General features: G+C 72.8%; 35 protein-coding genes, 3 pseudogenes and 1 riboswitch. Of the genes and pseudogenes, 28 read left to right on the top strand and 10 right to left on the bottom strand.

The features are described from left to right. The 3 genes from Ani05nite_RS19850 to Ani05nite_RS19840 all read left to right on the top strand — a co-directional run. A partial coding sequence (locus Ani05nite_RS19850; protein WP_307836710.1) for a hypothetical protein occupies positions 1–911 on the top strand: 911 nt, incomplete at its 5' end. Further along, entirely contained in the window at positions 908–2,014 is a 1,107-nt protein-coding gene (gene menC / locus Ani05nite_RS19845; RefSeq protein ID WP_203770234.1) for an o-succinylbenzoate synthase, read from the top strand. The genes Ani05nite_RS19850 and menC, both read left to right, overlap by 4 nt. A gap of 257 nt (positions 2,015–2,271) precedes the next feature. Beyond that, a riboswitch (cyclic di-AMP (ydaO/yuaA leader) is annotated at positions 2,272–2,426 on the top strand. Position 2,427: 1 nt separating this feature from the next. Beyond that, the gene (locus tag Ani05nite_RS19840; RefSeq protein ID WP_203770232.1) at positions 2,428–3,066 is read left to right on the top strand and encodes a transglycosylase family protein; all 639 of its coding nucleotides are present in this window, start codon (positions 2,428–2,430) and stop codon (positions 3,064–3,066) included. Here Ani05nite_RS19840 and Ani05nite_RS42390 read toward each other — a convergent pair. Both Ani05nite_RS42390 and Ani05nite_RS19830 read right to left on the bottom strand, forming a co-directional pair. Further along, positions 3,048–3,269, bottom strand: a pseudogene (locus Ani05nite_RS42390) (SAM-dependent methyltransferase); the annotation flags it as partial. The gene Ani05nite_RS19840 and the pseudogene Ani05nite_RS42390 sit on opposite strands and share 19 nt — an antisense overlap. 13 nt (positions 3,270–3,282) lie before the next feature. Beyond that, positions 3,283–4,320: a LacI family DNA-binding transcriptional regulator gene (locus Ani05nite_RS19830; protein WP_203770228.1), complete on the bottom strand. Its 1,038-nt coding sequence runs from the start codon at positions 4,318–4,320 to the stop codon at positions 3,283–3,285. A gap of 157 nt (positions 4,321–4,477) precedes the next feature. Here Ani05nite_RS19830 and Ani05nite_RS19825 point away from each other — a divergent pair, with 157 nt between their 5' ends. The 4 genes from Ani05nite_RS19825 to Ani05nite_RS19810 all read left to right on the top strand — a co-directional run bounded on the left by Ani05nite_RS19825 (position 4,478) and on the right by Ani05nite_RS19810 (position 9,663). Beyond that, entirely contained in the window at positions 4,478–5,365 is an 888-nt protein-coding gene (locus Ani05nite_RS19825) for a carbohydrate ABC transporter permease (RefSeq protein WP_344932541.1), read from the top strand. Positions 5,366–5,461: 96 nt separating this feature from the next. After that, on the top strand, positions 5,462–6,286 hold the full coding sequence (locus Ani05nite_RS19820; RefSeq protein WP_239130346.1) for a carbohydrate ABC transporter permease: 825 nt from the start codon (positions 5,462–5,464) through the stop codon (positions 6,284–6,286). Positions 6,287–6,301: 15 nt separating this feature from the next. Next, entirely contained in the window at positions 6,302–7,651 is a 1,350-nt protein-coding gene (locus tag Ani05nite_RS19815) for an ABC transporter substrate-binding protein (RefSeq protein WP_203770226.1), read from the top strand. A 20-nt stretch (positions 7,652–7,671) separates the two neighbouring features. After that, positions 7,672–9,663: a beta-galactosidase gene (locus Ani05nite_RS19810; protein ID WP_203770225.1), complete on the top strand. Its 1,992-nt coding sequence runs from the start codon at positions 7,672–7,674 to the stop codon at positions 9,661–9,663. A gap of 38 nt (positions 9,664–9,701) precedes the next feature. On the opposite strand, the gene Ani05nite_RS19805 is transcribed toward Ani05nite_RS19810, so the two are convergent. Beyond that, a complete protein-coding gene (locus Ani05nite_RS19805; RefSeq protein ID WP_203770224.1) occupies positions 9,702–10,154 on the bottom strand; it encodes a hypothetical protein in 453 nt (150 codons plus the stop codon). 204 nt (positions 10,155–10,358) lie between these two features. On the opposite strand from Ani05nite_RS19805, the gene Ani05nite_RS19800 reads away from it, so the two are divergent. The 3 genes from Ani05nite_RS19800 to Ani05nite_RS19790 all read left to right on the top strand — a co-directional run bounded on the left by Ani05nite_RS19800 (position 10,359) and on the right by Ani05nite_RS19790 (position 14,644). Continuing rightward, positions 10,359–12,950, top strand: coding sequence for a beta propeller repeat protein (locus tag Ani05nite_RS19800; RefSeq protein ID WP_203770223.1), 2,592 nt, complete (start codon positions 10,359–10,361; stop codon positions 12,948–12,950). A gap of 370 nt (positions 12,951–13,320) precedes the next feature. Further along, complete coding sequence (locus Ani05nite_RS19795) at positions 13,321–13,845, top strand: SigE family RNA polymerase sigma factor (RefSeq protein WP_203770222.1); 525 nt, start codon at positions 13,321–13,323, stop codon at positions 13,843–13,845. After that, entirely contained in the window at positions 13,832–14,644 is an 813-nt protein-coding gene (locus Ani05nite_RS19790) for a hypothetical protein (RefSeq protein ID WP_203770221.1), read from the top strand. The genes Ani05nite_RS19795 and Ani05nite_RS19790 overlap by 14 nt, the downstream gene beginning before the upstream one ends. On the opposite strand, the gene Ani05nite_RS19785 is transcribed toward Ani05nite_RS19790, so the two are convergent. Then, on the bottom strand, positions 14,616–16,208 hold the full coding sequence (locus Ani05nite_RS19785) for a GGDEF domain-containing protein (RefSeq protein ID WP_203770220.1): 1,593 nt from the start codon (positions 16,206–16,208) through the stop codon (positions 14,616–14,618). The two genes, Ani05nite_RS19790 and Ani05nite_RS19785, sit on opposite strands and share 29 nt — an antisense overlap. A 128-nt stretch (positions 16,209–16,336) precedes the next feature. Beyond that, a complete protein-coding gene (locus tag Ani05nite_RS19780) occupies positions 16,337–17,710 on the bottom strand; it encodes a cellulase family glycosylhydrolase (protein ID WP_203770218.1) in 1,374 nt (457 codons plus the stop codon). Positions 17,711–17,917: 207 nt separating this feature from the next. Between Ani05nite_RS19780 and Ani05nite_RS19775 the strand changes: the two genes are divergently transcribed. Genes Ani05nite_RS19775 through Ani05nite_RS19765 form a run of 3 tightly spaced genes read left to right on the top strand, consistent with a single transcriptional unit; the run spans position 17,918 to position 24,685 of the window. Beyond that, entirely contained in the window at positions 17,918–20,611 is a 2,694-nt protein-coding gene (locus tag Ani05nite_RS19775) for a cellulose binding domain-containing protein (RefSeq protein WP_203770216.1), read from the top strand. 29 nt (positions 20,612–20,640) lie between these two features. Further along, on the top strand, positions 20,641–23,568 hold the full coding sequence (locus tag Ani05nite_RS19770) for a glycoside hydrolase family 48 protein (RefSeq protein WP_203770214.1): 2,928 nt from the start codon (positions 20,641–20,643) through the stop codon (positions 23,566–23,568). Between the two features lie 10 nt (positions 23,569–23,578). Beyond that, the gene (locus Ani05nite_RS19765; protein WP_203770212.1) at positions 23,579–24,685 is read left to right on the top strand and encodes a lytic polysaccharide monooxygenase auxiliary activity family 9 protein; all 1,107 of its coding nucleotides are present in this window, start codon (positions 23,579–23,581) and stop codon (positions 24,683–24,685) included. 45 nt (positions 24,686–24,730) lie between these two features. Here the strand turns inward: Ani05nite_RS19765 and Ani05nite_RS19760 are convergent, their stop codons facing one another. Next, positions 24,731–25,732, bottom strand: a complete 1,002-nt coding sequence (locus Ani05nite_RS19760) for a LacI family DNA-binding transcriptional regulator (RefSeq protein ID WP_203770236.1) — start codon at positions 25,730–25,732, stop codon at positions 24,731–24,733. Positions 25,733–26,075: 343 nt separating this feature from the next. On the opposite strand from Ani05nite_RS19760, the gene Ani05nite_RS19755 reads away from it, so the two are divergent. The 10 genes and pseudogenes from Ani05nite_RS19755 (at position 26,076) to Ani05nite_RS19710 (ending at position 35,288) form a co-directional block, all read left to right on the top strand. Further along, positions 26,076–27,083, top strand: a complete 1,008-nt coding sequence (locus Ani05nite_RS19755) for an ABC transporter substrate-binding protein (protein WP_203770210.1) — start codon at positions 26,076–26,078, stop codon at positions 27,081–27,083. A 68-nt stretch (positions 27,084–27,151) separates the two neighbouring features. Beyond that, the gene (locus tag Ani05nite_RS19750) at positions 27,152–28,675 is read left to right on the top strand and encodes a sugar ABC transporter ATP-binding protein (protein ID WP_203770208.1); all 1,524 of its coding nucleotides are present in this window, start codon (positions 27,152–27,154) and stop codon (positions 28,673–28,675) included. Next, positions 28,672–29,703 carry an ABC transporter permease gene (locus tag Ani05nite_RS19745; RefSeq protein WP_203770206.1) on the top strand — a complete coding sequence of 344 codons (1,032 nt, stop codon included), beginning with the start codon at positions 28,672–28,674 and terminating at the stop codon, positions 29,701–29,703. The genes Ani05nite_RS19750 and Ani05nite_RS19745 overlap by 4 nt, the downstream gene beginning before the upstream one ends. After that, positions 29,700–30,713 carry a galactofuranose ABC transporter, permease protein YjfF gene (gene yjfF / locus Ani05nite_RS19740; RefSeq protein WP_203770204.1) on the top strand — a complete coding sequence of 338 codons (1,014 nt, stop codon included), beginning with the start codon at positions 29,700–29,702 and terminating at the stop codon, positions 30,711–30,713. The genes Ani05nite_RS19745 and yjfF overlap by 4 nt, the downstream gene beginning before the upstream one ends. A gap of 149 nt (positions 30,714–30,862) precedes the next feature. Continuing rightward, entirely contained in the window at positions 30,863–31,213 is a 351-nt protein-coding gene (locus Ani05nite_RS19735) for a hypothetical protein (protein ID WP_203770202.1), read from the top strand. Between the two features lie 121 nt (positions 31,214–31,334). Next, positions 31,335–32,363: an NAD(P)-dependent alcohol dehydrogenase gene (locus tag Ani05nite_RS19730; RefSeq protein ID WP_203770200.1), complete on the top strand. Its 1,029-nt coding sequence runs from the start codon at positions 31,335–31,337 to the stop codon at positions 32,361–32,363. Between the two features lie 49 nt (positions 32,364–32,412). Next, positions 32,413–32,820, top strand: coding sequence for an SRPBCC family protein (locus Ani05nite_RS19725; protein ID WP_203770198.1), 408 nt, complete (start codon positions 32,413–32,415; stop codon positions 32,818–32,820). 167 nt (positions 32,821–32,987) lie between these two features. Continuing rightward, positions 32,988–33,581, top strand: a pseudogene (locus tag Ani05nite_RS19720) (PP2C family protein-serine/threonine phosphatase); the annotation flags it as partial. A 98-nt stretch (positions 33,582–33,679) separates the two neighbouring features. Continuing rightward, positions 33,680–33,979, top strand: a complete 300-nt coding sequence (locus Ani05nite_RS19715) for a hypothetical protein (RefSeq protein WP_203770196.1) — start codon at positions 33,680–33,682, stop codon at positions 33,977–33,979. 118 nt (positions 33,980–34,097) lie between these two features. Next, positions 34,098–35,288, top strand: coding sequence for a dienelactone hydrolase family protein (locus Ani05nite_RS19710; protein ID WP_203770194.1), 1,191 nt, complete (start codon positions 34,098–34,100; stop codon positions 35,286–35,288). Between the two features lie 19 nt (positions 35,289–35,307). Here Ani05nite_RS19710 and Ani05nite_RS19705 read toward each other — a convergent pair whose 3' ends face one another. Both Ani05nite_RS19705 and Ani05nite_RS42385 read right to left on the bottom strand, forming a co-directional pair. After that, positions 35,308–35,775, bottom strand: coding sequence for a hypothetical protein (locus Ani05nite_RS19705; protein ID WP_203770193.1), 468 nt, complete (start codon positions 35,773–35,775; stop codon positions 35,308–35,310). Between the two features lie 73 nt (positions 35,776–35,848). Further along, a pseudogene (locus Ani05nite_RS42385) lies at positions 35,849–36,028 on the bottom strand (NACHT N-terminal helical domain 7-containing protein); the annotation flags it as partial. 196 nt (positions 36,029–36,224) lie between these two features. Here Ani05nite_RS42385 and Ani05nite_RS19700 point away from each other — a divergent pair. The 5 genes from Ani05nite_RS19700 to Ani05nite_RS19680 all read left to right on the top strand — a co-directional run bounded on the left by Ani05nite_RS19700 (position 36,225) and on the right by Ani05nite_RS19680 (position 39,525). Then, on the top strand, positions 36,225–37,622 hold the full coding sequence (locus Ani05nite_RS19700; protein WP_203770191.1) for a hypothetical protein: 1,398 nt from the start codon (positions 36,225–36,227) through the stop codon (positions 37,620–37,622). A gap of 182 nt (positions 37,623–37,804) precedes the next feature. Then, positions 37,805–38,167, top strand: a complete 363-nt coding sequence (locus Ani05nite_RS19695) for a hypothetical protein (protein WP_203770189.1) — start codon at positions 37,805–37,807, stop codon at positions 38,165–38,167. Between the two features lie 93 nt (positions 38,168–38,260). Next, on the top strand, positions 38,261–38,710 hold the full coding sequence (locus Ani05nite_RS19690) for an SRPBCC domain-containing protein (RefSeq protein WP_203770187.1): 450 nt from the start codon (positions 38,261–38,263) through the stop codon (positions 38,708–38,710). Then, positions 38,707–39,063 (top strand): ArsR/SmtB family transcription factor, encoded by a 357-nt coding sequence (locus Ani05nite_RS19685; protein WP_203770185.1) that lies wholly within the window; start codon positions 38,707–38,709, stop codon positions 39,061–39,063. The genes Ani05nite_RS19690 and Ani05nite_RS19685 overlap by 4 nt, the downstream gene beginning before the upstream one ends. An 18-nt stretch (positions 39,064–39,081) precedes the next feature. Beyond that, positions 39,082–39,525, top strand: coding sequence for an SRPBCC family protein (locus Ani05nite_RS19680; RefSeq protein WP_203770183.1), 444 nt, complete (start codon positions 39,082–39,084; stop codon positions 39,523–39,525). A gap of 60 nt (positions 39,526–39,585) precedes the next feature. Here the strand turns inward: Ani05nite_RS19680 and Ani05nite_RS19675 are convergent, their stop codons facing one another. Then, the gene (locus Ani05nite_RS19675) at positions 39,586–39,864 is read right to left on the bottom strand and encodes a hypothetical protein (RefSeq protein WP_203770182.1); all 279 of its coding nucleotides are present in this window, start codon (positions 39,862–39,864) and stop codon (positions 39,586–39,588) included. A gap of 91 nt (positions 39,865–39,955) precedes the next feature. Then, positions 39,956–40,456 (bottom strand): DUF309 domain-containing protein, encoded by a 501-nt coding sequence (locus tag Ani05nite_RS19670; RefSeq protein WP_203770180.1) that lies wholly within the window; start codon positions 40,454–40,456, stop codon positions 39,956–39,958. Between the last annotated feature and the right edge of the window lie 83 nt (positions 40,457–40,539).

Genomic DNA, 40,539 nt, shown 5'->3' with positions numbered 1-40,539 from the left:
CCGCCCGGCGCCCTCGCCGGGCCGGGTGGTCCGCTCGCCGGGCGGGGGCGGTCGTGAGCCGGGTCATCGCGGCGGCGCTGGAGGCGGCCGGCTCGGCGGCGCGGGCGGCGCGCGTGCTGGTCCGCCCGGTGAGCAGCCTGGCCGAGCTGGCCGCCCTGGACCGCATGCTGGCCGGGATCTGGCAGGCCGACGGCGGCGACGTCCTGCTGACCACCGAGCTGCTGCGCGCGCTGGCCAAGTCCGGCAACTACGTGGCCGGCGCCTTCGACGGCGGCGCCCTGGTCGGCGCCGCGGTCGCGTTCTTCGCCGCCCCGGGGGAGCGCGAGCTGCACAGCCACATCGCCGGGGTCGCGGCCGGCGCGACCGGGCGGCACGTCGGCTTCGCGCTCAAACAGCACCAGCGGGCCTGGGCTTTGCAACGCGGCATCAGCACGATCAGCTGGACCTTCGACCCGCTGGTGGCCCGCAACGCCCACTTCAACCTCGGCAAGCTGGCCGCGACGCCGACCGAGTACCTGCCGAACTTCTACGGCGTGATGCGCGACCGGATCAACGGCGACGGCGACAGTGACCGGCTGTTCGTCCGCTGGGACCTCGCCGCCCCCACGGTCGTCGCGGCCTGCGCCGGCCGGCCCCGCCGCTGCGTGCGGCCGCCCACCGCGGCCGTGGCGCTGCGCGCGTCCGAGGGCGGCGGTCCGGTGCCCGGCTCGTTCCGCGGGCAGACGGTGGTGGTGGCCGTGCCGGAGGACATCGAGGCGCTGCGCCGCCGGGCCCCGGGCACGGCCAAGGACTGGCGGATCGCGGTCCGGGAGACCCTGACCGCGCTGCTCGCCGAGCGGCTGCGCTTCGCGGGCTTCGACCGGTCCGGCTGGTACGTGCTGACCCGCGACGGCGAGCCGGCCGGCCGGTGAGGCTCACGGGGGTCGAGCTGCGCCGGATCAGCATGCCGCTGGTCACGCCGTTCCGCACCTCGTTCGGCACCGAGACCACCCGCGACGTCCTGCTGGTCCGCGTGGTCACCGGCGCGGCCGAGGGCTGGGGCGAGTGCGTGGCGATGGGCGACCCCCGCTACTCCAGCGAGTACACCGAGGCCGCCGCCGACGTGCTGCGCCGGTACCTGGTCCCGGCGCTCGCCGGCACGCCGCGGCTGGACGCGTACGCGGTCGGGCCGGCGCTGGCGCCGTTCCAGGGCCACCGGATGGCCAAGGCCGCGCTGGAGACCGCCGTGCTCGACGCCGAGCTGCGCGCGGCCGGCCGGCCGCTCGCCCGCGAGCTCGGCGCCGTGCGGGACCGGGTCCCCTGTGGGGTGTCGGTGGGCATCATGGGTTCGATCGGCGAGCTGCTCGACGCCGTCGGCGGCTACCTGGACGCCGGCTACCTGCGGATCAAGCTGAAGATCGAGCCCGGCTGGGACGTGGCGCCGGTGCGGGCGGTGCGCGAGCGCTTCGGCGACGAGGTGCTGCTGCAGGTGGACGCGAACGCGGCGTACACGGTCGCGGACGCGCGGCACCTGGCCCGGCTCGACCCGTACGGCCTGCTGTTGATCGAGCAGCCGCTGCCCGAGGACGACGTGCTGGGCCACGCCCGGCTGGCCCGGCTGATCACCACCCCGGTCTGCCTGGACGAGTCGATCACCTCCGCGCGCGCCGCCGCCGCGGCGATCACGCTGGGCGCCGCCGCGATCGTCAACGTCAAGCCGGGCCGGGTCGGCGGCTACCTGGAGGCTCGCCGGATCCACGACGTGTGCGCCGCGCACGGCGTCCCGGTCTGGTGCGGCGGCATGCTCGAGACCGGCCTGGGCCGGGCCGCGAACGTGGCGCTGGCGGCGCTGCCGAACTTCACCCTGCCCGGCGACACCTCGGCGTCCGGCCGCTACTTCCGGACCGACGTGACGGAGCCGTTCGTGCTCCAGGACGGACACCTGCCGGTGCCCTCGGGGCCGGGGATCGGGGTCGAGCCGCGGCCGGACGTGCTGCGTGCGGTCACGACGGCCACGGAGTGGCTCCCGCTCTAGCACGATCGACGGACTGGTCCGGCCGGCGTCCGCCCGGCCCGGACAAAGGCGGCACGGGCGGAGCGAACGGGCGGTCGTCTCGCCCGGCTGTGTCCGGGTTGGACCGCATTCTGCAGCAAGATCAAATGCGGGCAAAACCTGAGAAGAACGTCACGTTCGCGGCCCGGGACTTGGCGTCGCGGCGGCGCGGGTGGTTACCGTCGGCCGGTCCGCTGACGCGGGCCCCGCGGTCGGTAACGCCGAGTCCTGCCGCCGACCGGGCTGGGACACCGAATTCAGGCATGGAGCGGGGGAACCACACGTTCTCCGGCGCGCCGCGGCGCGCCTCGGGGTGAAGCCGGGTCACCACGAACGGCCGGGCAACCTCAGTCCGAACCCGACAGCTCACCTCGCAGGCGTGGAGGTCAAACGACATGGCTCAGAACCACAAGCAGTCCCTGCGTGCCCTCGGCCTGGCCGTGGCGGGCGCGGCGGGCGCCGTAGCCCTGCTCAGCCCGGCCGCCCCGGCCGCGGCGCAGTCCGGGGTGAACTGGGACGCGATCGCCCAGTGCGAGTCGGGCGGCAACTGGAGCATCAACACCGGCAACGGCTACTACGGCGGCCTGCAGTTCAGCCGCAGCACGTGGAAGGCGTACGGCGGCGGCAAGTACGCGAGCACGGCCAACAAGGCCAGCCGCGCCCAGCAGATCCGCATCGCCGAGAAGGTCCGGGACGGCCAGGGCATCGGCGCGTGGCCGGTGTGCGGCAAGAAGGCCGGCTCGACCAAGGCCTACCGGGCGAAGAACACCGGCGGCTCCTCGTCGGGCGGCGCGAAGGCAGCGTCGCGCGGCACGACCCACAAGAAGGCGACCGCGACCCACAAGAAGGCGACCCGGAGCGCCTCGGTCAAGGCCACCGGCCGGCACTACACCGTGAAGTCCGGCGACACGCTCGCCAAGATCGCGGCGGCCCACCACGTCAACGGCGGCTGGCGGGCGCTGTACCGGCTCAACCGGGCACAGCTCGGCGGGAACCCGAACCTGATCTTCCCCGGTCAGCGGCTCTCGCTCTGATGGACCGGCCCGGCTGCCCTTCCCCCGTGGGGCAGCCGGGCCCCCTCCGGCGGGCGCTCAGGGCTTGCGGCCCACCCCGACGAATTCCGACACGACGTCGGTGATGCCGGGTTGCCGCGGGTCCGGTCGCCGGCGTAGTCCGCCGCGAAGTTGTCCTCGCCGCCGAGCAGGTAGGTCCAGACCCGCGCCGAGTGGGGCACGTCCGTGTTGAACGGTTCACCCGGGGGACCGGCGCGGGGCGGCGGTGCTGGCCCGCTGCACCAGCCGCGTCGGCACCAGCACCGTGCCCGGACCCGCCGGCTCGTCGCGGATCTGCCGCAGCAGGCCCTGCACGCAGCGCCGTCCCACCTCCGCGAAGTCCTGGTGCACCGTCGTCAGGGGAGGGATGAACGACGAGGAGTCCGGGATGTCGTCGAAGCCGACGACGCTCACGTCCCGCGGCACCGGGCGGCCGCGTTCGTGCAGGGCGCGCAGCACGCCCAGCGCCATCTGGTCGTTGGCGGCGAACACCGCGGTGCAGTCCGGTTCCGCGGCCAGGCTCAGCCCGGCGCGGTAGCCGGAGTCGGCCGACCAGTCCCCACGCCGGACCGGCGGCACCGTGCGGCCGGCCTCCAGCAGGGTGCGGCGCCAGGCCTGGGTGCGGCGCTCGCTCGCGAACGACTCCGCCGGCCCGGTCACGTGCCACACCGTCTCGTGGCCCAGGTCGAGCAGGTGCTGGACCGCCTGCCGGGCGCCGTCGGCCTGGTCGGTGTCCACCACCGGGTAGCGGTCGCCGGCGTCGGAGTCCACGACGACCACCTGCACGCCCGGCGGCAGGCTCAGGTTCGCCGCGTCGAGCAGGTGCACCTCCATGATCACGATGATCCCGTCCACCGCGAGCTCGCCGAGCCGGCTGAACGCGCCGAGCACGCCGTCCTGGGTGGGCGCCGCCACCGGGATCAGCGTGATCGCGTACCCCTCGCTGGCGGCGTAGGCCGCGATCGCCTCGACCGTGCGGCTGTTGCCGGTGGTCGCCAGGGTGAACAGGATGACGCCGAGGGTGCGGAACTCGCCCCGCTTGAGCGCCCGCGCGGCGCTGTTGGGCCGGTAGCCGAGCTGCTGCATGGCCGCCAGCACCTGCCGGCGGGTCGACTCGACGACGCTGGGATGCCCGGTCGAGACCCGCGAGACCGTCTGCGACGAGACGCCGGCCAGCCGGGCGACGTCCGCCATGGAGACCCCGCGGCCGGGGCGGCGGGTGCGGCCAGCGGTCATCGTCGGCAACTCCTTCTTGACGGGCCGGGGACGCGGTGAAACTATCACCCCGATGTTTACGTTAACATCACGCCGCTGACCCGCCGGAAACATCGCAGTTCATGCCGGCGCGCAGCATGATGTTTGCGTAAACATCTCGGGTGGGAGGAGGCCGCGGGTGGCGGAGACAGCGGTGGTGCCGACGCGGCGCCGATCATGGGCGGGCTGGCGGTTCATCGGCCCCTTCATGGCGGTCTTCGCGCTGGTCTTCCTGGCCCCGATCGGGTATTCGATCTACCTCAGCCTGTTCAAGAACCGGCTGATCGGCGGCAACTCGTTCGTCGGCCTGGACAACTACCGGCAGGCGCTGCACGACCCCAACTTCTGGTCGGCGCTGGGCCGGGTCTCGCTGTTCCTGGTCGTCCAGGTGCCGATCATGCTGTTCCTGGCGCTGCTGGTCGCCCTGGCCATCGACAGCGGCCGGCTCTACGGCAAGAGCTTCTTCCGGGTGACGGTCTTCCTGCCGTACGCGGTCCCGGCGGTCGTGGCGACGCTGATGTGGGGCTTCATGTACGGCTCCCAGTTCGGCCTGATCGGCAGCATCAACGACAGCCTGGGCACCGCGATCCCCGACCCGTTGCAGCCCAGCTGGATCCTCGCCGCCATCGGCAACATCGTGACCTGGGAGTTCGTCGGCTACAACATGCTGATCTTCTATTCGGCACTGCGCACGGTGCCGGGCTCGCTCTACGAGTCGGCCGAGATCGACGGCGCCGGCGAGCTGCGGATCATCCGGTCGATCAAGCTGCCCGCCATCCGCGGCGCGCTGGTCATCGCCACCATCTTCTCGATCATCGGCAGCTTCCAGCTCTTCAACGAGCCGGCCATCCTGCAGAACCTGGCCCCGAACGCGATCACCACGTACTTCACCCCGAACTACTACGCGTACTCGCTGTCGTTCGCCGGCCAGCAGTACAACTACTCCGCCACCGTCGCCATCATCATGGGCGTCATCACCATGGTCATCGCCTACGTCGTGCAGCTGCGCGGCACGAAGGAGCGCTGAGCCGTGGTGACCACCGTGCGGGCTCCCCGCCGTACCCCCGTCCGCACCCCGTCGCGCCGCCGGCGCGACCGGCCCCGCGGCCGCAAGAGCGTCGCCCTGACCGCGCTCACCTCGCTGGTCGTGCTCTACAGCCTGGTGCCGCTGGCCTGGCTGGTGATCAACGCGACCAAGACCCAGGAGGGTCTGTTCACGTCGTTCGGCCTGTGGTTCGACGACGGCCGGTTCGCCCTGTGGGAGAACCTGCGCACCACCGTCACCTACGACGACGGCATCTTCCTGCGCTGGCTCGGCAACACCCTGCTGTACGTGGTCGCCGGGGCCGGCGGGGCCACCCTGCTGGCCGTGCTGGGCGGCTACGGGCTGGCCAAGTTCGACTTCCCCGGCAAGCGCGCGGTGTTCGCCGTCGTCATCGGCGCGGTCGCCGTCCCCGGCACGGCGCTGGCCGTGCCGACGTTCCTCATGTTCAGCAAGCTGGGCCTGACCAACACGCCGTGGGCGGTCATCATCCCGTCGCTCATCTGCCCGTTCGGGCTCTACCTCATGTGGACCTACGCCGCCGAGGCCATCCCGGACGAGCTGCTCGAGGCGGCCCGGGTGGACGGGGCCGGCGAGTTCCGCACCTTCTTCCGGATCTGCGTCCCGCTGCTCGCCCCGGGCATCGTCACCACCCTGCTCTTCAGCATGGTCGTCACCTGGAACAACTACTTCCTGCCGCTGATCATGCTCAAGGATCCCGACTGGTACCCGCTGATCCTCGGTCTCAACGCCTGGAACGACCAGGCCACCACCGCGGGCGGCCAGGCGGTCTTCAACCTCGTCATCACCGGTGCGCTCCTCACCATCCTCCCGTTGCTCGCGGTGTTCCTGCTGCTGCAGCGGTACTGGCAGTCCGGCCTCGCCGCCGGCAGCGTCAAGCAATAGAAGGGACCATCCCCCATGGCCACGATGACCCGGCGGCGCCTGCTCGCCGCAGCAGCCGCCACCGCCACCGCGCTCGCCCTCGGCGCCTGCGGCAGTGACGACGACTCCACCGACGGCGGCGGCGCCGCGAGCGCCACCGTCTCCACGGCCGACGTCGACGCGGCCCTGCAGAAGGGCGGCGCCCTGACCGTGTGGGCCTGGGAGCCCACCCTCAAGCAGGTGGTCGCGAAGTTCCAGGAGAAGTACCCCGCGGTCAAGGTCAACCTGGTCAACGCCGGCACCGGCAACGACCAGTACACCGCGCTGCAGAACGCCTTCGCGGCCGGCACCGGCATCCCGGACGTGGCCCAGATCGAGTACTTCGCGCTGCCGCAGTTCGCGCTGGGCAAGTCCCTGGCGGACCTCAACGCGTTCTCCGCGGAGTCGCTGAAGGACAAGTACACCCCGGGCCCGTGGAACGCCGTGCACAGCGGCAAGGGCATCTACGGCCTGCCGATGGACTCCGGTCCGATGGCGCTGTTCTACAACAAGGAGCTGCTCGACAAGCACGCCATCGCGGTGCCGACGACCTGGACGGAGTACCTGGAGGCCGCCCGCAAGCTGCACAAGGCCGACCCGAAGGCGTACCTCGGCAGCGACACCGGCGACGCCGGGTTCACCACCAGCATGATCTGGCAGGCCGGCGGGAAGCCGTACCAGGTGAACGGCACCGAGGTGACCATCAACTTCGCCGACCAGGGCAGCGCCGAGTTCGTCAAGGTGTGGCAGCAGCTGATCAGCGAGAAGCTGCTGGCGCCGACCAACCCGTGGACCGACCAGTGGTTCCAGGGCATGGCCAACGGCACCATCGCCACCCTGGCCACCGGGGCCTGGATGCCGGCCAACCTCACTTCCAGCGCGCCCGGCGGCTCGGGCAAGTGGCGGGTCGCGCCGCTGCCGCAGTGGCAGGCCGGCGCCCGGGCCAGCGCCGAGAACGGCGGCAGCTCCCTGGCCGTCACCGAGAAGAGCCAGGCCAAGAACCTGGCCTACGGCTTCCTGCGGTACGCCAACGAGGGCGACGGCGTGCAGATCCGCATCGACAACGGCGCCTTCCCGGCCACCACCGCGCAGCTCAACTCGCCGGAGTTCCTCGGCAAGGAGTTCGCGTACTTCGGCGGCCAGAAGGCCAACGAGATCTTCGCCGAGTCGGCCAGGAACGTGGTGCCGGGCTGGTCGTACCTGCCGTTCCAGGTCTACGCCAACAGCGTGTTCAACGACACCGTGGGTAAGGCCTACGTGTCGGCGACGCCGCTGGCCGACGGCCTGAAGGCGTGGCAGGACCAGTCCGCGAAGTACGGCACCGAGCAGGGCTTCACCGTCAAGTGAGCCCGCACCGAGGAGATCGCGTGGAAACCCCCTACCGCTGGCTGCGCCGGCCCGGCCGGGCGCCCGCCCTGGCCTACGGCGCCGACTACAACCCGGAGCAGTGGCCGCGCTCCACCTGGGACGCCGACATCCGGGCCATGAACGCCGCCGGGGTCACCATCGTCTCGCTCGCGATCTTCTCGTGGGCCCGGCTCGAACCCGCCGAGGGCGAGTACGACTTCGGCTGGCTCGACGAGGTCATGGACCTGCTGCACGCCGGGGGCATCGCGGTCGACCTGGCCACGGCGACGGCGTCCCCGCCGCCGTGGCTGACCGCCCGGCACCCGGAGATCCTGCCGGTCGACGTGCACGGCGCCACGGTCTGGCCGGGCGGCCGCCAGCACTGGCGGCCCACCTCGCCGGTGTTCCGCGCCCACGCGCTGCGGCTGGTCCGCGCCATGGCCGGCCGCTACGGCGGCCACCCGGCGCTGGCCGCCTGGCACGTCTCCAACGAGCTGGGCTGCCACAACGTCTACGACTACTCCGACGACGCGGCGGCGGCGTTCCGCACCTGGCTCACCGAGCGCTACGGCGACCTGGACGCGCTCAACGCGGCCTGGGGCACGGCGTTCTGGTCGCAGCACTACAGCAACTGGGCGCAGATCCTGCCGCCGCGGCAGGCGGCCACCCACCCGAACCCCACGCAGCAGCTGGATTTCAAGCGGTTCTCCTCCGACGCGCTCAAGGACCACCTGCGCGCCGAGCGCGACGTGTTGCGGGAGCTGACCCCGGACGTGCCGGTCACCACCAACTTCATGGTGATGGGCGAGCAGAAGCCGATGGACTACGCCGACTGGGCGGCCGAGGTCGACTTCGTGGCCAACGACCACTACGTCCAGCGCGGCCCGCGGGCCCAGGACGAGCTGTCCTTCTCGGCCAACCTGACCGGGCACATCGCCGGCCGGCGGCCCTGGTTCCTGATGGAGCACTCGACCAGCGCGGTGAACTGGCAGCCGATCAACGTGCCGAAGAAGCCGGGCGAGCTGGCCCGCGACTCCCTGACGCACGTGGCCCACGGCGCGGACGCGGTCTGCTTCTTCCAGTGGCGGCAGTCGCGGGCGGGGGCGGAGAAGTACCACTCGGCGATGCTGCCGCACGCCGGCGTCGACAGCGAGGTCTTCCGGTCGGTGGCCGAGCTGGGCGCCACGCTGCGGCGGCTGGCCCCGGTCGCGGGTACGGCGCGGACCCGGGCCCGGGCGGCGATCCTGTTCGACTGGACCTCGTGGTGGGCCAGCGAGCAGGACTCGCACCCGACGGACCGGCTGCGTTACCGCCGGGAGGCGCTGGATTGGTACTCCGCGTTCCTGGACCTCGGGGTGCGCGCGGACGTGCTGCCCGCCGGCCAGGACTTCTCGGGTTACGACCTGGTGGTGGCGCCGGTGCTGCACGTGGTCCCGGCCGCGCTGGCCGAGCGGCTGCGGGCGTACGTGGCGGCCGGGGGACACCTGGTGACGACGTACTTCTCCGGCATCGTCGACGAGCACGACCACGTCTGGCTCGACGGCTACCCCGGGCCCCTGCGCGACCTGCTGGGCATCCGGATCGAGGAGTTCGCCCCGCTCGGCGACGACGAACGGGCCGAGCTGGACAACGGGCTGACCGGCACCCTGTGGACCGACGCCGTCACCGTCACCGGCGCGGACGTGGAGGTGCTGGCGTCGTACAAGGGCGGCGCGCCGGCGATCACCCGGCGGACGGTGGGCACGGGCTCGGCGGCGTACGTCTCGACCCGGCTCGGCCCGGACGGCCTGGCGCCGGTGCTGCGCGACCTGCTGGACCGCGCTGGCGTGCCGGGCGAGCTGCCGGCGGAGCTGCGCGGCCGGGTGGAGCTGGCGGTCCGCGGCGACTTCCGGTTCCTGATCAACCGGACGGCGGAGCCGGTGGAGCTCGCCGGGGTGGCGGGCGAGGTGCTGCACGGCACGCCGGGCCGGTTGGAGCCCCGGGGTGTGACGGTCCTGCGCCACCCGGCCTGAGCCGGCGGGCCGCGGGCGTCGCCGGCGCCCGCGGCCGCTCAACCGCGCAGGCGTACCGCGGCGTCCGCGGGGCAGCCGGCCGGGACCCGGGCCGGACGGCCCCGCACCGTGACCCGGTCACCGGCCGGGAGGCTCGGGACGGACGCGCCCAGCAGCGCCCACCGGCGGCCGTCCACTTCGAGCACCGTGCAGCCGTCGAGGACGCGCACCGTGCCGGTCAGCACGAGGGGCGCGCCGACCAGGTCGCGGCCCTGATCCGGCTCGCCCGGTGAGGACGACGCCGAGGGCCGGGGTTTTCTTGCAGGCGGCGCGGATTGCGGCGAAGCGGGCAAGGTGCTCTGTTCGGGAGAGGCGGCGACCCGGCCGGCCGGCGCGGTGACCGGCGCCCCCGAGGCTCCGGTCGGCCCCGCCGGCGGGGCGGAACCGCAGCCTGCGGCCCCGATGGCGAGCGCCGTCGCGGCGCCGAGCAGGAGCGGGACGGAAGAAGGCATCCCGCTGGGACGCACCGGGCCGCCGCCCGGTTCCCGTCGGTCGCCGATCGATGACCATACGGACGGTTGTGGTCTCCCGGCGCACTCATGAGGCTCGATCTCGCGCCACGAGCGTCCTTCGTGGCCGGTCTCTTGGGGAGGGAACAGGCAGTGTCGCCTCATCTCAAACATCCCGGAAGAATTCGCCTACTCGTCGCCGGAACGATGTCGGCGGCGCTCGTCGTCGCTCCCGTGGTGCCCGCCACGGCCGCCCCCGGCGACGACAGCCGGCCGGTGCCGTACCGCCACCACGTCGAGCAGGCCACCTGGCGGGCCCAGCACGCCGCCCAGCTCAAGACCCTCGACGCCCGCGAGGAGGAGGAGGGCGGCGAGGCCGAGGAGATCGCCGAGCGGGCCGAGCAGTGGGCCGAGGCCCGCAGCGCGCCGGGCATCGTCGCGCCGGGGGCGTACTCCGCCGCCTGGGCGCAGCAGCAGTCGTTGCCCAGGACGGCCGGGCGGTGGCGCGAGATCACCGACCTGCCGTACAACTCCGACGACCCGCGCTACCGCGACATCGACAGCAACTCCTCCGGCGGCGCCGGCAAGGTGACCGGCCGGATCACCGGCATGGCCGCGGACAACGCCGGGTACGTCTACGCCGGCGGAGCCGACGGCGGCGTCTGGCGCTCGCGCAGCGGGGGCGGCCGCTGGCAGCCCATCTCCGAGCGGCTGCCGTCACCGTCCACCGGTGACCTGCGCCTGGACCGCAAGGGCCGGCTCTGGTACGCCACCGGCGAGGCCAACACCAGCGCCACCTCGTTCGTCGGCACCGGCGTGTACGTGCTCCGCGACCCGCGGCACGGCTCGTTCCGGTCGCGCGACCGGGTGGGCGGCACCGAGCTGGAGAGCACGACCATCCGCAAGCTGCGGTTCTTCGGCAACACCGTGTGGGCCGCGACCAACCGTGGCGCGTTCACCCACTCGCTCACCGACCTGTCCGGCCCGTGGCGCGCCGAGTTCGTGCCCAACCCCGCGTTCCTGCCGGGCGGTGCGCAGGCGGCCGACCCGAACGCGCCGTACAAGAACATCATCAACGACTTCGCCGTGGATCCCCGCGACCCCGCCCGCGTGGTCATCGCGGCCGGCTGGCGCAGCGGCGACGAGTACAACGGCTTCTACACCCGCAGCGGCGGCGCCTGGCAGCGCACGGAGCTGGCCGGCCTGCCCTCCGGCGCGGGCGACGTCGGCACGGTGACCTTCTCGCCGTCCGCCGACGGCTCGCGGTACTACGCCATCGAGCAGTCGCCGACGCTGCTGGCGACCAACCCGGACAGCGCCCTGCAGGGCTTCTACGTCTCGCTCTCCGGCTCGCCGTTCGGCCCGTGGACCCTCGGCGCCGACTACCACGAGCTGGCCGAGTCCGGTTCGGCGCTGACCGATCCGGGCTACATGCCGGGCGTGCAGTCCTGGTACAACCAGTTCCTGCAGGTCGACCCGGCCGACCCGAACCACGTGTACGCCGGCCTGGAGGAGGTCTTCGAGTCCACCGACGGCGGCCTGACCTGGACCACCCCGGGACCGTACTGGAACTTCGGCTTCGACTGCTGGAGCATCGACCCGGCCAAGCAGACCGGCGACTGCCACCAGACCACGCACCCCGACCAGCAGTCGGTGGCGATCGGGTCGTACCACGGCCGGCGGTTCGTGGTCGTCGGCAACGACGGCGGCGCCTACCGCCGGCCGGTGCGGGGCGCGGCGGACGCCGCAGGGCACGCCACCGACTGGGTCTCGCTCAACGACGGCACGATCGACATCCTGCAGTACTACTCGGTCGGGGTCGGCCGGGACCGGCGCGGCGTCGCCGTCTCCGGCGGCCTGCAGGACAACGGCCAGTCCATCCTGCGCCCGGGCGACCGGGTGATGGGCTCCAACTTCGGCGGCGACGGCGGCGACACCATCGTCGACCCGGCCAACGGCTGCAACATCGCCGAGGAGTACGTGTACCTGGACGTCTGGGTGACCAACAACTGTGCGGTCAACGACGGCTCGTGGACGCGCGACCCGGCGCTGGCCACCAGCTACGAGGTCGCCCCGCCGGACGCCGAGACGGGCGCCGCCCGGTTCATCGCGCCGCTGACCATGGACCCGCGCGACAGCCGGACCTGGATCGCCGGCGGGCAGCACGTGTGGCTGCAGACCAACGGCTTCGCGATCCGTTCCGGCGAGGAGTGGCGCAACCTGTTCGACCTCGGCGCCACCCACGTCGCCACCGCGGTCGCGACCTCCGGTGGCTACGTCTACGCCGGCTGGTGCGGACCCTGCAACAACCAGGGCTTCACCCGGGGCATCGCGGTCGGGCGGACCGACGGGACGGGCTGGCACCAGCTGACCCTGCCGGTCGACGGCACCGTGCCGAACCGGTACGTGTCCGGCTTCGACGTGGACCGGGCCGACCCGCGGCACGTCGTGGTCGTGATCAACGGGTTCTCCCGGAAGTGGACCGAGGGCCCGGGCGCCGGCATCGGCCACGTCTTCGAGTCCCGCGACGCCGGTGAGCACTGGACCGACATCTCCGGCGACCTGCCGGACGTGCCGGCGAACACGGTGCGGATGGTCCACGGCGGCGGGCTCGCCGTGGGCACCGACACCGGGATCTTCTACCGCGCCCCCCGGGCCACCCGCTGGTCGGTCCTCGGACGCAACCTGCCCACCACGACCACGCTCCAGCTCAAGGTCGGCCCGGACGGCCGCACGCTCTACGCGGCCACCCACGGCCGGGGCATCTGGTCGTACGACCTCGCCCAGCTCCGGCACTGAGAGGTCAGAGCCCGGATCCGCACGGCCGGCGCCGGTCGCCCCCGCAGGGGTGGCCGGCGTCGGCGTGCGCCGGGTGAAAAAAACTTCGCGGGGGCGGGCAACCTTCCGGCGCCGGGGAGCCACTAGGGGGCAGGTGACTCGCGAGGGGGCCGCTCCATCAGGACCTCACCCGGCCCCCTCGCGAGTCCTTGACACCGTCCCCCCGCGGAAGAGAATGCATGGGCTCGTCAGCGCATCGCCGTTCCGGTCACCGTCCCGGCACCGGCGGTCACCACGTGACGACCGACTGAACTCCGGCTGCTCCGGTTCCGTAGACCTCACAGCCGGGGCAGCCGGCCTCCACCCGTACCGATGAACCGGAAAGGATCGTGTGACGGACCCGGACGACGAGCGCGCCTTCCGGCGCTTCTTCGAGCAGCATCACGCGGACCTGTCACGGCTGGCCTATCTCGTGACGGGTGAGTCCGGCGTGGCCGACGACCTGGCCGCGGACGCGTTCGTCGAGGTCTGGCGGCACTGGGAGCGGGTCCAGGCGGCGGACAGCCCGATCGCGTACGCCCGGGGCATCCTGGCCAACCTGGCCCGCCAGTGGATCAAGCGGCAGAGCCGGGAGCGGGCCGGCCTGCTCGGGCTCGGCCTGTTGCGCCGCGACCGGGCCGAGCCGGACACCCCGGCGGTGCTCGACGTCCGGGCGGCCCTGCGGCACCTGCCGCTGCGCCGCCGCGAGTGCGTGGTGCTGCGGTACGCGTTCGACGTGCCGGAGCGCGAGGTGGCCGAGATCCTCGGCATCTCGGTGGGCGCGGTCAAGAGCCTGACGTCGCGGGGCGCGGCCCAGCTCAGCCTGTACCTGATGGATCTGCCAGTGACGACGGGAGGACTGAATGCGTCAGCATGACGAGCGCCACCTGCGCGCCGCGCTGCGCGAGGAGGCCGACCGGCACCGGCCGGACCGGGAGGCGATGCTGGACCGGATCGCCGAGGGGCGGGCCGCGTACGCGCACCGGCCGGCCAATCGCGCCTTCGCCCTGCTGCGACCCGCGGCGGCGGCGCTCGCGGTGGCCGTGGTCCTGGTCCTGGCCGTGGCCGGGGTCCGGCTCGGCAACCGCGGACCGGACGAGGACGCCCAGCCGGTGGCCGCCCCGTCACCCGCCCCGGCGACCTCGGCCCCGGCCCCGGCCGGCACGCCCAAGCCGTCCCCGCCGGCCACCTCGCCGACGGCGCCCCGGGCCCCGCGGACGTCCACCGGCGCGTCGTCGTCCCCGGCGACCGTCACGCCGTCCCGTCCGGGGACCGACACCGACCGTGACGGTTACGTCAGCTCGACCGGCCGGCTCGACCCGAACACCGCGGACGGCTGGACCGAGGACAGCGTGGTGCTGGAGAGCGCCCGCAAGCTCACCGCCCTGGACGTCACCGTGGAGGTCGCGCTCACCGCCGGGGTGACCGAGACCGGCCGGTGGAGCACCGTGTCGCCCGACCTGCTGATGATCACCAGCAGCCGGACCACCAAGATGCTGGTGTTCCACTTCACGCTGCGGTCGGGCGCCACCCTCGCGCCCGGCACGTACACCTTCGCGGCGCAGTTCAGCCACGCGGCCGGCAAGCGCTCCGTGGCGGACGACAGCTACGCGGCCAAGGTCACCGGCGGCGGCAAGGACGCCAAGGTCAGCGGCGGCTTTCTGCCGCAGCGTTGACCGGGCCGGCGCACACCCGGTCGCGGCCGGCCCGCTTGGCGGAGTAGAGATGGCGGTCGGCGCTCGCCAGTGCCGTCGCCGGGGTCGCGCCGCGCCCGGTCACCGTGGTGACGCCGATGCTGCACGTCACCGGCAGGCCGCCGGTGACCGGCGCCCAGTCCTGGCCGGCCACCGTGGCACGGATGTGCTCGCAGGCGCGTTCCGCCGCCGCGCCGTCGGTCCGCGGCAGCAGCACGACGAACTCCTCCCCGCCGATGCGCGCGACGACGGCGTCCGGCGGCACGGCCGTGGTGAGCACCGCGGCGAACAGCCGCAGCACGCCGTCGCCGGCCTCGTGCGACAGCGTGTCGTTGACCCGCTTGAAGTGGTCCAGGTCGATCAGCGCGATCGACAGCGGCGTGCCGTCGGCCGCCGCCGTGGCGAGCGCCGCGGGCAGCTCCTGGTCGGCGTGCCGCCGGTTGTGCAGGCCGGTCAGCGCGTCGCGGTGGGCCAGCTCGCGGAACGCATCCGTGGCGCGGCGGGCCTCCTCCGCCTGGTAGACCGCCTGCATCGCCCGGGAGCGGGCGTCCTGCTGGGCGTTGGTGAGCTCCCGGGACTCGTCGTGGAAGCGGCGGTACTCCTCGAACGCCTCCCGGTAGTGCCCGGTGGCGGCGTACAGCAGCGCCTGCTGCTCGCGGGCCCGCGCCTGCAGGCCGGCCAGCCCGTGCTCCGCGCACAGCCGGAACAGCCGGTCGAGCAGGCGTTGCGCGCCGGCCTCCTGGCCCAGCGCGCGCCGGGCCTCGGCCGCGGTGAGCAGGGCCTCCTCCAGCGCGTAGCCGACGTCGATCAGGTCGCGGGACGTCTCCTCGGTGAGCAGCGGGGCGAGGATGTCGGCCACCTCGGCGGGCCGGCCGCCGAGCATCGCCACCCGGGCCATGGTGTCCAGGCAGGTGGCGTTCAGCGCGAGACCGGCGGAGCGGGTGATCTCCCGCATCCGCTCGGTGATCTCCTCGGCGGCGGACAGGTCGCCCCGCTCGTACGCGGTGTAGGCCATGTTGTTCATCAGGTGCAGCGCCAGCTCGCCGTCGTGGTCGGCGGTGGCCAGGGCGAGCGCCTCGTCGAAGGCGCGCCGGGCCTCCTCGGGCGAGCCGGTCTCGTCCAGCATCACGGCCAGGCACATCAAATGCCGGCTGCGGATGGCCGCCGGGGCGTCGTCCGCCGTGTGCGACATGCACTGCACGGCGTGCGCCAGCGCGGTCGCGGCGTCGCCGACCTGGCGGAAGAACATCGACAGGGTGCGGTGGCAGCGCGCGAGCACGTAGTCGTCGCCCAGCTCGACCGCTTCGGCGTAGACCTGGTGGGTCAGCCGGCCGGCGGCTACGGTCTCGCCCTCGCGGAGCATGACGACGGCCCGGGCGAGCCGGGCCCGCAGCACCAGGGCGGGCCGGCCGAGACCGGCGGCCGCCCGTTCCACGCGGTCGGCCTCCGCCGCGTCGGTCCGCATCGCCGTGGTGCGGCCGGTCTCCAGCGTCACCAGGTCCGCGGCCAGGCGGCCGGCGTCCACCGGCGCGTATGTCGTGGTCACGATGCTCCCGATGCTGGGTGGTCCCCCAGACTGGCGGCCCGGGGGAGCGGATCGGGTGCCCGGCGGTTGCGGCCGGGGTGCGGCCCGGCCCGCGAACGGGCCGGGCCGCGGGGGGCCCCGGGTGGGGGTCAGGCGGCCGCGCAGGTGGCGGTCGGTGCGGTGTTGGCGCCGGTGTAGCTGGCGGTGAAGCCCCAGCTGGTGCTGCCGCCGGCCGGCAGCGAGCCGTTGTACGACGCGTTGCGGGCGGTCACCGCGTCACCGGAGGTGGTGACCGTGGCGTTCCAGGTGTTGGTGAAGCGCTGGCCGCTGGGCCAGGTCCAGGTCACGGTCCACGAGGTGATCGCCGCGGCGCCGGCCTTGACGGTCACCGTGCCCTGGAAGCCGCCGCCCCACTGGCCGGCGACCGCGTAGCTCGCCGTGCAGCTCTTGCCGGCGGGCGGGGGCGTGGACGGCGGGGTCGAGGCGCTCGGCGAGACCGTCGGGGAGCTGGTCGGCGTGGTGGGCTGGACGCCGCCGAAGACGGACGCCTCGCGCGAGGTCGCCTTGATGCCGTTGGCGCCGTTGAAGATCCGCTGTCCCCAGGGGGTCAGCTGGGTGGCGTTGAAGCCGGTGACCATGTCCAGGTACTCGACGCCGCCGCCGTTGCCGCTCCACGACCAGCCGAGGTAGCCGATGCCGCGGGCCTGGGCGGTGGCCAGGATGGTGTCCTCGTCGGGGTCGCCGTCGGAGTGCATGTTGCCGAACTCGCCGACCACGATCGGCAGCCCGGCGCTGACGAACCGGCCCAGGTAGTCGGTGATCTCCGCGGCGGTGTCGAAGACGCCGTACATGTGGATCGAGAAGATGGTGTTGCGCTGCGGGTCGGTGGCGAAGACCGAGGCGGCGTTGTCGCGCATGGTGAAGGACCAGTCCTGGCCCCAGTTCGGCGCGTCCACCATGATCGAGTGCTCGAAGCCGGCGGCGCGCAGCCGGGTGATCGCGTTCTTGGTGTCGGCGACCCAGCCGGCGGTGTTGGTGTTGCCGTACGGCTCGTTGCCGATGTTCAGGATGACGTAGCGCTCCTGGCCGGCCAGGGCGCTCTTGACGCTGATCCAGTAGTCGACCGCCTGGGCCAGGGTGGCGGCGCCGCTCTGCTCGCCGTACCCGGTGGTGTCGTGGGCCTCCAGCACGCAGATCAGGCGGTTGGCCTTGCACTGGCTGATCACGGTCGACACGGTGGCGGCGTTGTCGGGTCCCCAGCGCTGCCCGCTGCCGAGCACGACCCGGACCGTGTTGGCGCCCAGCGCCTTGATGTCGGCCAGCGCCTGCGGGGTGCGGTCGGCGTACCAGGTGTGGGCGTGGTTGACGCCGCGCATGACGAAGGCGTTGCCGTTGGCGTCCAGGATGCGGCTGCCGCTGACGGTGAAGCCGGCCGCCGCCTGCGCGGGCTGCGCGGCCACGGTGACCACGCCGGCCACCGCGACGAACAGCGCGGCCAGGCCGCCCAGAAGTTTGCGTCTCATGTGGTCCTCCATCGATGTCGGAAGCGCTCCCACGATCGATGGGCATCTTCCTACCTACTCGGTTCAGTAGTTGTCAACACGGGGTCATTTGTTTCCGACTCTTGACAACGAGATGTCGGGAGACGACATTCATGGGAGCGCTCCCATGTTCACGTCCGTCGATGGCGCAGCCCCGGCGCCGCAGACGTGCCCGGAGAGGAATTCCATTTGCGACGCCCGAGATCCCTGACCCTGGCCGTCGCCGCGCTGCTCATCGGCGCGACGACCTTCGCGGCTCAGGCGGCCGACCGTTCCCAGCCTGCCGCCGCGGCCCCCGCCACCGACCCGTCCAGCTGGAAGAACGTGCGCATCGACGGCGGCGGATTCGTTCCCGGCCTGATCTTCAACCGCAAAGAGAAGAACCTGATCTACGCCCGGACCGACATCGGGGGCGCCTACCGCTGGAACCAGGCCGGCCAGAACTGGGTGCCGCTGCTGGACTGGGTGGGCCAGGACAACTGGGGCTACAACGGCGTCACGAGCATCGCCACGGACCCGGTCGATCCCGACCGGGTCTACGCGGCGGTGGGCATGTACACCAACAGCTGGGACCCGAACAACGGGGCCATCCTGCGCTCGACCAACCGCGGCGCGAGCTGGCAGGTCACGAAGCTGCCGTTCAAGAACGGCGGCAACATGCCCGGCCGCGGCATGGGTGAGCGGCTCGCCGTCGACCCGCACGACCACACCCACGTCTTCTACGCCGCCGAGGGCGGCAACGGCCTGTGGCGCAGCACCGACAGCGGCGCCACCTGGGCCAAGGTCAGCGCGTTCCCCAACGCGGGCAACTACGTCCAGGACCCGGCCGACACCAACGGCTACCTGAGCCAGAACCAGGGCCTGACCTGGGTCACCTTCGACGACGTGAGCCGCGACGTCTACGTGGGCGTGGCGGACAAGCAGAACAACGTCTACCGCTCCACCGACGGCGGCGGCACCTGGGCGCGGGTCCCCGGTCAGCCGACCGGCTACATCCCGCACAAGGGCGTCCTGGACCCGGTCAACCACTACCTGTACGTGGCCACCAGCGACACCGGCGGCCCGTACGAGGGCGGCAAGGGTCAGGTGTCGCGGCTGAACACGGTGACCGGCGAGTGGACCGACGTCAGCCCGGTCAAGCTCAGCGCCGGCGACGACCTCTACTTCGGCTACTCCGGCCTCACGGTCGACCGGCAGAAGCCCGGCACCCTGATGGTGGCCACCCAGGTCTCCTGGTGGCCGGACGCGATCTTCTTCCGCAGCACCGACAGCGGCGCCACCTGGACCCGGATCTGGGACTTCGCCGGCTACCCGAGCGTGTCCAAGCGCTACACGATGGACATCTCGGCCAACCCGTGGCTGGACTTCAACACCAACCCGCAGCCCCCGGAGTCCACGCCGAAGCTCGGCTGGATGAACGAGTCGGTGGAGATCGACCCGTTCGACTCCAACCGGATGCTGTACGGCACCGGCGCCACCGTCTACGGCACCACCCAGCTGACCAACTGGGACGCCGGCACCCCGTTCACGATCAAGCCGATGGCCAAGGGCCTGGAGGAGACCGCGGTCCTCGACCTGGCCAGCCCGCCGTCCGGCGCCCCGCTGGTCAGCGCGCTGGGCGACATCGGCGGGTTCCACCACGCCGACCTGGACACGGTGCCGCCGACCTTCCACGACACCCCCAGCCTGGGCAGCAACACCAGCCTGGACTTCGCCGAGCTGAGCCCGGCCTTCTTCGTCCGGGTGGGCAACGCCGACGCGGCGCCGCACATCGGCGTCTCCAACGACGGCGGCAAGAACTGGTACAACGGCCAGGAGCCGGCGGGCGTCACCGGCGGCGGCAAGGTGGCGGTGGGCGCGGACGCCAACGCCGTGGTCTGGGCCCCGGCGGGCGCGGACGTGCACTACTCGACCACCCGCGGCAGCTCGTGGACGAAGTCCGCCGGCCTGCCGGCCGGCGCCGAGATCGTCAGCGACCGCGCCGACCCGAAGGCCTTCTACGGGTACGCGGCCGGCAAGCTCTACGTCAGCCGGGACGGCGGCGCGACCTTCACCGCCTCGGCGGCCACGGTCCCGGCGACCGGCCCGGTCAAGCTGCACACGGTGGCCGGCCGGGCGGGCGACGTGTGGCTGGCCGGCGAGACCGGGCTGCTGCACTCCACCGACGCGGGCGCCTCGTTCGCCGCGGTCGCCGGGGTGAGCAAGGCGATCAACGTCTCGACCGGCAAGGCCGCGCCGGGCGCGGCCTACCCGGCGGTCTTCACGATCGGCACGGTCGACGGCGTGGCCGGGGTGTTCCGCTCCGACAACGGCGGCGCGGCCTGGCTGCGGATCAACGACGACGCCCACCAGTACGGCAACGCGGGCGAGGCGCTGGCCGGCGACCCGCGGGTCTACGGCCGGGTCTACCTCGGCACCAACGGCCGCGGCATCCTCTACGCCGACCGGACCGGCGGCCCGACCCCGCCCACGTCGACCCCGCCGACCTCCACCCCGCCGACCTCCACCCCGCCCACCTCCACCCCGCCGTCCCCCTCCCCGTCGGTGTCCACCTCGGCGCCTCCGCAGCCCACCTCCGGTTGCGCCGCCACCTACCGGATCACCGGCTCGTGGACCGGTGGCTTCCAGGGTGAGGTGACCGTCCGGAACGCCGGCAGCACGGCCACCAAGGCGTGGTCCGTCGGCTGGACGTACTCCGCCGGCCAGGTCATGACCCAGCTCTGGGGCGGCGCCGGCGGTCAGACCGGCACGGCGGTGACCGTGCGCGACGCCGGCTGGAACGGCGCGCTGGCCGCGAACGCGACCACCACGTTCGGCTTCCTCGCCACCACCACCGGCACCAACCCCGTTCCGTCGCCGATCACCTGTGCGGCCACGTCATGACCCGCCCCACCCCCCAGGAAGGACCCGCGATGAGATCCCCCCTGTCCACCCGATCGCGTTTTCGACGCGGTTTAGCCGTCTCGACCGCGGCGCTGCTCGGCGCCGGCCTGGTCGTCGCCGGGTCGTCGCCCGCGCAGGCCGCCGCCGGCTGCACGGTCGTCTACCGTGTGCAGAGCCAGTGGAGCGGCGGCTTCACCGGTGACATCGCCATCACCAACTCCGGCGACCCGGTGACCAGCTGGAAGCTCGAGTACGACTTCCCCGACGCGGCGCAGAAGGTCACCCAGGGCTGGAGCGGCACGTACAGCCAGAGCGGCCAGCACGTCACCGTCAACAACGCGGCGTGGAACGGCACGCTGGGCACCGGCGCCTCGGTCAGCACCGGCTTCAACGGCACGTTCGGCTCGGCCAACCCGGTCCCGACGGCGTTCACCCTCAACGGCACCGCCTGCAACCAGACCGCCGCCGTACCGACGGTGTCGATCAGCAGCCCGGCGGCCAACACGCGGTTCACCGCGCCCGCGTCGATCCCGATCGCCGCGACCGCCACGGCGACCAGCGGCCGGACCATCAGCAAGGTCGAGTTCTACCACGACGGCCTGCTGCTGGGCACCGACACCGCGGCGCCGTACGCCTACACCTGGGACAGCGTCCCGGCCCAGACGGCGGCGTACCACCTGCAGGCCATCGCGTACGACTCGACCAACGCGAAGAGCACGACCGCCGACGTGCCGGTGTTCGTCGACGCCGCCACCACCCCGGCGGTCGTCACCGACCCCACCTCGCTGACGGTCGCCCCCGGTGAGACGGCCACGTTCAAGGTGGCGCTGTCCAAGGCGCCCACGGCGAACACCACCGTGGCGATCGCCCGCAGCGCCGGGGCCACCACGGTCTCGGCGACGCCCGCGTCGCTGACCTTCACGCCCGCCAACTGGAACACGGCGCAGACGGTCACCGTCGCCGCGACCGCCGCGGCGGCGCTGAACTCCACCGCCACCTTCACCGCCACGGCCACCGGGCACACCGCGGCCAGCGTGACGGCGACGGTGCTGGCCAAGGGCAGCGCCGACGCCCGGTTCACCCAGCTCTACAGCGACATCAAGAACCCGGCCAACGGCTACTTCAGCCCCGACGGGGTGCCGTACCACTCGATCGAGACGCTGATCGACGAGGCGCCCGACCACGGCCACGAGACGACCTCCGAGGCGTTCAGCTACTGGCTGTGGCTGGAGGCCGAGCACGGCCAGGTGTCCGGCGACTGGGCGCCGTTCAACACGGCGTGGGCGACGATGGAGAAGTACATCATCCCGTCGCACGCCGACCAGCCCACCAACGACAAGTACGACCCGAGCAAGCCGGCCACCTACGCCGCCGAGCACCCGCTGCCCTCGGAGTACCCGTCGCAGCTGGACAACAGCGTCTCGGTGGGCACCGACCCGCTGGCCAACGAGCTCAAGAGCGCGTACGGCACCTCGGACATCTACGGCATGCACTGGCTGATGGACGTCGACAACGTCTACGGCTTCGGCCACTGCGGCGACGGCACCACCAAGAACGTGTTCATCAACACCTTCCAGCGCGGCCCGCAGGAGTCCACCTTCGAGACCGTGCCGCAGCCGTCCTGCGACACGTTCAAGTTCGGCGGCCCCAACGGCTACCTCGACCTGTTCACCAAGGACGCGTCGTACGCCAAGCAGTGGAAGTACACCAACGCCCCCGACGCCGACTCGCGGGCCGTGCAGGCCGCCTACCTGGCGCTGACCTGGGCGACCGCGCAGGGCAAGCAGTCGCAGATCTCCGCGGCCGTGGCCAACGCCGCCAAGATGGGCGACTACCTGCGGTACTCCTTCTACGACAAGTACTTCAAGAACCCGGGCTGCACCTCGACGTCCTGCGCGGCGGGCTCCGGCAAGAGCAGCTCGAACAACCTGATGTCCTGGTACTACGCCTGGGGCGGCGCCACCGACACGCAGGCCGGCTGGGCCTGGCGGATCGGCTCCAGCACCAGCCACTTCGGCTACCAGAACCCGATGGCGGCGTACGTGCTGTCCAACGTCTCGGCCATGGCGCCCAAGTCGCCGACGGCCAAGGCCGACTGGCAGGCCAGCCTGAACCGGCAGCTGGAGTTCTACCAGTGGCTGCAGTCCAGTGAGGGCGGCATCGCCGGCGGCGCGACCAACAGCTGGCAGGGCGCGTACAAGGCCCCGCCGGCCGGCACCCCGACGTTCTACGGCCTGTCCTACGTCGAGGCGCCGGTCTACGAGGACCCGCCGTCCAACCGCTGGTTCGGCATGCAGACCTGGTCGCTGGAGCGGCTGGCCGAGTACTACTACACGACCAACGACGCCAAGGCCAAGTCCGTCCTGGACAAGTGGGTCACCTGGGCCCTGGACAACAGCACGATCGGCGCGTCCAGCTTCGCCATCCCGTCGGACCTGGCGTGGACCGGCAAGCCGGCCACCTGGAGCCCGTCCAGCCCGGCCGCGAACACCGGCCTGCACGTCGAGGTCACCAGCAAGGGCCAGGACCTCGGGGTCGCCGGCTCGTTCGCCAAGCTGCTCACCTACTACGCCGCCAAGTCGGGCAACGCCCGGGCCAAGACCGCGGCCAAGGGCCTGCTGGACGCCATCTGGGCGTACAAGGACCCGAAGGGCGTGTCGGTGACCGAGACCCGCGCCGACTACAACCGGATGGACGACCGCTACGACGCGGCCACCGGCCAGGGCATCTACATCCCGCCGGGCTGGAGCGGCAAGATGCCCAACGGCGACGAGATCAAGCCGGGCGTGTCCTTCCTGGACATCCGTTCCTTCTACAAGAACGACCCGGACTTCCCGAAGGTCGACGCCTACCTCAAGGGCGGCGCGGCCCCGACCTTCAACTACCACCGATTCTGGGCCCAGGTCGACGTGGCCACCGGCTACGCGGACTTCGCCCGCCTCTTCCCGAACGGCTGAGAGGACCGAGATGAAGAAGAGATTCCTGTACGCGGCCGCGGTACTGCTCGCCACCGGCGTCGGCATCACCGTGGTGCAGACCGAGGCGTCGGCCCACGGCGCGATGATGGCGCCGGGCAGCCGCACCTACTTCTGCTGGAAGGACGGGCTGTCCGGGACCAACGGCGCGATCATCCCGAAGAACCCGGCCTGCGCCGCCGCGGTGGCGCAGGGTGGCACCACGCCGCTCTACAACTGGTTCGCCGTGCTGCGCTCCGACGGCGGCGGCCGGATGGCCGGCTTCATCCCGGACGGCCAGCTGTGCAGCGGCGGCACCGGCGGCCCGTACGACTTCACCGCCTACAACGCCGCCCGCAACGACTGGCCGCAGACCCACCTCACGGCGGGCGCCAGCATGCGGTTCGACTACAACAACTGGGCCAAGCACCCGGGCACGTTCTCGCTGTACGTCACCAAGGACAGCTGGAGCCCGACCCGGCCGCTGGCCTGGAGCGACCTGGAGTCGCAGCCGTTCTCCCAGGTGGTCAACCCGACCTCGGTGGGCGGCCCGGGCACCAACGACGGCCGGTACTCCTGGACGGCCAACCTGCCGTCGGGCAAGAGCGGCAAGCACATCATCTACTCGGTCTGGTCCCGCTCGGACAGCCAGGAGACCTTCTACGGCTGCTCGGACGTGACCTTCGACGGCGGCCACGGCGAGGTGACCGGCGTGGGCGACAGCACCATCCCGCCGCCGCCCACCGACCCGGCGACCCCGCCGACGTCGACGCCGCCGAGCCCGCCGACGTCCTCCGGTCCGGCCACCCCGCCGGCCAACAGCGGCTGCTCCGCGATGTACAACGTCACCGGCTCCTGGGGCGGTGGCTTCCAGGGCGAGGTCATGGTGCACGCCGGGAGCACCCCGGTGACCAAGTGGAAGGTGTCCTGGACGTTCCCCGGCGGGCAGACGGTCAGTCAGCTGTGGAGCGGCAAGTACACCGGCAACGGCTCGACGGCCACGGTGACGAACGAGTCGTGGAACGGCTCGATCGCCGCCAACAGCTACACCACCTTCGGTTTCACCGGTACGGGCTCCACACCGACCACGGTGCAGAACCTGACCTGCAGCACGGCGTGACCTGAACCGCGGGGCCCGGGGCGTGTACGCGCGTCCCGGGCCTCGTCACGTCCGGCGTCGGCCGGCGGCCGGGGCGGCGGTGCTGGCCCGGACGACGAGCTCGGGGGTGACCAGGACGTGGGCCGGCGACTCGGGGCCGGCCATGTGTTCCAGCAGCAGGGCCAGGCTGAGCCGGCCGAGCTCGGCGAAGTCCTGGTGCACCGTGGTCAGCGGGGGCAGGAAGTACCCCGAGTCGGGCATGTCGTCGAAGCCGACGACGCTGACGTCCTCGGGCACCCGGCGGCCGGCCTCGTGCAGGGCCCGCAGCACGCCCAGGGCGATCCGGTCGTTGGCGCAGAAGACGGCCGTCACGGCCGGGTCGCGGGCCAGCGACTGGCCCTGGACGTAGCCGGTCTCGGCGTTCCAGGACTCCGGGATGATCGGCGGCACCTCGGCGCCGGCCGCGACCAGGGTGTCGCGCCAGCCGGTGACGCGCTCCTGGGCCTCCGGCCAGTCGGCCGGCCCGGCCACGTGGTGCACCGTGCGGTGACCCAGGTCGAGCAGGTGCCGGGTGGCCAGCCGGGCCCCGGCGGCGTTGTCCACGCGGACGGTCGGGACCCCGTCGGTGCCGCCGGCCCCGCCGACCGCCACGCACGACAGGCCGGCCGGGGCCTGCTCCAGGGCGTCGGTGACCGCGTGCTTGGGGGCGATGGCGATGATGCCGTCCACCGCGTGCTGGCGCAGCCGGTCGACCGCCTCCAGCACCGGCCGGGGTTCCAGGTTGCGGAAGGTGGCGATGCTGACCAGGTAGCCGGCGGTGCGGGCGGCGTCCTCGATGCCGTACAGCATGGACGCCGGGCCGAACAGCGTGGTCTCGAAGCCGATGATCCCCAGGGTGTGCGACTGCCGGGTGACCAGGGTCCGGGCGGCCAGGTTGCGCCGGTAGTCGAGCGACTCCATCGCCTCCAGGACCCGGGCGCGGGTCTCCTGCCGGACGTTGGGGTGCTCGTTGAGCACACGCGACACCGTCTGGTGAGAGACGCCCGCGAGCTTGGCGACGTCGCGCATGACCGCCGCCGGCTTCTTCGATGGCACGCAGTTCCCCTTGTCGCTCCCGCACCGGTGTCGGTCACAGTGTAGTTCTTTCAAGTTTCCGAACAGTGCCCCTGACCTCGGGGGCGGCGGTCGGCCGGTGCTTTCTGGGTCACGATACGGAACGATCTCTTGACGCCGGGATTGGGAACGGTAACACTCCTGAAACGCACCGTGTGACGGGAGCCACTGCATAGAGCGGTTTGGCTGTCGTCTGGCTGCTCCGCGCGTTCCCAACCCCGGACGCCGTGGGACTGCCGCTCTCCTTCCCGTCAATTGAACACCGGCTTCGCAAAGTTCAGATTGTGAACGCTAACAAATGAGATACCTGGAGGACGTTGTGCTCAAGAAATGGTCCGCTGCCGTCCTGGCCGGCGCGCTGGCGGTCGGCGCCCTCGCCGGCTGCGGCGGCGGTGACGACGCCGGCAGCAGCGGTGGCGGTGGCGATGACAAGATCACCATGGGCTTCTCGCAGGTCGGCGCCGAGAGCGGCTGGCGCACGGCGAACACCAAGTCGATCCAGGAGTCCGCGGCCGCGGCCGGCATCGACCTGAAGTTCTCCGACGCCCAGGGCAAGCAGGAGAACCAGATCAAGGCGATCCGGTCCTTCATCGCCCAGCGCGTCGACGTGATCGCCTTCTCGCCGGTCGTGGAGTCCGGTTGGGACACGGTGCTCAAGGAGGCCAAGGACGCGAACATCCCGGTGATCCTCACCGACCGTTCCGTCGACTCGCAGGACAAGACCCTCTACAAGACCTTCATCGGCTCCGACTTCGTGCTCGAGGGCAAGAAGGCGGGCGAGTGGCTGGTCAAGGAGTACGAGGGCAAGTCCGACCCGGTCAACATCGTCGAGCTGCAGGGCACGCCCGGCGCGGCGCCGGCCAACGACCGCAAGGCCGGCTTCGCAGAAGTGATCAAGGCCGACCCGAAGTTCAAGATCGTCGCTTCGCAGACCGGTCAGTTCACCCGGACCGACGGCAAGGAGGTCATGGAGGCCTTCCTCAAGTCGCAGCCCAAGATCGACGTGCTCTACGCGCACAACGACGACATGGGCCTGGGCGCCATCGAGGCGATCGAGGCGGCCGGCAAGAAGCCGGGCACCGACATCAAGATCATCACGGTGGACGCGGTCAAGGACGGCATGACCGCCCTGGCCGCCGGGAAGATCAACTACATCGTCGAGTGCAGCCCGCTGCTCGGCCCACAGCTGATGGACCTGGCCAAGAAGGTCAAGGCCGGCGAGACGGTGGAGCAGCGCGTGCTCACCCAGGAGACGACGTTCACCCAGGAGCAGGCCAAGACCGCCCTGCCGGACCGCAAGTACTGATCACGCACGAGCGGCGCCGCCCCGGCCGGTGAGCCGGGGCGGTCCGCCGCCGACCAAGGAGCACAACCATGGTTGACCCGCCGATCCTGCAGATGACCGGCATCCGCAAGACCTTCCCCGGTGTCGTGGCGCTCGACGGCGTCGACTTCTCGCTGCGCCCGGGCGAGGTGCACGCCCTGATGGGCGAGAACGGCGCCGGCAAGTCGACCCTGATCAAGGTCCTGACCGGGGTGTACGGCATCGACGCCGGCGACATCACGCTGGACGGCGCCCCGGTGCGCTTCGGCGGGCCGCTGCAGGCTCAGCAGGCCGGCATCAGCACGGTCTACCAGGAGGTCAACCTCTGCGCCAACCTCTCGGTCGCGGAGAACATCTTCATCGGCCGCGAGCCCCGGCGGTTCGGCAAGATCCGCTGGTCGGAGATGCGCCGCCGCTCGGCCGAGCTGCTGGCCGGGCTCGACCTGCACCTGGACGTGGCCGCCCCGCTGGGCACGTACTCGCTGGCCATCCAGCAGATGGTGGCGATCGCCCGGGCCATCGACATCTCGGCCAAGGTGCTGATCCTCGACGAGCCGACCTCCAGCCTGGACGCCTCCGAGGTGGAGCGCCTCTTCCAGGTGATGCGCCGGCTCAAGCGCGACGGCGTGGCCATCCTGTTCATCTCGCACTTCCTGGACCAGGTCTACGCCGTGGCGGACCGGATGACGGTGCTGCGCAACGGCACCCTGATCGGCGAGTACGCCACCGCCGAGCTGACCCAGATGCAGCTGGTCACCAAGATGATCGGCAAGGAACTGACCGTGCTGGAACGCCTCGAGGAGGAGCCGCGCACGGTCACGGCCGACGCGCCCCGACAGCCCATCGTGGAGGCCCACGAGCTGGGCCGTACGGGGGCCATCGCGCCGTTCGAGCTGGCCATCCGGGGCGGCGAGATCGTCGGGCTGGCCGGGCTGCTGGGCTCGGGGCGTACGGAGCTGGCCCGGCTGCTGTTCGGCGCCGACCGGCCCGACCACGGCACCCTCAAGATCGACGGCCGGCCCGTCACCCTGCGGACCCCGCGGATGGCGATGAACCACGGCATCGCCTTCTCCTCGGAGAACCGGCGGACCGAGGGCGTCGTCGGGGAGCTGAGCGTGCGGGAGAACATCGTGCTCGCGCTGCAGGCGTCCCGCGGCTGGTCCCGGCCCATCCCGCGGCGCAAGCAGGACGAGCTGGTCGAGCGCTACATCAAGACGCTGGGCATCCGGCCCGCCGACCCCGACGTGGCCGTGCGCAACCTCAGCGGCGGCAACCAGCAGAAGGTCCTGCTGGCCCGCTGGCTGATCACCGAGCCCCGGCTGCTCATCGTCGACGAGCCCACCCGCGGCATCGACGTCGGCGCCAAGGCCGAGATCCAGCGGCTGCTGGTCGAGCTGGCCGACGGCGGGATGGCGGTGCTGTTCGTCAGCGCGGAGCTCGAGGAGGTGCTGCGGCTCAGCCACAAGATCGAGGTGCTGCGCGAGCGGCACCTGATCGAGGAGGTCGACAACACCGGCGGCGGCGTCGACGCCGACCGGATCATGCAGGCGATCGCGAGCGGAGCGAAGTCGTGACCCCCCTTGTCCGGCACCGGCTCTTCTGGCCGGCCGTGGTGCTCGTCCTGCTGCTGGTCAGCAACGTCTTCTTCGCACCGCGCTTCTTCACCATCACCCTGCAGGACGGCCACCTCTACGGCTCGCTGATCGACGTGCTGCGCTCGGCCACCCCGCTGGCGCTGGTCGCCCTGGGGATGACGATGGTCATCGCCACCGGCGGCATCGACCTGTCGGTGGGCTCGGTGATGGCCATCTCCGGGGCCGTGGCCTGCCTGTTCATCGGCGACCTGAGCGATCCGGGCAGCGTCGGCGGCGTGCTGCTGGCGGTCGGCCTGGCGCTGGGGCTGTCGGCGGTGGCCGGGATCTGGAACGGCGTCCTGGTCTCGGTCATCGGCATCCAGCCCATCATCGCCACGCTGATCCTCATGGTGGCCGGCCGCGGCATCGCCCAGCTGCTCACCGGCGGCCAGATCATCAACGTGTCCTCGCCGCCGTTCCGGGTCATCGGGGCCGGCTACCTGCTCGGCGTGCCGGTCTCGGTGATCATCGTGGCCGTGGTGGTGGCCGCCGCGGTGCTGCTGATCCGCCGCTCCGCGCTGGGCGTCCTGGTCGAGGCCGTGGGCGCGAGCCCGACCGCCAGCCGGCTCGCCGGCATCCGGGCCCGCGGGCTGACGATCATGGCGTACGTGTTCGCGGCGGTCTGCGCCGGCATCGCGGGCCTGATCTTCAGCTCCAACGTGGCCAGCGCCGACAGCAACGCGGCCGGCAACCTCATCGAGCTGGACGCGATCCTCGCCGTGGTGATCGGCGGCACGGCCCTGACCGGCGGCCGCTTCTCCATCGCCGGCAGCGTGCTCGGCGCGGTGCTGATCTCGGCGCTGGACATCACCACGTACACGATCGGCGTGCCGGCCGAGACCACCCTGTTGTTCAAAGCGGTCGTGGTCGTCATCCTGTGTCTGAGCCAGTCCGCCGCCTTCCGCGCCGCGGTGTTCCGCCGCCGGCGTACCCCCGCCGCCACTCCCGCAGCCGAGGTGCCCGCATGACCGACGTCAAGGCCCCGCCCCAGCCGGAGGTCACCGTGGCCACGCCGCACAAGCGGCGCCGCGCCGACCGGCGGCACATCCCGGTGCTGGCCACCCTGGCCCTGCTCGTCCTGATGTACAGCCTGGGCGTCGCCAACTACGACAACTTCTCCGACACCCAGGTGCTGCTCAACGTCTTCGTCGACAACGCCTTCCTGCTCGTGGTCGCGGCCGGGATGACCTTCGTGATCCTCACCGGCGGCATCGACCTGTCGGTCGGCGCGGTGGTCGCCCTGACCACCGTGGTCGCCGCGACGCTGCTGAACGACGGCTGGCCCGCCGCGGTGGTGCTGCCGCTCGTGCTGCTGATCGGCACCACGCTGGGGCTGGGCATGGGGGCGGTCATCCACTACTTCAAGGTGGAGCCGTTCATCGCCACGCTGGCCGGCATGTTCCTGGCCCGCGGGCTGTCGCTCCTGATCAACCGCAACTCGATCCCGATCACCGACCCGTTCTGGACGGCGATGGCCCAGGAGCGGATCCGCTTCGGCCCGGGCATCTTCATCTCCACCAGCGTCGTGATCGCCGCGGTGGTGGTGCTGGCCGGGGCGGCCGTGCTGGCGTACACCCGGTTCGGCCGGACCGTCTACGCGATCGGCGGCAACGCGGACTCGGCGCTGCTGATGGGCCTGCCGGTGGGCCGGACCCGGATCGCCGTCTACACCATCAGCGGCTTCTGCTCGGCGCTGGGCGGGGTGCTGCTCAGCTTCTACATGCTCTCCGGCTACAGCCTGCACGCGCAGGGCATGGAGCTGGACGCGATCGCCGCCGTGGTGATCGGCGGCGTGATCCTGACCGGTGGCTCCGGCTACCTGTTCGGCACCGTGCTGGGCGTGCTGGTGCTCGGCCTGATCCAGACCATCATCACCTTCCAGGGCACGCTCAGCTCCTGGTGGACGAAGATCGTCATCGGCATCCTGCTGTTCGCCTTCATCGTGCTGCAGCGACTGGTCACCCGCCGGGCCCGCTGACCCGGGCGCCACCGGGACCGCGGGCGGGACGGCCGCCCGGCCGGGACGCGGCCGGACACCTCCGGGTGACCGTGGTGGCCGCGCCCCGGCCGGGTGACAGCAGGCGACGCCGTCGTGGTGCCGGGGGCCGCCGGAGGATAGTGACTGGCATGGATGCTGACGACGTGGGGGAGCGCGACCGGCCGGCGGCTGACCGGGCCGCCGGGCTCGACGAGCGGGAGCGCCGCCTGGACGAGCTTCAGCAGCGGCGCGACGCGGGGCAGGAAGCCCGGCGGCGCGCCGCCGATGCCCGCGACCGTGCCGCCGATGCCCGCGACCGTGCCGCGGACGCCCGCGACCGTGCCGCGGACGGCCGGGACGGTGTGGCCGATGCCCGCGACCGTGCCGCCGATGCCCGGGAGCGGCTGGCCGACCGCCGGGAGGTGTCCGCCCTCGAACGCCTCATGGCGGACGCCGAGGCCGCCGGGGCGCAGCCGCGCGCCGATCCCGGGGAGCCGTAGCCGGCGGCCGGTGCGGGGGAGCGGCCCGTTGACTCGCGGCCGTCGATGGCATGGGATGCAGGGAGGCCCCCTGCCCCGCCCGGCACCGGACCGCCCCTTCTCCCCGCAGGAGGCTGCCGGTATGACCAGCTCCCCGATGCGCGCGGCCGTCCTGGAGCGCGCCGGCACCGTCACGCTGCAGGAACGGCCGGTGCCCGAGCCCGGGCCCGGGGAGGTCCTGGTCCAGGTGACTGCCGTCGGCACGTGCGGCTCCGATGTGCACTACTACCGGCACGGCCGGATCGGCCACCACGTCGTCACGGCGCCGCTGGTGCTCGGGCACGAGCCGGCGGGCCGGATCGTCGCCGCCGGGCCCGGCGCCACCCGGCACCCGGCCGGCCGGCGGGTGTCTATCGAGCCCGGCGTCCCCGACCGCACCTGCGCGCAGTGCCGGGCCGGCCGGTACAACCTCTGCCCCCGGATGCGGTTCTACGGCACACCGCCGGTCGACGGGGCGTTCTGCGAGTACGTCACCGTGCCCGAGGACTTCGCGTACCCCGTGCCGGACAGCATGTCGGACGATGCCGCGGCCCTGATCGAACCGCTCTCGGTGGGGATCTGGGCCTGCCGCCGGGCCCGGGTCGGTCCGGGCGCCCGCGTGCTGGTCACCGGCGCCGGGCCGATCGGGCTGGTCTGCCTGCAGGCGGCGTTGGCCTTCGGCGCCACCGAGGTCACGGTGACCGACATCAACCCCAGCCGGTTGCGGCTCGCCGCCCACCTCGGCGCCACCGCCACGGTGCACACCGGACAGACCCCGCTGCGGGACGCCGGCGTCGACCCCGACGTGCTGCTCGAGTGCTCCGGGCACCCGGCCGCCACCGGCGACGCCATCCGCGCGGTGACCCGGGCCGGCCGGATCGTGCTGGCTGGCATGGGCGGCGACGAGATCGCCCTGCCGCTGGTCCACCTGCAGAACAACGAACTGGAGCTGACCGGCACGTTCCGCTACGCCAACACGTGGCCCGCGGCCATCGCGCTGGCCGCCGCCGGCCGGGTCGACCTCGACGCGCTGGTCACCGGGCACTACGGGCTGGCCGAGGTGGAGCAGGCGCTCACCGCCGCCACCCGCGACCCCGGCTCGGTCAAGGTCATCGTGCGGCCCGACCGGTGACGCCGCCGGGCCGGACCCGTCGGCGCCCCCGGTGCTGCAGGATGGGGGCATGAAGGTCGCCTGGCCGGCACTGCGCCGAGAGATCACCGTCGAGGGCCCGCGCGCCACCGAGGACGTCTGGGACCGGTACGTCCGCCCGCGGCGCTGGCCGGAGTGGTCGCCGCAGATCCGCTCGGTGGACTACCCGGGCGACCTGCTCAGCCCCGGCACCTCCGGCGTGGTGCACGGGCCGGCCGGCCTCCCGGTCCCGTTCCAGATCATCGGGGTCGACGACGCGGGACCGGTGCGCACCTGGTCGTGGACGGCTTCGGCGGCCGGCGTCCGGCTGACCCTGCTGCACACCGTGCAGGCCACCGCCGCCGGGACCCGGACCGGGCTGACCGTGGTCGGCTTCGCCCCCGCCGTGGCGGGCTATCTGCCGGTGGCCCGGTGGGCGCTGCGCCGCCTGGTGCGGTGACCCCCGCGTGCTGACCGGGGGCCGGGCGGTCGCGTCCATGCTCCAGCGCGTGACCTCGGACCGGACGGACGGCAGGGAGCTCGCCGACGTGCTGGCCGCCGTGGAGAGGGCCCGGGGTCCACAGCGCGCTCGCGGCGACCCTCTGCGTCGGTGGACCGCGCAACGCCCGCCGCCGCGGCGGCACGCTGATCGAGCAGGCCGAGGCGGCCAACCGGGCGCTCTACGACAACGCGCCCGACCGGGCCGCCTTCGTCACCGGGATTCTCGGCCGGCTCGACCTGCGCACCGGGATGCTCGCCGTCGTCAACGCCGGGCACCCCACCCCGCTGCTGGTCCGCGGGGGAGTGACGCGGTCGCCGGCGCTGACCGTCAACCGGCCGTTCGGCCTGCTCCGGGACCGGCCGTTCCGGACCGCCCGGGTGGACCTGCGGCCCGGGGACCGCCTGGTGCTGCTCACCGACGGCATGCTGGAGCGGGGCGCCGCGGCGCTGGACCTGCCCACGCACCTGGCCGATCTCCGGGAGCTGCACCCCCGGGAGCTGGTCCGGGTGCTGGGCGATCTCATCCTGGAGGTCGCCGGCCCGACGGCACGCTGCCCGACGACGCCTGCATGCTGGTCCTCGACTGGCACGGCGGCCACGGCGACACCCGCCACACCAGCGCCGGCGCCGACCAGCACCGGGCCAGCGGCCCCGCGACCTCACGGGTCCGCGACGCCGGCCGTCACGATTGGTGACCGGCCGAAGCTGGTAACGATCTGAAAACTTCCTGGGAACACCGATTGGCCCCGGCGGCGCCGGGTACCCCTCGCTCGCCGCGCAAGGCGGCCCGAAATGTGACCCCCTGGAGGAAATAGACCATGGCTACGAGCACCCACACGCACAACGACACCGTCGACGTGAAGCACAACCGGTTCCGCGGCGAGGAGACCAAGCCGTCGTTCAAGACCACCGAGCTGTTCGTCTACCTCGCCGCCGTCATCGGCGTGCTGATCGCCTCGTACACGGTGGGTGACGGCGCCGCCAACGACGGCGGCGACTACTTCGCCGCCGACAAGGCGTGGTGGTTCATCACGCTGCTCACCATCGGCTACCTGGTCAGCCGGGGCCTGGCCAAGGCCGGCAGCCGCAGCAACGACGTGGACCCGCGTACGCGCTGAGCGACCTGAACGGTGGCGCCCCGTGGGCGCGACGGCGGAGCCGCCGTCGCGCCCACGGCTGTTTGACAGGGCCCGACGGCTGCTCCTACGGTCGATATCCATCGACAAAGGGGAATGTATGAAGCGGCGCGCGTTCGTCACGTTGCCCCCTCTCGCCCTGGCCTCGGGCCACCTGCCGGCGCCGGCCGCCGCGTCTCCCGGATCCCTCGGCGCGCCCGGGCCCGGGTTCGAGAGTCCCGGGGTCGTCGACGGCGCCCTGCCGGTCTTCGCCGAGCGGCTCAAGGCCGAGCTGGACTTCCCGCTGGCCTGGCCCCACCACCGCGACCTGGGCTGGCGGGCCTGGCGGCGGCTGGCCCGGGCCAAGGTCGAGGAGCTGTTGTGGCAGCCGCGCGACGACTCCGCCTTCGACGTCGAGATCATCGATGAGCAACCGCGGGACGGCTACCGGCAGCGGCAGGTGCTGTTCAACGTCACCGGCCACAGCCGGGTACGGGCAATCCTGCTGGTCCCGGACGGGCCCGGCCCGTTCCCCGCCGTGCTGGCGCTGCACGATCACGGGGCCCGGTTCGACATCGGCAAGGAGAAGCTGATCGAGCCCTGGTACGACGACACCCGCCGGGCGTCGGCGCAGGCCTGGGCGCAGCGCTACTTCAGCGGCCGGTTCATCGGCAACGAGCTGGCCGCCCGCGGGTACGCGGTGCTCGCCGTGGACGGGTTGGGCTGGGGCGACCGCGGCGGCCTCACGTACGAGGGGCAGCAGGCGCTGGCCGGCAACCTGTTCAACCTGGGGTCGTCGCTGTCCGGGCTGATGGCCCGCGAGGACGTCCGGGCCGCCGCCATGCTGGCGTCGCTGCCCGAGGTGGACGAGCGCCGGATCGCGGCGGTCGGCTTCTCCCTGGGCGGCTACCGGGCATGGCAGGTCGCGGCGCTGTCGGACCACATCGCGGCGACCGTGTCGGCCTGCTGGATGACCGGGCTGAGGGAGATGATGGTCGCGGGCAACAACACGCTGCGCGGCCAGTCGGCGTTCTTCATGCTGCACCCCGGCCTGGCCCGCTACCTCGACATCCCGGACGTGGCCGGCATCGCCGCGCCGCGGCCGATGATGCTGTTCGACGGCGAGGCCGACCCGCTGTTCCCGGCCGAGGGCGTGGCGGCCGCGTACGCCAAGATGCGCGCGGTCTGGGCCGACCGGCGCGCGCAGCACCGGCTCAGCACCCGGATCTGGCCCGGCCTCGGCCACGTCTTCGTCCGGGAGATGCAGGAGGAGGCGTTCGCCTGGCTGGACCACTGGCTGCGACGCGGCTGACCCCCGCCGGCGCCGGGGCTCAGGACGACGGCCGCAGCCGGTCGCGGGCGTCGGCCAGGCGGACGGCCAGGTCGGGATCGGTCCGGATCCGGTCGCGCACGTCCGGGGCGGCCAGCCGCTCGTCGATCGCAGCCAGGATCGTCGCCAGGGCGACGGTGCGGGCGTACGCCAGCGCGGTCAGCAGGCTCAGGCACCCCTGCGGGGATAGCCCGCGGATCACCGGCGCCGCGTCGGCCAGCAGCTCGCCGCTCAGCAGGTCCCGCTCGTCGGCGAACGGCGTGGGGTCCGCCAGCAGGCACTCGACGGCGGCCGGCAGGTGCTCGGCGTCGTCGAACCGGCTGCTCGCGCGGATCAGCCGGACCAGCCGCAGCACGTCGGCCGACGGCAGCCGGTGGGCGTCGGTGGCCAGCGAGCGCAGCACCAACCGGATGGCCGGCCCGGGCGACCCGGTGCGGGCGCCGGCCGGTCCCCACGCGGCGGCGGACACCGCGCGGGCCGCCCGGTCGTAGGCGTGCAGCAGGGCGGCCGGATCGTCGTCCAGCGCGGAGGTCGTAGCGGCCCAGGCCGCGTACCGTCTCGGTGAGCCGGCCGGCCACCAGGTGGCCGAGCCGGATCGCCTCGCCCTTGGCGTCGAAGAGGCTGAGCGCGACGTCGCTGCCGCCGGCCGTGGCCAGGCTGAGCGCGCCGCCGAGCGGGTTGTCCGCCAACGAGACCAGCGGGCCCGAGCCGCCCGGGAGCTTGACCGCGCCGGCCTACGTCAGACCCTGCGGCACCGCACCACTATGGACCGTCGCCGCGCCGGGAGGGCAACGGCCGGGCCGGCGGTGCGAATTTGTGCCCCTGCTGTCGCCCGGCACCGGTCACCTGGGCGTCTAGGGGGAGTCAGGGTGACCGTAGACGGACACGCAGGCTCCATCGCGGGGATCGAGTGCACACGTGGACACGCAAGACGTTCGGCCCGCCGGGGCGCGACCGTGGGGCCCGCGCGCCCGGCGGGGACTGGTCGAGACGGCCTGGCTGCTGCTGGTGGTGGCGATCGCCGCGCTGCTCTTCCTCGCCCGGTACGACGACCCCCGGCGGGTCGCCTCCGGGGACAGCTACTGGTACATGCGGCAGGCGCTGATCTTCACCGGGGTGGACGCGGGCGAGGCCGCCCGGGCCGCCAGCCGCCAGTTGTGCCGGGACATCAACCGCTCGCTGCGGGCCAGGCGGGCCGAGCCCACCTGCCGCGGCTACCGGACCGGGGGGTACTCCCCGCGCTACGTCGCCATCTTCGACAGCCGCCCGGGGTACCCGCTGTTCGCCGCCCCGTTCGTCGCCACGCTGGGGCTGTGGCGGGGCATGATGGCCGCGACCATGGTGCTGGCGCTGCTCGCGGCCGCGCTGGCGTACCTGGCGGTCTGGCTGGCCAGCGGCCTGCGGTCCGCCGGGGTGCTGGCCGTGGTCGCCCTGTTCGTCCTGCCGGCGGGCTTCTGGATGAGCCGCATGCTGACCGAGAGCGGGACCCTGGCCGGCTACCTGGCGGTCGTGCTGGGCGCCACGCTGCTGCTGCGGGGTCGCCGGCTCGGCCTGCCGGTCATCCTGGTCGCGCTGGTCTGGCTGTTCCTGGTCCGCTCGGCCAGCGGGATGGCGATGGCCCTGATCCTGTCGGCCGCCGGCCTGCTCGCGCTGCCCGGCCGCCGGCCGCGGTGGCCGGCCGTGACGATCGCCGCGGCCGGTCTGCTGGCGGTGCTGGGCTGGCAGATCGCCGCCTGGACGCTGCGCCTGCCCGGGCTGAACGAGACGATCCAGGACTTCGCCACGCGACACTTCAAGCAGCGGGCGGACGTGCCCGACCCGATCGGCTGGCTGATCGGGCGCAACCTCGACTTCTGGCCCTCGCGGCTGGCCGCCGAGTGGGCCGGTCCGGCCATGGTCGTGGCCTTCCTGTTCGCCGCCGCGGTGCTCGTGCTGCGGATGCGCCCGGTCGCGGCACTGTGGATCCTCACCGGCCTGACCGGGATCCTGATGCTGGTGGCCCACCCGGTCGACTCCGAGTTCGACCGGATGATGGCGCCGATCTGGCTGCCGGTGGCCTGCGCGTTCGGCTACGCGGCGGCGCTCGCGACCGGTCGGTGGCCGGCGACGCCTGGACCAGCGGCGCCAGTACCGCCGGGGGCGGAGTCGCCGGTGCCCGCGCCGCCGGCGGCCGCGTCGCCGGCGCCTGCGCCCCCGGCGGCCGCATCGCCGGAGGCCGCGTCGCCGGCGGCCGGGCGGCCGCCGGCGATTCCCCGGCAGGGCGCGGCAAGACGCCGCCGGCCGGAGGCCGGTGCGCCGCTGCGCGCGCCGCGGTGAGGCGTTCCGGTCAGCGCATCACCGTGCGCGCCGCGGCCGGGGACGCCCGCGGGGGAGCGGCCGGGGATCGACGGTCGTGCCCGTCCTACCCGTCCTCGGCGGCAATGTCAGGCATCGATCCGACAGAACGAGCCGTGTGCCCGGCCTCACCGGGGGTGGCCCGGAGAAGAGAGGATGCTTCTGTGCACACCCGCGAGATACCCGAGCACATTCTCGACCAGTTGCTGGTCGGGCTCGTGTTCTACGAGGCCGAGCTGACGCTCGAGCACTTCGAGCCCGGGTCGGTGGCGCTGCTCGGTGACGCGTTCGGCGCCGTGTTCACCTGGTTGTGGCGGGAGAACCCCGACAAGGCGACCCTGCTCATGGCCGACTTCGTGGCCGAGCTGCGCTACTACCACCACAACGCGAACCGGGCTCTGGACCTGGAGGCGGTGCTGCGGGGGCTGCCGGCCTGCCTGCGCGCGGTGCCGCCCGGCGAGGCCCGGGAGATCCAGGAGCAGCTGCGCCGCGAGGTGCCCAAGTACGTCGGCCTGAGCAACATCTGAGGCCCGCCGCCCCGAAACGCAACCGAAGGTTGCGCAAGCGCCCCCCGGCGACTACCGTCATGTGCAACCAAACGTTGCGCATGGAGGCAGGGCATGGAGTACGGCAGCATCGAGCGCGAGATCCACGTCGACGCCACCCCCGAGGTGGTCTTCGAGGTGGTCAGCCGCCCCGAGCACATCTCCCAGTGGTGGACCGACGACGCCGAGCTGGACGCCACCCCGGGCGCGGCCGGCGAGCTGATCTGGGGCGACCGGGCCCAGGTCGCGCCCATCGTCGTGGTGGACGTCGAGCCGCCCCGGCTGTTCTCGTTCCGCTGGTGCCACCCGGAGGGCCGGCTCGACGACCCGCGCTCGCTGCTGATCACCTTCGAGCTGACCCCGGCCGGGCGGGGCACCCGGATCCGGCTGACCGAGACCGGCTTCCGGGAGATGGGCTGGGAGGCGGCCAAGGTCGCCGACTACTACCGCGACCACGTCGCCGGCTGGGACACGTTCGTCCCCCGGCTGGGTGACTACCTCGCCCGGCTGGTGTCGGCGCGGTGACCACGGCCGCCGTCGACGACGACCTGTGGTCCGCGGTCGGCGACCCGACCCGCCGGCGGCTGCTCGACCTGCTGCTGGCGGCCGGCGACGGCACCGCCACCAGCCTCAGCGAGCAGCTGCCGGTGACCCGGCAGGCCATCGCGAAACACCTCGGCGTGCTCGACCGGGTCGGCCTGGTGCGCGCCGCGCCGGCCGGGCGGGAACGGCGCTACCGGGTGGACGAGGTCCAGCTGGCCCGCGCCGTGGCCCAGCTGTCCTCGGTGGGCGCGGCGTGGGACGCCCGGCTCCGGCGGATCCAGCGGATCGCCGAGGCCGTGCAGCGCGCCCGGGACACGACCGATCGACCGAACTGAACCGAGAGGGGAGATCCCATGGTGGACATCCTGCACAAGGTCGGCGTCCAGGCGCCGCCGGCCGCCGTCTTCGCCGCCCTGACCACGGTCGAGGGGCTGGCCGGCTGGTGGACGACCGACACCCGCGGCCGGGGCGACGACCCCGGCGGCGTGCTGGAGTTCCGGTTCGGCCCCGGCGGCATCGACATGAAGGTGGTCGAGCTCGCCGCCGGCCGGCGCGTGACCTGGGAGGTGGTCGGCGGCCCGGAGGAGTGGATCGGCACCCGGGTGGAGTGGCGCCTCGAGCCGGACCAGGACTACACCGGCGTGCTGTTCGCCCACCGGGGCTGGCGGGAGCCGGTGGAGTTCATGCACCACTGCAGCACGAAGTGGGCCACCTACCTGATGAGCCTCAAGTCGCTCATCGAGACCGGCACGGGGGCACCCGACCCGCACGACGTCAAGGTCGACAACTGGAACTGACCTCCCACGGGACGACAGCACCCCCACCGGGCGGCGGGGGTGCTGTCGTGGCCGGGCGGCTCAGAACGGGGCGGGACCGCGTCCGACCAGGGACATCAGCACCTGGGTGGCGAGCAGCTTGCGGACCCCGGTGACCGTGACCTCCCCGATCTGGTCGTACGGCAGCTCCAGCTGCAGCCCCTCGGTCGCGTTGCGGATGTCCGTGTTCACCTCGTTGGGCCGGAACGTGCCGCTCCACCCGTTGAGGTTTCCCCGGTTGTTGGTGCCGAGCGAAGCCATGCCGGTGACGCGTGCGCCGTCGACGAGAATCAGCGTTGCCGGACCCGAGTAGGTCGTCATGTCGTAAACCGTAGCGGCTCGGCGCATTTGCGGTCCGGACGGGCTCCCGGACCGCCCGCCGGGAGCGTCCGATCGGGTGATCCCGGCGCGCTCAACCGAGCAGGGCCGGCGTCAGCGCTCCCTCGTCCACCCGGTCGCCGCGGCCGATGCGCTCGGCCGTGTCCCGGGCCCAGGCGACCAGCGCCGCCACCGGCACGCCGTGCGGCGGTGCCGCGGCGTAGGCCTCGATCCGGTCCGCGGCCCGCCGCAGCAGCCGGGAAGCGCCCTCGGCGTTCCCGCGCCGGGCGTGGGTCAGGCCGACCGCGAGCTGCGCCAGGCCCCGCCAGAGCTCGCGCTCGGACTCCCCGGCGGCCTTCCAGGTCGCCTCCAGCACCTCGTGGGCGTGGAACGGCCGCCCGGCGTCGAGCAGGCGCTGCGCCTCCCGCAGGGCCTCGGCCGGCGGCAGGACCAGGTCATCGGGGGTGGTGGGCACGCCCGTCATCCCCTTGGGCAGGGGCCGGCCGAGACCGTCGCGGGGCCGGGCGTTGCGGGGGCGGCCGGCGGCGTCACGATCGCGGGCCGGGGCCGCGCCGGCCGGTGGGGTCGGTTCCATGGGCCGATTCTTCCGCAGCCCGGGCAACCCGCGAACCCCGGCCGCGCGGCCGAGGCGGCCGGAGGGCGGGACCCGGGGGGTCC

This window comes from Actinoplanes nipponensis (genome assembly GCF_016862275.1).
GTDB classification, from domain to species: domain Bacteria; phylum Actinomycetota; class Actinomycetes; order Mycobacteriales; family Micromonosporaceae; genus Actinoplanes; species Actinoplanes nipponensis.
Note: the sequence above shows the minus strand (reverse complement) of the source record. Positions and strands in the feature narration are given on the sequence as shown.

Coding starts and splice junctions, on each gene's coding strand:
- Ani05nite_RS19840 (WP_203770232.1), top strand. CDS start 2,428: ATGGCTCAGAACCACAAGCAGTCCCTGCGTGCCCTCGGCCTGGCCGTG.
- Ani05nite_RS19830 (WP_203770228.1), bottom strand. CDS start 4,320: ATGACCGCTGGCCGCACCCGCCGCCCCGGCCGCGGGGTCTCCATGGCG.
- Ani05nite_RS19815 (WP_203770226.1), top strand. CDS start 6,302: ATGGCCACGATGACCCGGCGGCGCCTGCTCGCCGCAGCAGCCGCCACC.
- Ani05nite_RS19805 (WP_203770224.1), bottom strand. CDS start 10,154: ATGCCTTCTTCCGTCCCGCTCCTGCTCGGCGCCGCGACGGCGCTCGCC.
- Ani05nite_RS19800 (WP_203770223.1), top strand. CDS start 10,359: ATGTCGGCGGCGCTCGTCGTCGCTCCCGTGGTGCCCGCCACGGCCGCC.
- Ani05nite_RS19790 (WP_203770221.1), top strand. CDS start 13,832: ATGCGTCAGCATGACGAGCGCCACCTGCGCGCCGCGCTGCGCGAGGAG.
- Ani05nite_RS19780 (WP_203770218.1), bottom strand. CDS start 17,710: ATGAGACGCAAACTTCTGGGCGGCCTGGCCGCGCTGTTCGTCGCGGTG.
- Ani05nite_RS19770 (WP_203770214.1), top strand. CDS start 20,641: ATGAGATCCCCCCTGTCCACCCGATCGCGTTTTCGACGCGGTTTAGCC.
- Ani05nite_RS19765 (WP_203770212.1), top strand. CDS start 23,579: ATGAAGAAGAGATTCCTGTACGCGGCCGCGGTACTGCTCGCCACCGGC.
- Ani05nite_RS19760 (WP_203770236.1), bottom strand. CDS start 25,732: ATGCGCGACGTCGCCAAGCTCGCGGGCGTCTCTCACCAGACGGTGTCG.
- Ani05nite_RS19755 (WP_203770210.1), top strand. CDS start 26,076: ATGAGATACCTGGAGGACGTTGTGCTCAAGAAATGGTCCGCTGCCGTC.
- Ani05nite_RS19750 (WP_203770208.1), top strand. CDS start 27,152: ATGGTTGACCCGCCGATCCTGCAGATGACCGGCATCCGCAAGACCTTC.
- yjfF (WP_203770204.1), top strand. CDS start 29,700: ATGACCGACGTCAAGGCCCCGCCCCAGCCGGAGGTCACCGTGGCCACG.
- Ani05nite_RS19735 (WP_203770202.1), top strand. CDS start 30,863: ATGGATGCTGACGACGTGGGGGAGCGCGACCGGCCGGCGGCTGACCGG.
- Ani05nite_RS19730 (WP_203770200.1), top strand. CDS start 31,335: ATGACCAGCTCCCCGATGCGCGCGGCCGTCCTGGAGCGCGCCGGCACC.
- Ani05nite_RS19725 (WP_203770198.1), top strand. CDS start 32,413: ATGAAGGTCGCCTGGCCGGCACTGCGCCGAGAGATCACCGTCGAGGGC.
- Ani05nite_RS19715 (WP_203770196.1), top strand. CDS start 33,680: ATGGCTACGAGCACCCACACGCACAACGACACCGTCGACGTGAAGCAC.
- Ani05nite_RS19710 (WP_203770194.1), top strand. CDS start 34,098: ATGAAGCGGCGCGCGTTCGTCACGTTGCCCCCTCTCGCCCTGGCCTCG.
- Ani05nite_RS19690 (WP_203770187.1), top strand. CDS start 38,261: ATGGAGTACGGCAGCATCGAGCGCGAGATCCACGTCGACGCCACCCCC.
- Ani05nite_RS19680 (WP_203770183.1), top strand. CDS start 39,082: ATGGTGGACATCCTGCACAAGGTCGGCGTCCAGGCGCCGCCGGCCGCC.
- Ani05nite_RS19675 (WP_203770182.1), bottom strand. CDS start 39,864: ATGACGACCTACTCGGGTCCGGCAACGCTGATTCTCGTCGACGGCGCA.
- Ani05nite_RS19670 (WP_203770180.1), bottom strand. CDS start 40,456: ATGGAACCGACCCCACCGGCCGGCGCGGCCCCGGCCCGCGATCGTGAC.